Below are 53,668 nucleotides of genomic sequence, written 5' to 3'. Positions count from 1 at the left end.
GCGTGGCATCGTCCAGGTCGGGCCATTGGAGCGCCACCAGCCGCTCCGGCTGGAGCATGGACGCCGGGAGCGAGGTGTAGATCCTGCGCGATGGGAGTTGCCTGGCATCCAGCAAGGCACCCGCTTCCCACAGGCCCGACAGTGGCTGGCGATCGTCGGTGCCGACGAGCGACGCTTGCCAGCCGACTGCGCGCAACCGGCCAGTCCAGGATTTTGCGCCGGGTTCGATCTGGTAAGCGAGCGGGAGCTGGCCGGCAGTGCTGTCATTGCCGGCCGCAACCGCCAGGACAGGCAGCAGCGCGAGCACGCAGGCAAGCATAAGGGCGGCGCGTAGGTTCATGGCTGCACGATGCTCTGCACGACGGCCCGTACCGCGGGCGAGCGGCCGAAGCCGACGGCGGTGATGCGCAGCCGCGGCAAGGCCGGCCGGCCTTCGTCAGGCATGGGGCCGTAGTCGAGCAGCTCGGCAACGTAACGCGGCGCCGTAAAAGAACCTGCAAAGGCTTCCGGCACGATGGCAACGCCGCTTGCCGGCACGCCAATCGCCAGGTCCGTAGCCAGGCCATGCAGCCACGGCTGCCATACCGGCGTGCGCGCGTGCGCAGTGTTGCACAGCGCCGCCTGCGCGCCGCGACCGCATTCGCCCGCGGCGGGCCACTGGCCGAAGCGGTCGTCACTGCCACCGGCGGCGGCGAGCAGTTCCGCCTCCGCCTCGAGCAGGGCGGCTTCTGCTGCCCGGAACGCGATCTCGCGATCGCGGCCGGCGGCCGCCAGTTGCCGGCCTGCCAAAAGCATTTGCAGCATGGCCGCCGCGGTGGCGGCGACCAGCAGCAGCATCGTCGCCGCGAACAGCAGCGTGATGCCGCCGGCCTGCGTCATCGCGTGCGGCCTCAGCATAGTGTCTCCTCGCAGCGCAGGGCGTTGCGCAGGCGGACCGTCGTGGCGAACACGCGCCGGTTGGCGCGGTGCGTGTCGACCGGTGCTGCCTGCAGGTCGGCCAGGGCATCGTCAGCGCGCGCGCTCACGGCAGCGTCACGGGCAGCGCCGCGCTGCTCGCCCTGCAGCGCAAGCGCGACCTGCACCGCCAGTACGCGCTGCCATGCGTGCGCCCCCATGGCCTGGACCCGTGCCGCTGGCAGGAACGCATCTGGCTGACGGTCGCCATCCATGTCCACCCCGAAGCGCAGTTGCAGCGAGGCGACGCCACGGACCAGTGCCCCCGAAGTCCAGCCCTGTCCGTCGACCTGGCCATTGCGGCGGGACGGATAGCGGCACAGCAGTTGCGGCTCGCCGTCCGTGGCGGCGGCTATATAGAGCATGTTCGCCGCGACAAAACCCGTGGCGCCTTCGGCCCCCGCCATCCGTGCCGCCAGCGGATACCCGCTGCAATCGATCATCGTCTCGTCAGGCTGGCTCGGATCGCGGGGCTGCCCCTGGCCGCTGAACCGCAACAGCAGCACATCGCTGTTCGCGACGCCGTGGCGGGTGCACGTCGGCACTTCGGCGATGCCCGGCTGCCCGCAGTCGTCGGCGCCGCTGACGGCGGGCGGCGCCGACGCGTCGAGTGTGCCGGCATGCCAGCCGGCCTGGCGCAGCAGCGCGCTCAGGATGGCGAGCGCGCGCTGGCCGCGTTCTTCCAGCAGTACGCGCTCCGCCGCGCTGCGGTAGGCGGATAGTGCCACCTGCCACGCCGCCGTGGCGACGGCGGCGACAATGAGCCCGAGCGCCAGGCCGACCATGGCTTCGGTCAGCGAAAAGCCCTGGCCATGGCGGCGCATCGGAAGCGCTCGTATCGGAAGCGCACTCATGGCAGCCCCGCGCCGGCACGGTTCAGAGGCAGTCCGGCCGGCCATGGCGCCAGTTCGGCCGACTCTGCCATCCTGCGCGTGTCATGGCTAGCCTGATCCAGCGCTCGCTGCCAGCCGAGTCCCGTCGGCCCCAGGATTGCGAGCGATGCCAGGCCGGCGGTGAAGATCGCCAGCCCGCAGAGCGATTCGAACAGGATGTATCCGCGGATGGCGCCACGTGGCGGCAGGCAACGAGGAAGACAACGAAGCAGGCAACGAAGCAGGCGGCAGGGCAGGGCGAAGAGATGGTGCATGGCGCGCGGCGTCAGGGCATTTCGGGACCTCCACCGTATCCCGCCGCTGCCGTGCGCTTTGTAGACGCCTGATATGAATGCGCAAAATTTGGTAAGACCGCGATGAACCGGTCGCCAGCGCGACCACGGGCGATGTCATCAGCGTGATGGAAAAGGGCAATATCTGGGTTCCGTAGCCGCCGCGTGCGGACCATGGGCGGCATGACGCTGATCGGGCTGATGGTCGCGGTATCGATCCTCGGCATCCTCGCCGCGATCGCCAGCCCCAACTGCACCGAGCATGTGCGGCGTGGCTACCGCACCGATGCGCGCGGCATGATGACCGAGGCGGCGCAGCAGCTGGAGCGCTTCCGCTCGGTCAACGGGCGCGATGACCAGGATACGGCCGGGGCGGCGTTTGCCTTGCCGGCAGCGTTGCGCACCTCGCCGCGCGACGGCAACCGGGTGCGCTACAACATCTCGCTGGTGGCCAGTTCGCTGACGGCGAACGGCTATGTGCTGCAAGACTGCTGGGAACGTTGACGGTGGAGCAGGGCGCTCAGCGCTTGCTGTTGCCCGCGGTCACTTCGGCGAGCACATCGGAGAATTCGGAAACATCCTCGAAACTCCGGTACACCGACGCAAACCGGATATACGCGATCTTGTCGAGCTTGCGCAGCTCGCGCATCACCAGCTCGCCGACCTGGCTGCTGGGGATTTCCTTCTCGCCCAGCGACAGCAGTCTTTCCTCGATGCGGGTGATGGCTTCATCGATGGCCTCGGCCGAGACCGGGCGCTTGCGCAGCGCCAGGCGCATCGAATCCTTCAGCTTGGCGCGCGCGTAGTCGACGCGCGAACCGTTTTTCTTGACGATGGCGGGAAAGAACAGCTCGATCCGCTCATAGGTGGTGAAGCGGCGGTCGCAGGACTCGCAGCGCCGGCGCCGGCGCACGGCATCGCCGTCTTCCGACATGCGCGTGTCGAGCACCTGGGTATTGGAATGACCGCAAAAGGGGCATTTCATGCCGGACCACCTTCAGTTGAATTCCGTCGCCTGTTCCGCATGGATGTCCTGCGCAGGCGGGCGGGTTGGCGAGGCCCGCAAGCCGGACCGCCTGCGTGTGGCAGGGCGCGGCTTGCGGGGCTGCCGGCCACCCTCGCGGGTGGCCTGGAAGCATCAGCCGTAGACCGGGAAACGCTTGGTCAGGGCAGCCACCTGCTCGCGCACGCTGGCGATGTTGGCGGCGTCGTGCGGGTTCTCCAGCACGTCGGCGATCAGGTTGCCGACGATGCGGGCTTCTTCTTCCTTGAAGCCGCGCGTGGTCATGGCCGGCGAGCCCAGGCGCACGCCCGAGGTCACGAACGGCTTTTCCGGATCGTTCGGGATGGCGTTCTTGTTGACGGTGATGTGCGCCTCGCCCAGGATGCGTTCGGCGTCCTTGCCGGTGATGTGCTTGGCGCGCAGGTCGACCAGCATCACGTGGCTTTCGGTACGGCCAGAGACGATGCGCAGGCCGCGCGCGATCAGGGTCTCGGCCAGCACGGCGGCGTTCTTCACCACTTGCTGCTGGTATTCCTTGAACTCGGGGGTCAGTGCTTCCTTGAACGCCACCGCCTTGCCGGCGATCACGTGCATCAGCGGGCCGCCCTGGATGCCGGGGAAGATCGCCGAGTTGATGGCCTTCTCATGCTCGGCCTTCATCAGGATCACGCCGCCGCGCGGGCCGCGCAGGCTCTTGTGCGTGGTGGTGGTGACGAAGTCGGCGTGCGGCACCGGGTTCGGGTAGACGCCCGCGGCGATCAGGCCAGCGTAGTGGGCCATGTCGACCATGAAGTAGGCACCGATCGACTTGGCGACCTTGCTGATGCGCTCGAAGTCGATGCGCAGCGCGAAGGCCGAGGCGCCGGCGATGATCAGCTTGGGCTTCTTCTCTTGCGCGAGCTTTTCCAGCGCGTCGTAGTCGATGTCTTCCTGGGCGTTCAGGCCGTAGCTGACCACGTTGAACCACTTGCCGCTCATGTTGAGCGCCATGCCGTGGGTGAGGTGGCCGCCTTCGGCCAGGCTCATGCCCATGATGGTGTCGCCCGGCTTGAGCATGGCGAAGTACACGCCCTGGTTGGCCTGCGAGCCCGAGTTGGGCTGCACGTTGGCGGCCTCGGCGCCGAACAGCTGCTTGACGCGGTCGATGGCCAGCTGCTCGACCATGTCGACAAACTCGCAGCCACCGTAGTAGCGCTTGCCGGGATAGCCCTCGGCATACTTGTTGGTCAGTTGCGAACCCTGCGCGGCCATCACGGCCGGCGAGGTGTAGTTTTCGGAGGCGATCAGCTCGATGTGGTCTTCCTGGCGCTGGTTTTCCTTCTGGATGGCGGCAAAGACCTCAGGGTCGATCTGGTCGATCGTGAAACGGCTGCGTTCGAACATGGCGAGACTCGTCTGAAAAAAGGGAATCCGATTCAAGCATCGGGGGCATCGGTTAGGGCGCGCGGGGAAGGCTAGCGGCGACCGGCGCCGGCGGCACTTTGCAGCCGTCGGCGCAGGGCGCACCCTGCTTCCCATTCGCTGCCCAGGCGAGCGGCAGGCGTGTGAAACAACACGCCAGAGAACTTGCGCTTCCTCGTGGTAGTGCCCACTGACTTCGCCAGTCGCGCAAGATGGAATGGTTGCGCGCAGTGTAGCGCGTAGAGTGCGCCCGCCGCAAGCCGTCAACCCGCCAGCCAAGGCTGGTCAAGGGCTGGCCAGCAACTTGCTGTTGCAAACTCGTACTGCGGGTTTACACGAAACCGCGTTCGCTCTCCGTTACAATCGCGGCCATGACAAACTTTGTCTGGACCCTGCGGGTGTACTGGGAAGACACCGACGCGGGCGGCGTAGTGTTCTACGCCAACTACCTCAAGTTCTTCGAACGGGCCCGCACCGAGTGGCTGCGTTCGCTCGGTATCGAGCAGCAGGCGCTGGCCGACGAGGCCGGCGTGGTCTTCATCGTCCGTAGCACGGCGGTGGACTACAATGCGCCCGCCCGCCTCGATGACCAGCTCGAGATCCGCACGCGCATCGACCGGGTCGGCCCGGCCTCGGTCCAGTTCACGCAGGAAGCCTGGCGTGACGAGCTGATGCTTGCATCCGGCGCCATCCGCGTCGGATGTGTTGATCGAAGCACTTTTCGTCCCGCCCCGATTCCGGCCCCCGTCCTAGCTACCATCAAGTCCGCCCGATGAATCCCGTGACCGTCACGCAAGACATGTCGATCGTAACGCTGGTGCTCCACGCCAGCCTGCTGGCACAGGCCGTCATGGCGCTGTTGCTCGTCATGTCGCTGTTTTCGTGGACCTATATCTTCCGCAAGCACCTGGCATTGCGCTCGGCGCGCACCCAGACCGAAGGGTTCGAGCGCGACTTCTGGGCCGGCGGCGACCTGCAGGCGCTCTATAACAGTGCCGTCAACAACCGCCACAACACCGGCGCGCTCGAGCGGATCTTTGAATCCGGCATGGGCGAGTTCCTGAAGGCGCGCGAGCGCGGCAACGATTCCGGCGCGCTGCTCGACGCGGCCCGCCGCGCCATGCGTGCCGCCTACCAGCGCGAGATGGACGTGCTCGAGTCGCACCTGCCGTTCCTGGCCTCGGTGGGCTCGGTCAGCCCGTATATCGGCCTGTTCGGCACCGTGTGGGGGATCATGAACGCATTCCGCGGCCTGTCGAATGTGCAGCAGGCCACGCTGGCATCGGTGGCCCCCGGCATTGCCGAAGCGCTGGTGGCCACCGCGATCGGCCTGTTCGCGGCGATCCCGGCGGTGATCGCGTATAACCGCTATGCCACCGAAATCGACCGCCTGGCGATCCGTTTCGAAAGCTTCATGGAAGAGTTCCTGAACATCCTGCAACGGCAGGCGCGCTAACCGAATCCAAGACGGGGAGTCCGGGTGAGCGGCCCGGGCTCCCGTCGTTTCCAGGAGTCCTGCAATGGCAGCCATTCAGCGCCGCGGCGGTTCGCGCCGCCGGGCAAGCGCCGACATCAACGTCGTGCCCTATATCGACGTCATGCTCGTGCTGCTGGTCATCTTCATGGTGGCAGCGCCGATCGTGAGCCCCGCCACCGTGGACCTGCCCACCGTGGCCAACGCCACGCCGCAGCAGAAGGCGCCGCCGATCGTCGTCACCGTGCACGAGAATGGCGACCTGACCGCGCGCGGCAAGGACAACGCCGGCAATGCCTTCGAGCGCAAGCTCGACAAGCAGGGCCTGCTCGATTTCGTGCACCAGCGCCAGAACGAGAACCCGGACCAGCCGGTGGTGATCGCCGCCGACCGTTCGGTGAAGTACGAAGCCGTGCTCGATGTCATGTCGGTCCTGAAGGCCGACGGCATCAAGCGCGTGGGCCTGATGGTCAAGTCCAAGACTTCCTGACGCGTTGAACCCGTATTGAAGCCGCATTGATGCGCCCGACTGACAGCCATTGCGATTGCCGTTGCGCCCGATGAATACCGTCGCCGCCTATCCCTACCAGCCGGTGAAAGAGCGGGGAACCATGCGTTCCTTCGTGCTCGCGCTCGTCATGCACCTGCTGCTGGGCATCGTGCTGTATTACGGCGTGCACTGGCAGAGCAGCACGCCGGTCGGCGCCGAGGCCGAGCTGTGGGAAGAGGTTCCCGCCGCCACCGCGCCGCCACCGCCGCCGCGCGAACCTGAGCCCGAGCCGGTGGTGCAGCCGCGCCCGGTGCCGGCACCGCCGGCGCCGCAGGTGAAGAGCAAGGTCGAGGAAGACGCCGACATCGCGCTCGAGAAGAAGAAGCGGCAGGCCGAGGCCGCAGCGCGCGAGGAAGCCGAGCGCAAGGAAACGGCCCGCAAGGAGGCCGAACGCAAGGAAGCGGCGCGCAAGGAAGAAGCCCGGAAGGAAGAAGCCCGGAAGGAAGAAGCGCGGAAGGAAGAAGCGCGGAAGGACGCGGCGCGCAAGGAAGCCGAGCGCAAGGAGGCTGAGCGCAAGGAGGCTGAGCGCAAGGAAGCGCAGCGCAAGGAAGACGCGAAGAAAAAGGCCGCGCAGCAGGAGCAGGATCGCAAGGAACAGGCCGAGCGCGAGCGCAAGGAAGCCGCCGACGCCAAGGCCAGGGCCCAGGCGGACGCCAAGGCGAAAGCCCAGGCCGAGGCGAAGGCCAAGGCACAGGCCGATGCCAAGGCCAAGGCACAGTCCGAGGCGGCCGCCAATGCACAGCGCAAGAGCGAACTGGCGCGCCTGCAGGCGCTGGCCGGCGGCGGCGCCGGCGGTGGTGGCGTTGGCAGCACGACCGGCGCGGGCGCCGGCGGCGGCGGCAAGGCCTCGCCGGGCTATGCCGACCGCGTGCGCCGCCGGGTGAAGCCCAACATCGTGTTCACCGAAGACGTACCGGGCAACCCCAGCGCGGTGGTATCGGTGCGGCTGGCGCCGGATGGCTCGCTGATGTCGGCGCGGCTGTCCAAGTCCAGCGGCAATTCGTCGTGGGACAATGCCGTGCTGCGCGCGGTCGAACGTTCCGATCCGCTGCCGCGCGACGAGGACGGCAAGGCGCCGTCCAGCTTCACCATCACCTTCCGGCCGAAGGACTGAGTGACCGGCGCGCCATGATTTGCAACATAATGCAACCTTCATCGCCGGCTTTCAGTCCCATCGCTACGATGGCAGGTTGCCTGACGCAGCCGGCAGTGTGCAGACCGCACGCACAACGGGGATGCGCCATGCGCGGTCCTGCCCGTGTTGCCGTCTGCCTGATTCCTGCCGTGCCCGACGAATCTTGAAATCGACTGAGGAGCAGCATGCGAAAGCTTTGGGCCCCCAACTGGCTGTCCGAGAGGCGGCACCATGCAAACCAACGAGCCGCCCGCCGGGCGGGACGCCGCGCGCTGATGGCGTGGCTGGCCGCGGCACTGACCGTGGCCGCCGGCGCCGCGCACGCGCAGCTTAACGTTGAGATCTCCGGGGTTGGCTCGAGCCAGATCCCGGTTGCCACCGCCAATTTCCAGGGCGAGGCCCAGGCCCCGCAGAACCTGACCGCGATCATCCGCGCCGACCTGGCGCGCAGCGGCCGCCTGCGCAATGTCGACCCCGGCGGCGCCACGGTCGCGGAATCCGCCAATGTCGACCTGGGCAGCTGGAAGTCGCGCGGCGCCGACGCCTTCGTGGCCGGCAGCGTGACCCCCGCCGCGGGTGGCCAGTACGAGGTGCGTTTCCGCCTGTACGACACGGTCAAGGGCCAGAGCCTGGGCGGGCTGGCCTTCACGGTCAACCAGGGCCAGCTGCGCGTGACCGCTCACAAGATCGCCGACTACATCTACGAGAAGCTGCTGGGCGAGCGCGGCGTGTTTGCCACGCGCCTGTCGTACGTGTCCAAGGTGGGCGGCAAGTACCAGCTGCTGATCTCGGACTCGGACGGCCAGAACTCGCAGGTGGCGCTGACCAGCAACGAGCCGATCATCTCGCCGTCGTGGTCGCCGGACGGCCGCCGCGTGGCCTATGTCTCGTTCGAAGCCAAGAAGCCGGTGGTGTACGTGCACGACCTGGCCAGCGGCAAGCGCACGCTGGTATCGAACCAGAAGGGCAACAACAGCGCGCCGTCGTGGTCGCCTGACGGCCAGCGCCTGGCACTGGCGCTGTCGCGCGACGGCAATACCCAGATCTACCAGGTGAACGCCGACGGTTCAGGCATCCGCCGCCTGTCGCGCAGCAGCGCCATCGACACCGAGCCGCAGTACTCGCCCGACGGCCGCAGCATCTACTTCACCAGCGACCGCGGCGGTGCGCCGCAGGTCTATCGCATGCCCGCCGGCGGCGAAGAGGCCGGCGCGGCGCAGCGTGTCACCTTCAAGGGCAGCTACAACGTAAGCCCGCGCATCTCGCCGGACGGCAAGTACCTGGCGTACATCTCGCGCGCGGGCGGCTTCAAGCTGCAACTGCAGGACCTGAGCAACGGCGACGTGACGTCGCTGACGGATACGGCCAACGATGAGGCCCCGAGCTTCGCCGCCAACGGCAAGTACATTCTCTATGCCACCCGTGTGGGCGGTCGCGCGGTGCTGGCGGCCGTGTCCACTGACGGGCGTACCCGGCAGGTTCTGTCCCTCCAGTCCGGCGATGTTCGCGAGCCGTCCTGGGGTCCTTTCATGCAATAACAGGAGTCATTCACCATGCCTCAACTGATGACCAAAACCCTTGCCGTCGCTGCACTGCTGGCCCTGGGCGCCTGCAGCTCCGGCGTCAAGCTGGACGACACCGCCAACGGCGCCGGCAAGGCCGGCACGGGGGCGGACCCGCGCGCCGTCACGCCGGTGACCGCCGCCGATCCGCTGAACGACCCGAACAGCCCGCTGGCCAAGCGCAGCGTGTACTTCGACTTCGACAGCTACACGGTCAAGTCCGACTACCAGGGCATGCTGACCGAGCACGCCAAGTACCTGGGCAGCAACAAGGGCCGCAAGATCCTGATCCAGGGCAACACCGACGAGCGTGGCACCAGCGAGTACAACCTGGCGCTGGGCCAGAAGCGCGCGGAAGCCGTGCGCCGTTCGCTGGCCTCGATGGGCGTACCCGACGGCCAGATGGAAGCCGTGAGCCTGGGCAAGGAAAAGCCCAAGGCCACCGGCCACGATGAAGCCTCGTGGGCGGAAAACCGCCGCGCGGACATCAACTACTGATCTGCGGACTGACCCTCCATGAAAGCACGCGTTTCCACCCTGTTGTGGCTTGCCGCCGTCGCCGGCGGCGGCATGCTCCCGCTCGCGCAGGCGCATGCCGGTGTGTTCGACGATGACGAGGCACGCAAGGCGGTCATCGGCCTGCGCGACCAGTTCAACGGTTTCCAGGCGACCGCCACGCAGCGCATCGAGCAGAACAGCCGCACCACGCTCGAGATGCAGAACCAGCTCGAGGGCATGCGCCAGGAAGTGGCGCGGCTGCGCGGCCAGAATGAAGTGCTGCAGAACACGGTGGACACGCTGCAGAAGCAGCAGAAGGACTACTACGCCGACCTCGATGCGCGCCTGAAGAAATTCGAGCCGCAACAGGTCACGGTCGAGGGCCGCGAAGGCGTGTCGCAGCCGGGCGAAAAGCCCGAATACGATGCCGCGCTCAAGCAGTTCCAGGCGGGCGACTTCAAGAGCGCCGGGAATTCGTTCTCGGCGTTCGTGAAGAAGTACCCGCAGAGCCCGTACCTGCCGCTGGCGCAGTACTGGCTCGGTAACTCGCTGTATGCGCAGCGCGACTACAAGGGGTCCACCTTCGTGCTGCAGAACATGGTCAACGCCAACCCGACGCACCCCAAGGTGCCGGACGCGATGATCGCCATTGCCAACAACCAGCTCGAGTCCGGCCAGAAGGCGGCCGCGCGCAAGACGCTGGAGCAGGTGGTGGCAAAGTACCCGGGCACCGAAGGCGCGCAGGCGGCGAGCAACCGGCTGAAGACGCTCAAGTAAGCGTCGTCGGCGGCGCGCCGACCGCTGCTGCAAGGCTCGCCAAGGTTCGCTCTGGCGGGCCTTTTTCGTTTGTCGCGCTAGAATATGCGATTCGCCTGAATGTTCTTGCGCGCCGCCCCCGGTGCGCCCCCGCACCATGACCAAACGCGCCATCGTCCTGCTTTCCGGCGGACTCGACTCCGCCACCGTACTTGCCATGGCCCGCGCCCAGGGTTTCGAGACCTATGCGCTGTCGATGCGCTATGGCCAGCGCCATTCTTCCGAGCTGGAGGCCGCGAAGCGCGTGGCCGCGGCGCTGGGCGCTACCCGCCACGAAATCGTCGACCTCGACCTGCGCCGCTTCGGCGGTTCGGCGCTGACCGACGACGCGCTGGAAGTGCCGACCGACGGCGCCACCGGCGGCATCCCCGTCACCTATGTGCCGGCGCGCAATACCATCATGCTGTCGCTGGCGCTCGGCTGGGCCGAGGCCGTGGGCGGGCGCGACCTGTTCTTCGGCGCCAATGCGGTGGACTACTCCGGCTATCCCGATTGCCGGCCCGAGTACGTCGCCGCCTACGAAACCCTGGCCAACCTTGCCACCAAGGCGGGCGTCGAGGGCGACCGCTTCCGCGTGCACGCACCCATCATCGACATGACCAAGGCCGAGATCATCCGCGCCGGCATCGGCCTGGGCGTCGACTACAGCCTGACGGTGTCGTGCTACCAGGCCGACGACGACGGCCGGGCCTGCGGCGTGTGCGACTCGTGCCGCATTCGCCGCGCCGGCTTCGAGGCCGCCGGCGTGCCCGACCCGACCCGCTACCAGGGCGCCACCTGAACATTCCGACCCGAACGCCGCCAGAAGCCGTCCCCTCCCAACGACATGCCTGAAATCGACCTTGCCGCGCTCTCGCGCACCGTGCTGCTGAGCACGTTCGTCCTGACCTTCCTGTTCGGCGCGGTGCTGCAGCGCACGCACTTCTGCACCATGGGCGCGGTTTCCGACGTGGTCAACATGGGCGACTGGACCCGCGCGCGCATGTGGGGCCTGGCGATCGGCGTGGCCATGATCGGCACGGGCGTGCTGGCCTGGACCGGCGCGGTCGATCCGACCAAGACCATCTATGCCGCCAGCAAGCTGGGCTGGCTGTCGGCGCTGGCGGGCGGGCTGATGTTCGGCTTCGGCATGGTGCTGGCATCGGGCTGCGGCAGCAAGACGCTGGTGCGCATCGGCGCGGGCAACCTCAAGTCGCTGGTGGTGTTCGTGTTCCTTGGGCTGTCGGCGTACATGACGCTGCGCGGCCTGTTCGGCGTGGTGCGCGTCAATACCGTCGACGCGGTGGCGCTCACGCTGCCGACCACGCAGGACCTGCCGTCGGTGCTGGCGCAGGGCACAGGCGTGGCGCGCGGCGCGCTGCAGCTTGGGCTCGGGCTGCTGCTGGGCGGCGTGCTGGTGGTGTGGGCGCTGGCGGGCCGCGGCTTCCGCTCGTTTGACAACCTGCTCGGCGGCATCGGCGTCGGCCTGATCATCGTGGCAATGTGGTACGTGTCCGGCCAACTGGGCTACGTCGCCGAGGATCCGAATACGCTCGAAGAACTGTTTGTGTCGACCAACTCTGGCCGCATGGAAAGCCTGAGCTTCGTCGCGCCTTACGCCTATACGCTCGACTGGCTGATGATGTTCAGCGACAAGAGCAAGGTGCTGACCATCGGCATCGTCAGCGTGTTCGGCGTGATCGCCGGCGCGGCGGTCTATGCACTGGCCACGCGCACGTTCCGCTGGGAAGGCTTCGGCGATGCCGAAGACGTGGCCAACCATATGGTCGGCGGCATTCTGATGGGCGCGGGCGGCGTGACTGCGCTGGGCTGCACGGTGGGGCAGGGGCTGTCGGGGGTGTCGACGCTGGCAATCGGGTCTTTTATCGCGCTGGCCGGGATCCTTCTGGGTGCGGTGCTGGCGTTCCGCTACCAGATGTGGCGGCTGGAACGCATGGTTTGAATCGCGAACGCTTGACAGTTTGTAATCTGCCTCACTATAATCGCGGTTCTGTTTTTTCGGGTCGTTAGCTCAGTCGGTAGAGCAGCGGACTTTTAATCCGTTGGTCGCGTGTTCGAGTCACGCACGACCCACCAGCATTCGATGACCACAAAGGCCTGCGCATTGCGTAGGCCTTTGTCGTTTTCGGGGCGCAAAACGCATCCTCCAGCTCGCCATGCCGCCGCAGCCGTCGGTGCGCAGAGCCCAGCGCAAAAACCCGGCGACACCACTGGTTTAACCAGATCGAGTTAGAGACTTGTTGTCTTATCCACACGACAATGAGCGGCGGGGACACAGGATGAACCAAGCCGGGCCAGCACCCGGCAGGATTCGATATGCGGCAAGCGGGTGAGTCGTTACCGGCCAGCGCACACGTGCTGCGCATCATCTGGCCGTTCGCATCTGCTGCGCTATGGCGAGGACCGCAACCCCGAAGATTTCGCTTTCTATCTCGCTGCCATTGCCATCCCGCTGGGGGACCAGCGCGCCCGGCTGGAACTCGACCGCGGCAAGCCGGACCTCGAGCGCGTGCGCGAAGGACTGCTCGCCGGCGGCAACCACCCGGACGATATCCCGCGGAGGGTCCGGCTGTACCGCAATTTCCGCCATATCCACGAGGTTGATGCCGCGATTCGCGTGTGGGCCGCCGGCGACGAGGAGATCGCCGCGTTGCACGAGCAGGCGCTGGCACTGCGCCGGCTGGTCGAACGGCCGGGCTGCGACGACGATTGCGTGGCGCCCGTGCTGCGCCGGATCGCCCAGATCGATTCGCGGCTGACCCCGCTGGAACGGGCCTTTTCGGAACACCTTGGGCAGGCGTCGCGCCGGGTGACGCGGCTGCTGACCACCGGCAGCGCGGTGGTGGCGACCTTGCTGCTGATGTCGGCGATCCTGCTGTCGCACGGGCCGCTGCGGCGCGAGCGGCGGCTGCGCGAGGCGCTGTCCCAGCGCGAGGAGCAGCTGCAACTGGCGGTGGAGGGCAGCAACGACGGCCTGTGGGACTGGCATCTCGGCAGCGGCGAGCTGCATTTTTCCGCGCGATGCGCGCAGATGCTGGGCTACGGCGCCAGCGAGCTGCCGCATGCGCGCGAGACCGTGCTCGGCCTGCTGCATCCGTCGGACCTGGAAGCCTTCGAAGCCAAGCTTGCGCGGCACCTGCGCAGCGGCGAGCCGTATGACCGCCGAGTTCCGGCTGCGCAAGCGCGACGGCGACTACCTGTGGGTGCTCGCACGCGGCCGGCTGGTGCGCCCCGCCGCGCGGCGGCGCGCGCGCATGGCGGGCTCGCTGACGGATATCTCGGACAACAAGCGCTACGAGGCGCAGTTGTTTGCGGAAAAGGAGCGGGCCCAGGTCGCGCTGCAGGCAATCGGCGACGCGGTGGTGACCACCGACGTATGGGGCCGCGTGCAGTCGCGCATGCGCAAGGCGTCTCCCATACGCTGATGTACCTGGACCTCGACCAGTTCAAGGTGGTCAACGACACCTGCGGCCACGCGGCCGGCGACGAGCTGATCCGCCAGATGGCCGAGGTCATGGGCAGCCAGCTGCGCCGCAGCGATACGCTGGCCATCTGCTTCGAGATCACGGAAACGGCGGCGATCGCCAACCTCGCGCAGGCGGGATCATTCATCCAGCAGTTGCAGCAGCTCGGCTGCAGTTTCGCATTGGACGATTTCGGCGCAGGCATGTCGTCGTTCGCGTACCTCAAACACTTGCCGGCGGCGTACCTGAAGATCGACGGCAGCTTCGTGCGCGAGATGCTGGCCGACCCGGTCAACCTGGTGATGGTGGAGGTGATCCAGCGCATCGGCCATGCCATGGGCAAGAAGACCATCGCCGAATTCGTCGAGAGCGAGGCCATGCTGGGACGGTTGCGCGAGCTCGGCGTCGACCTGGTGCAGGGATTCCATATCGGCCCGCCGCAGCCGTTCGCCCCATCCGGCCTGGCCGCGATGGAGCCGTCCGCGGCGGCGCGGATGGCCTGAGCGCAAACGCGAGGTTCAGGGAACGAGCGGGTCGCGGAAGCCGGTGTCGGTGGGAGGCGCGCCCGGCGTGGCGGCCGCGCCGGTGTCCGGCACGGAGGCAGGTGCGGGGGTAGGTGCGGTGGCAGGAGGGATGGCCTGCTGCTTGGCCTCACGCCAGGTGTTGTAGGCCCAGTACGCCGCGCCGGCCGCCAGGCCGACCTTGGACAGCTTCCAGGTCCAGCGCAGCACCGGCGTGCGCCGCAGCAGCGGCAGCGCCAGCGTGACGGCGGTGCTCAGCAGCGGATATTCCTTGGTGATGCCCGCCACCTTCATCCACGAGCCGGGCCGCGCGATACGCGGCAGCCAGCTGGCAATGCTGCCCAGCCGGCGCGCGCCGCCGCGTACCTGGTGCAGTGCCTGCAAGCAGTCGTGGCGTTCCAGCGCCGCGCGCGTGAGCAGCAACTCCTTGCGCACGTCGAGCGGCAAACGGACTTCCTGCGTGAAGCGGACGGGCCGCGCGTGCTCGCGGCGGTTGCGCTCGGTCGCGCCTTCGTCGGGTTCCAGGGTGGTCATCGGCGCAGGATCTCCCGGTCTTTGTCGATTTCGGCGAGCGTGGCCTCGAACATCGGCGGGGCGTTGCGCACCAGGTTGCGCGCGTACGCCAGGCAGCCGGCGCACAGCAGCAGGTAGACGACCACCAGCACGCCCAGCGCCTGCCAGCCGTAGCTGTTCCAGAACAGGATGGCGACGAGCGCGGTAAAGGTGACCAGCGCGATGCCGAAGAACACCAGCCCGAAGCAGGCCAGCAGTGCGACCTTCATCAGGCGCGTGCGTTCCTCGGCGAATTCGACGCTGGCAAGCTCCAGGCGGGTCTGGACCATCGCAACCACCGAGTTGAGGAGATTGCGCACGGATTCCAGCAGTTTGGGAGAGGGGGTGGGTTCGCTCATGGATTCGCTCGGCGGCTCCGGCGTGAAAGCGGCACGCCGGCCTGGCCGGGCGTGCCTTTCTGCGGACGGGGCCGGGCGCCGCTGTGCGGGCCCCCGGGCCACTGGCAACCCGTGCCTCGCGCGGGTTGCCGCTCTGGTGCGGCGCCTGGGGCCGCACCGGGACTTCAGCCGCTTACTTGCGGTTCAGCAGCAGACCGATCAGCAGGCCCACGCCGGCCGCCACGCCCACGGCGCGCCACGGGTGGTCGTGCACGTAGTCGTCGGTGGCGCGAGCGGCTGCCTTGCTCTTGGTCACGACGGCATCCTGCAGGTCCTGGGCCTTTTCTTTGGCTTGCTTGAGCAGACCCATGCCGCGCTCGCGCAGTTCGGCGGCTTTTTCGCCGGTGGTCGAAGCGGCTTGCTTCAGCAGCTCCTCGGCGTCGGACAGTACGGTCTTGACATCGCTCATCAGTTTCTCCTGTTTGCGGGCGGTTGGTTCGGTTTGTGCGGATTCTGACATTTTCTACGCTCCGAGGCTAACGGCATTGTCTGTCTGATACTTAGCATATGTGGCGAGCGGCGGTGGTTTCAAGGCCACGTGCCTCGACGCCGGTATCGGCGGGGCCATTGCCAGCATGCCCGAAAGCGCGCGAAAAGACTGTCAGAAAATGTCTATATGACTACGAGTGATTTTGTAGTGACTTTATATTCGTTTGGGTTGGATATCAATCGGGATACTCTGGTTCCACTTCGAAATCAGGAGATCTGAACATGGCATTGCGTCTCGGCGATATCGCCCCGGACTTCGAGCAGGATTCGAGCGAAGGCCGCATCCGCTTCCATGAGTGGCTCGGCGACGGCTGGGGCGTGCTGTTCTCGCACCCGGCCGACTACACGCCGGTGTGCACCACCGAACTGGGCCTGACGGCAAAGCTGAAGGACGAATTTGCGCGCCGCGGCGTCAAGGCGATCGCGCTGTCGGTCGATGGCGTGGAATCGCACCGCGGCTGGATCCGCGACATCAACGAGACCCAGTCGACCACGGTCAATTTCCCGATCCTGGCCGACGGCGACCGCAAGGTTTCGCAGCTGTACGACATGATCCATCCGAACGCCAACGAGACCCTGACGGTGCGTTCGCTGTTCATCATCGATCCGAAGAAGAAGGTGCGCCTGATCATCACCTACCCGGCCAGCACGGGGCGCAACTTCAACGAGATCCTGCGCGTCATCGATTCGCTGCAGCTGACCGACAACCATAGCGTGGCCACGCCCGGCAACTGGCAGGACGGCGACGATGTGGTGATCGTGCCCTCGCTGAAGGACGAGGCCGTGATCCGCGAGAAATTCCCGAAGGGCTATACGGCCGTGCGGCCATACCTGCGGCTGACGCCGCAACCCGGCAAGGCATGACGATCCAATGAACGCGGCCCCGCATGTTGCGGGGCCGGCGTCCAGGACAGGTGTTTTATCGACGGGGGCAGCCTCGTCGTCTCCTTGGTAGTGTGCTTGGCCCGGCTTTGCAGCCGGGCCTTTTTCGTGCGCCCAGCATGGGCGCACTCTTGTGGGTGCAAGTCCCACCGTAAGCTGATCACAGCGAACGAAGCGAAGCGCAACTGCGTGAGGGCGACCGAGCGTGGGGAGGAAGCGTGGAGCGTAAATCGTGAGCCGATGAACAAGAACCACATAGAAGGCGCGGCTGAGCAGGGCGAGCGGGCGAGAAACCGCGAAGCTCTTGTGATCAAGGCGAGGCAGCGTAAATGTGGCGGCTGTGCGATGAAGGAGTGCGTTCTTACCTGGGGAGACCTCACCTCGATCCCGAAAGGGTAACGGCGTCGAGCCGGAGTGAGGAGTCAGCAGAGGCCGTAGTAGCCAGAGGACAGACCGGCAAGGTTGGAGCTATTGGCGAAGGGCCGAACGAGAGGAAGTGTCAGAAGCCATGACGATGTTGGAGGCCAGGCGCCAGAAGCCCGCGCGAGCGGGGCGGGACACCGAAGCAAGGGGTGAAGCCCCGGATGGAGTGTGTCGCGGCGAAGCCGAAATCCCGCGGCATGAAACGGACGGCACAGGGTCGGCGCTGCTGGAAGCGGCGCTGACGCGCGAGAACTTGCGGCAGGCGTTCAAACGGGTGCGGGCGAACAAGGGGTCGGCGGGTGTGGACGGGCTGGACATTGACCAGACGTCGCGCAAACTGGCGTCCGAGTGGCCTCGTATCCGTGAGGAACTGCTGCGGGGGACGTACCGGCCCAGTCCGGTACGACGGGTGACGATCCCGAAGGCGGAAGGTGGCGAGCGCGAGCTTGGCATCCCGACGGTGACGGATCGGCTGATCCAGCAGGCGCTGTTGCAAGTCCTGCAACCGCTGCTTGACCCGACCTTCAGCAAGCATAGCTACGGGTTTCGGCCTGGACGGCGGGCACATGATGCGGTGTTAGCCGCTCAGTCGTTCGTGCAGTCGGGCCGTCATGTGGTGGTGGACGTGGACTTGGAGAAGTTCTTCGACCGGGTCAACCACGACATTCTGATCGACCGCCTAAGGCAACGCATCGCCGACGCCGGGATCATCCGGCTGATACGAGCCTACCTGAACGCGGGAATCATGGATGGCGGGGTGGTCATGGAACGGCATCAGGGAACGCCGCAAGGTGGTCCCCTGTCGCCGCTGCTGGCCAACGTCTTGCTAGATGAGGTGGACAAGGAGTTAGAGTGGCGGGGTCACTGCTTCGCGCGGTATGCCGATGACTGCAACGTCTACGTTGGCAGTCGTCGCGCTGGCGAGCGGGTGATGGCTCTGCTACGAAGGCTCTATGACCGCCTCAAGCTGAAAGTTAACGAAGCCAAAAGCGCCGTGGCGCCGGTATTTGGTCGCAAGTTCCTTGGGTATGGCCTATGGCAAGCCCGGGACGGTGTGATCAAACGTGTGGTGGCTGCTAAGCCAATGGCGGCGTTCAAACAGCGTGTCAGGGTACTGACGCGGCGCAATGGTGGGCGCAGCCTCCAAGCCGTAGTCGATCAGTTGCGCCCTTACCTGCTGGGCTGGAAAGCCTACTTCGGGCTGGCGCAGACCTCCAGAATCTGGCGTGAGTTGGACAGCTGGATAAGGCGGCGGCTTCGGGCCTTGCAGCTCAAACAGTGGCGCAGGGGCAAGACTATCCACCGCGAACTGCTTCGCCTGGGGGCCTCACTACCGGTGGCGCAGTCGGTGGCGGCGTTAAGCCGTCGCTGGTGGCACAACAGCCTATCGGCGATTCATCGGGTGCTGACCACTGCCTACTTCGATAGTCTGGGACTGCCCCGTCTCGTCTGACCTCAACCTCTCGAACCGCCCGGTGCGGACCCGCATGCCGGGTGGTGTGGCAGGGGATGCAGCCCGATGGGCTGCCCCCTATGCCGATATTCCGGGAGATCCTGTCCGTAAGGGCCTGGTTCCGGCTTCAGAAGAACGCCTGGAGGCCGGTCTGGGCGCGGCCCAGGATCAGCGCGTGGATGTCGTGCGTGCCTTCGTAGGTGTTGACCACTTCCAGGTTCACCACGTGGCGGATCACGCCGAACTCGTCCGAGATGCCGTTGCCGCCCAGCATGTCGCGCGCCACGCGGGCGATGTCCAGCGACTTGCCGCACGAGTTGCGCTTCATGATCGAGGTGATTTCCACCGCGGCGGTGCCTTCGTCCTTCATGCGGCCCAGGCGCAGGCAGCCTTGCAGGCCCAGCGTGATCTCGGTCTGCATGTCGGCCAGCTTTTTCTGGACCAGTTGTGTCTGGGCCAGCGGACGGCCGAACTGCTTGCGGTCCAGCGTGTACTGGCGGGCGGTATGCCAGCAGAATTCGGCGGCGCCCAGCGCGCCCCAGGCGATGCCGTAGCGGGCCGAGTTCAGGCACGTGAACGGACCCTTCAGGCCCTTTACGCCCGGCATGATGTTCTCTTCCGGCACGAACACCTGGTCCAGCACGATTTCGCCGGTGATCGAGGTGCGCAGGCCGACCTTGCCGTGGATGGCCGGTGCCGACAGGCCCTTCCAGCCCTTCTCCAGGATAAAGCCGCGGATGTCTTCCTTGCCGTCTTCGCCTTGCAGCTTGGCCCAGACCACAAATACGTCGGCGATCGGCGAGTTGGTGATCCACATCTTGGCGCCGGTCAGCTCATAGCCGCCGTCGACCTTCTTGGCGCGGGTGACCATCGAGCCCGGGTCGGAGCCGTGGTTCGGCTCGGTCAGGCCAAAGCAGCCGATCCACTCGCCGGTGGCCAGCTTGGGCAGGTACTTCTGCTTCTGCGCTTCGGTGCCGAATTCATAGATCGGCACCATCACCAGCGACGACTGCACGCTCATCATCGAGCGGTAGCCCGAATCGACGCGCTCGACTTCGCGGGCGATCAGGCCGTAGCTGACGTAGTTCAGGCCGGGGCCACCGTATTGCTCGGGGATGGTCGGGCCGAGCAGGCCCAGTTCGCCCATCTCGCGGAAGATCTCGACGTCGGTCTTCTCGTTGCGGAACGACTGCAGCACGCGCGGCATCAGCTTGTCCTGGCAGTACGCCGCGGAGGCGTCACGCACGGCGCGTTCGTCGGCGGTCAGTTGCTGGTCGAGCAGCAGGGGATCGGCCCAGTGGAATTCGGCGTTGGCAGCCATGCAGGTCTCCTTCGGTGGCGCGGTGGAAGCGGGGCGACTGGCGCGGTGCTTCCGGAGTATCGGGTTCGGTGGTTCGTGCGGAGGATTTTTGGTTCCGCATTGCGGAACTGTGTTCCGTTGAATTAGTATATCGCAATGGGTTTGCCGTGCAACCGGCAAAACCCCAAGCCACCGATCCCTTGTGCGATGAGCGGACAACCGCCGAACAGAGAGGACCACATCTTGAACAGTCCGTCACTTCCGAGCGACGCACCGACGCCGGACACGCCGGTGCGTGAGAGCGATCCCAATTTCGTCACCGCGTTGGCGCGCGGGCTGGAGCTGCTGCGCTGCTTCCGTACTGGCGAAGCGATGCTTGGCAACCAGGATTTCGTACGCCGCACCGGGTTTCCCAAGGCCACGGTCAGCCGCCTGGCCGGCACCCTGGTGCAGTTGGGTTACCTGCGCTATGACGACAGCCTGGGCAAGTACGCGCTCGATGCCGGGGTGCTGGCGCTGGGGTACGCGTACTTGTCGGCATCAGACGTGGTGGCGCTGGCGCGGCCGCATATGCTGGCGTTCGCGCAGTCGTACGGCGTGTCGGTGTCGCTCGGAAAGCGTGAGCGGATGGAGGTGATCTACCTCGAGTCGATCCGTAACGACGCCGGCGTGATGCTGGGGCTTGGGGTGGGGTCACGGCTGTCGCTGGTGTCCAGTTCGATGGGACGTGCATATCTGGCGGCGCTGCCTGCGGCGCGGCGGGATCGGGTGCTGGCTGAGTTCAGCCAGGCGTTTCCAGAGCAGTGGAAGCAGCAGGAGGCGGCGACGCGGGTGGCGTTGGCTGACGCGCAGCAGCGCGGGTATGCGTCGTCATTCCGGGATTGGCATCCGGCGATTCATGCCTGCGCGGTGGCGTTTCGGCCCGTTGGGGAGAAGGATCTGCACATGCTGAGTTGCAGCGCTTCTTATGGGGCCGTGGAGGAAGAGGTTTTCCACCGGACGCTGGCGCCGGCGCTGGTGGCGCTGGCTGGGAGGTTGTCAGATGGGGTTTGAGGGCGGTCGAACGACTGGCTCTACTTCATGGTGGCGCCGGCCCTCACCCTCGGCCCCCCTCCCGAAAGCGGGAGAGGGGAGCAAACAGGCGAGCAGGGAGGGGCTTCAAAGATCCGTCCTCAACCTCCACAGTTCCGGAAACAACACCACATCCAGCATCTTCCGCAAATAGCTGACGCCCTCGGTGCCGCCCGTGCCACGCTTGAACCCGATCACGCGTTCAACCGTCGTCACATGCCGGAACCGCCATTGCCGGAACGAATCCTCCAGGTCGACGAACTTCTCGCCAAGTTCGTATAGCTCCCAATGCGCGGAGGGATTGCGATAAACCTCAAGCCAGGCCGCCTCGACCGAAGCGTTGTAGCCAGCGGGCTGCGTCCAGTCGCGCTCGACGCATTCCGCATCGATCGCAAACCCGCGCCGCGCCATCAGGCGGATGGCTTCGTCATAAAGAGAGGGCGTCTTCAACGCGGCCTCAACCAGCGCCAGATGCTCGGCCCGATGCGCATGCGGCTTCAGCATGGCCGCATTCTTGTTGCCGAGGATGAATTCGATTTCCCGATACTGGTACGACTGGAATCCGGAGGACATCCCCAGGTAAGGCCGCATCGCCGAATACTCCGGCGGCGTCATCGTCGCCAGCACGTTCCAAGCCTGCACCAGCTGGTCCATGATGCGCGACACGCGCGTCAGCATCTTGAATGCCGGCGGCAGGCTGTCGGCCTTGACCGATTCCCGCGCCGCGCGCAGCTCATGCAGCATCAGCTTCATCCACAGCTCGGTGGTCTGGTGCTGCACGATAAACAGCATTTCGTTGTGGTCCGGCGACAGCGGGTGCTGCGCGCTCAGGATCTGGTCCAGGCCCAGATAATCGCCATAGCTCATGTCCTTGGCGAAATCCATCTGCGCGCCATGCCAGCCGTCGCGCTGCGATGCCGTTTGCGATGCGCTCGCCGCGCCCGAGAACGGGCATCCCTTGATTTCACTCATGATGTAACTCCCGATCAGGTCACCTGGCCGCGCACCTGAAAGCGCGCATCGCGATACGTGCCGCTATCCAGCACATCGCGCAGGATTTCCACTGCATCCCAGACTTCGGTGAAGCTGGTGTACAGCGGCGTAAAGCCGAAGCGGGCGATGCGCGGCTCTCGGTAGTCGCCGATGACGCCGCGCTCGATGAGCGCCTGGACCACGGCATAGCCTTCCGGATGTTCCCAGCTCACCTGGCTGCCCCGGCGCGCATGCTCGCGCGGCGTGACCAGCGTCAGCGGATGCTGGCCGCAGCGTGCTTCCACGAGCTCGATAAAGAGATCGGTCAGGAGCAGCGACTTGGCGCGCAGCACTTGCATGCTGGTCTGGGCATAGATGTCCAGCCCGCACTCGACCATCGCCAGGGACGCGACCGGCTGCGTGCCGCACAGGAAGCGGCGCACGCCGTCCACCGGGCGATATTGCGGTTCCATCGCGAACGGCGCGGCATGGCCCCACCAGCCCGACAGCGGTTGCCAGAACGCATCGCGCAGCGCCGGCGCGACCCACACGAACGCGGGCGAGCCCGGGCCGCCGTTCAGGTACTTGTAGGTGCAGCCGATGGCGTAGTCGGCGCCGGACGCCTTCAGGTTGACCGGCACGGCGCCGGCGGAGTGGCACAGGTCCCAGACGGTCAGCGCGCCGCGGGCATGGGCCAGTTCGGTCAGCGCGGCCATGTCGAGCATCTCGCCGCTCTTGTAGTTGACGTGCGTCAGCATCAGTACCGCGGTGTCGGCGCCGACGGCGGCGTCGATCTCGGCCGGCGAGTCGACCAGGCGCAGCGAGTAACCCTGCTGGAGCAGGTCGGCCAGGCCCTGGGCGATATAGAGGTCGGTCGGGAAGTTGCTGGATTCCGAGACGATCACCTTGCGCGCCGGATCGCGCGTCTGCTGCACGCGCAGCGCGGCGGCCAGCACCTTGAACAGGTTGATCGAGGTAGTGTCGGTCACCACCACTTCGTCCTCGCCGGCGCCGACCAGCGGGGCGAGCTTGTTGCCCAGCCGCTGCGGCAGTTCGAACCAGCCGGCGGTGTTCCAGCTGCGGATCAGGCCATCGCCCCATTCCTCGGCCACCACCTGGGCGGCGCGCGCGGCGGCGGCGCGCGGGCGGGCACCGAGCGAGTTGCCGTCGAGGTAGATCACGCCCTCGGGCAGGGCGAACTGGTCGCGCAAGGGGCGCAGCGGGTCTTGCTGGTCGAGCCGTAGACAGTGCTCGCGGTCAATGGTCGTCATGTCTTGATGGTGGGTATGCGTGAAGTTTTGATGTGTTCAATCCAGGCTGCGCAGCACGGCGCGCACCGGGCTGGCATCGAGCCCGGCAAAGCGCAGCGGCAGCGCGATCAGTTCGTAGTCGCCTTCGTCGATGTCATCCAGCACGATGCCTTCCAGGATTGCCAGTCCATGCCGGCGCACGGCGTTGTGCGCGTCCATGGTCTTGGATTCCTGCGGGTCGAGCGAAGGCGTGTCGATGCCGACCAGCTGCACGCCATGCGATGCGAGCAGCGCGATGGTCTCGCCGGCGACAGCGCAGAAAGCGGGGTCCCATTGCGCCAGTGGCGCCTGCCGGTAGGTGCGCAGCAGCACGCGCGGCGGCAGGTCCCGCAGCGCGTGCTCGACATGGCGCGGTTCCACCACCGGCGATGCGCCGATGCAGTGGATCACCCGGCAGGTGCCGAGGTACGGCGTCAGCGGCACGTCGCCGATCGGCGCGCCGTCGGCCGCATAGTGCAGCGGCGCGTCGGCGTGGGCCCCGGTGTGTGGCGACAGCGTGATGCGGCCGACATTCACCGGGCAGTGTTCGTCCATCTGCCACGCGGGCGCTTGCTGGAACGGTGTGTCGCCGGGCCACACCGGGGTGGCCGGGGACAGCGGCGGGCTGATGTCCCACAGCCGGCGTGGGTCTTGTCTGGGGGCGGTCATGGAATGGGGCGGCGATGCCGTCTTTGTCTGCCTCGATGTCGGCATATTAGACAAATTCCCCGGGAAGAGGCTTGCGAAATGAGCGGTCCGGCACGTCATCTTTCGCATAAAATTCGAATATCTACATATTCATCGCAGGAAATTCGAATGACCCTCGATCCCATCGATCTGCGCATTCTCGCGTGCCTGCAGGAGAACGGCCGCATCAGCAACCAGGACCTGGCCGACCGGGTGGCGCTGTCGCCTTCGGCATGCCTGCGCCGCGTACGGTTGCTGGAAGAGTCAGGAGTGATCGGCGGCTACCGCGCCTGGTTCGATGCCGAGCAGCTCGGGCTGGAGCTGGAGGCCATCGTGCAGGTGTCGATGCGCCATGACGTGGAGGGCTGGCACGACACCTTTATCGCCGCGGTCCAGTCCTGGCCCGAAGTGCTGTCGGCGTACATCATCACCGGCGACAGCAACTACATCCTGCGCGTGCAGGCGCGCAACCTGAAGCACTACTCGGATTTCATCGTGAACCGGCTGTACCGCACCAAGGGCGTGATGGATATCCGCTCGAACATCGTGCTGCAGCGGATCAAGACCGACAGCTCGCCGCTGGCGATCCTGAAGGCGGCAGGGGAAGACGCCTAGCGCTGCGTGTGCAGCGCGATCAGCTGGCGCAGCGTTTCCTTGAGCTGCGCCCCTTGCTCGGGGCCGAAATCGTTCAGCACCGCGTGCTCATGCTGGGCGGCGCGTTCCAGCAGCGGCCTGGCCAGCGCCAGCCCGCGCGGCGTGATCGAGATCAGCGCATGGCGGCGGTCGGTGGTGCCGGCGGTGCGCTTGACCAGCCCCTCGGCGGCCATGCGGTCGACCAGCTTGGTCAGCGTGGGCTGCTTGGTCAGCGTGATTTCGGCCAGCGCGCCGATGGTGCAGTCGGCGCGGTCGGCCAGCGTCGCCAGCACGCGCCATTCCGGCACAGACAGGCCGCGGGCTTCGACCTCGCGGTGGAATTCGCCGGAAATCAGATGGCTGGCGCGGGCCAGCAGGTAGGCCAGGTAGCCGTCGACGAAGGGCTGGTCCGCCATGATGGAGCCGCAGGCGCTCAGGGTTCGAGCGGACTGGTGGTGGAGAACTGGCCGCCCTGGAACACCAGCGGGCCATCGGGGCCTTCGAGCACGCCGCAGCGCTCGACCTCGCCGACGAAGATCACATGGTCGCCCTCGTCGTAGCGGCTGCGGTTATGGCATTCGAACCACGCCAGCGCATTGGCGAGGATCGGCAGGCCGGTGGCCGACAGCCGGTAGTCGACGCCCGCGAAACGGTCGCCCTTCAGCGTGGCGAAGCGCTGGCACAAGTCCAGTTGCGACGCTGACAGCACATTGATGATGTAGTGGGTGCCGTCGCGGAACATCGGCAGGCTGTTGGCGCGCGTGGCCATGCTCCACAGCACCAGCGGCGGATCCAGCGACACCGAGTTGAACGAACTGGCGGTGATGCCGATGAACGGCGGCGCGCCGGCCGCGACCGATTCGGCGCTGGCGCGGGTGGTGATCACCGTCACGCCGGTCGCGAACTGCGACAGCGTGCGGCGGAAATGCTGCGCATCGAAGTCCGGTGCGGCGGCGACGTTGGCGATCCGTGGCTGGGCCTCAGGCATGCCCATTGGGGCTCCACTGGAGTTCATGAAATTTCATATATATTATTCGCGCCAGGGACTTCAACCAAGTCCGCCGACACGCCGCCCTGCAGCGGGTGCCGGCCAGGATACAAAAAACAGCGCGGCGCATGCCGCCAAGAAAACACGCAGGAGACAAGACATGCTCATCGAGCAGATCGAACACCGCTGGCTGGCGGCATTCCGGCGCACCCTGGAACTCTGTGCCCTGCAGGGCGCGGAAGTTGTTGGAATTGTAACGGAGTCGCAATCCCGCCCTGTCAACGTGGCCTTGGCCGAGCTGGCGGTGCAGTCGCTGGGCGCCACGCCCGTCCGGATCCAGGTGCCGACACCGGCGCTCAGTGCGCCGGCGCCGGTACGCTCGACCGGCGCCAGCGATGCCCTGCAACACCTCGCCCCGGTCGTGGCCGCACTGTCCCGCTGCCACCTGGTGCTCGACTGCACCGTCGAAGGCCTGTTGCATGCCCCCGAGTTGCCGCTGATCCTGCGCGGCGCCGACGGCGTGTTGCCGCGCATGCTGATGGTCAGCAACGAACATCCCGAGATCCTGGAGCGCTGCCAGCCTGACCCGGCGCTGGAAGGCACGGTGCGCGCCGCGATGAAGCGCCTGCGCGGCGCGAAAGAAATGCGCGTGCATTCGGCCGCCGGCACCGAGCTGCGCATCGGCCTGGCCGACGCTCGCGTGGGCGGCGTCTGGGGCTTTTGCAACAAGCCGGGGCAGGTCTCGCACTGGCCGGGCGGCCTGTGCCTGGCGTTTCCGGCCAGCCGCCAGGTCAACGGCACGCTGGTGCTGGCGCCGGGCGATGTCAACCTGACCTTCAAGACCTACCTGCGCGACGCCGTGGTCTGCCATATCGAGGACGACTACATCGTCGCCGTCGAAGGGCAGGGCGTCGACGCCGACATGATGCGCGGCTATTACCAGGCATGGGCCGACCGCGAAGGCACGCGCGACGCGTACGCGGTCTCGCACGTCGGCTGGGGCCTGAACCGGACGGCGCGCTGGGATGCGCTGGCCTTCTACGACAAGCGCGACTGTAACGGCACCGAACTGCGCGCGTTCGGCGGCAACTTCCTGTTCTCCACGGGCGCCAACGAGGTGGCGGGCCGCCATACGCTGGGCCATTTCGACCTGCCGCTGCGCAACTGCACGGTCTCGCTCGACGGCCGCAATGAGGTGGAGGCAGGCCAGCTAGTGGAGGTGCAGGCATGAGCGCTCCCAACCTCCGCAGGCACGCCAACGGCATCGCCACGCTGGAATGGGGTGACGGCGAGGGCCCGGTCGCTGTCGTGATGCTGCACGGGATCGGCGGCGGCAAGGCCGCGTGGCCGGCGCAGGGCGAGGCGCTGGCGCAGGCGGGCTACCGCGCGCTGGCGTGGGACATGCCCGGCTATGGCGACAGCGCCATGATCGACCCCTACGATTTCGACGGCCTGGCCCGCGCGCTGGCGCCGCTGCTGCAGGCCGAGCGCGATGCCGGCCGGCGCGTGGTGCTGCTCGGCCACAGCATGGGCGGCATGGTGGCGCAGCAGGCGTATGCCGCCACGCCGGCGCTGGTCGACGGCATGGTGCTGTCCGGCACCTCGCCCGCATTCGGCAAGGGCGACGGGCCGTGGCAGCGCGAGTTCATCGCCGCGCGCACCGCGCCGCTGGACGCCGGCAAGAGCATGGCCGAGATGGCGGCGGGGCTGGTGCGCACGATGGTGGCGCCGGACGCCGACGCGCCCGCGGTGGCCTTCGCCACGAGCGTGATGGCCGCCGTGCCCGCACCCGCCTACCGCGCCGCGCTGGGCGCGCTGGTGCGCTTCAACCAGCGCGACGCGCTGCCGCACATCGCCGTGCCGGTGCTGGCGCTGGCCGGCCAGCACGACACCAATGCCTCGCCCGAGGTGATGCAGCGCATGGCGCAGCGCATCCCCGGTGCCGAGTACCTCTGCCTGCCCGATGTCGGCCACCTGGCCTGCATGGAGCGGCCGGCGGCCTTCAACGCGCCCGTACTCGCTTTCCTCCAGCGGCATTTCCCGGTGCGCTGAAACGCGCGCCGGTCCCGAAGTCCCTGAAAACCAGATCAACGGCGCAGGTCCATATCGGCCCGCGCCAAGGAGACCGCGACATGCCTTCCGGCCAGCTCGACTTCATTCCTGCCGTTGGTACGGCGGATTTCACCCCGCGCCAGGCGCGCCTGCTGGCGCTGGCCAACCGCCTGGGCCGCGAACGCTTTGCCGCGCGCGCTGCCACCTGGGACCGCGAGGCCAGCTTTCCGTTCGCCAACTACGACGACCTGCGCGAGGCCGGCCTGCTGGCGCTGTGCGTGCCGGAAGCCTTCGGCGGCGAGGGCGCGGACTTTGCCACCTATTGCATGGTGGGCGCCGAGATCGGCCGCTTCTGCGGCGCCACGGCGCTGACGTACAACATGCATATCTGCTCGACCATGTGGACCGGCACGCTGTCCGATGGCATCGAGATGACGCCCGGACAGCGCGCCGAGCACGAGGCCCGCCGCGCGCTGCATTTCGCACGCGTGGTGCGCGACGGCGCGGTCTACGCGCAGCCGTTCTCCGAAGGCTCGGCTGCGGCCGCCGGCAAGGCGCCGTTCGGCACCACCGCGCGCAAGGTCGAAGGCGGCTGGGTGCTGAATGGCCGCAAGATCTTCGCCTCGCTGTCGGGCGCGGCCGACTACTACGGCATTCTCTGCACCGAGGACCGCGGCGACCAGCATCCCGACATGCGCGATACCCTCTATATCGCCGTGCCGGGCAAGGCCGACGGCCTCACCGTCACCGGCGAATGGGATCCGATGGGCATGCGCGGCACGGTCTCGCGCACGCTGCTGCTCAAGGACGTGTTCGTGCCAGACCAGGAGCAGCTGATGCCGCGCGGGGTCTACTACCGCGCCGCGCAGACCTGGCCGGCCATGTTCTTCACGCTGTCGCCGACCTACCTCGGCGTGGCGCAGGCCGCCTACGACTTCACCGTGCAGTACCTGCGTGGCGAGGTGCCGGGCCAGCCGCCGGTCAAGCGCCGCATGTACCCGACCAAGCAGATCGCGGTGGCGCAGATGCGCATCCAGCTGGAGAGCATGCGCTCGATCTTCTGGCGCGTGATCCATGAAGCGAAGCCGAACCCTTCCAAGGACGAGCGCCTGCGCCTCTACGCCGCGCACTACACCGTGATGGAAGGCGCCAACGATATCGCGCGGCTGGCGATCCGAACCTGTGGCGGGCAGTCGATGCTCAAGGACCTGCCGCTGGAGCGCCTGTACCGCGATTCGCGCTGCGGCGCGCTGATGCTGCCCTGGACCGCCGAACTGATCCTGGACCGCATGGGCCGCGAAACGCTGTATGAATCCGGCGAGCGCGACGAATGAGCGGCGCCCGCCCTGGCCCTGGCCCCTCCCGTCCCGGTGCCGCCGGACTCGGCGCGCTGTCGGCCATGCTGTGGGCGCATGCCGAGGCGGCGCCGCAGCGGCCCGCACTGCATTACCTCGGCCGCACCTTCAGCTACGGCAAGCTGTGGCGCCGCGTGGAGCGCGCCAGCGCCCACCTGGCGGCGACATGGGCCATCCGCCCCGGCGACCGGGTCGGCACGCTGTGCCTGAACCATGAATTGCAGCTGGTGCTGCTGTTCGCCTGCGCGCGGGTCGGGGCGATGTTCGTGCCGCTGAACTACCGGCTCGCCGCGGCCGAGCTGCATGCCATCGCCGGCCATGCGCAGCTGGCGCTGCTGTTCCACGATGACGCGCATGCCGCGCTGGCGCTGGAGGCCGGCGCCAGCCAGTGCCGGCTGGCGCATCTGGAACGCATCATCGATCACCCGGCGCCGGCCGTCGCCAGCTTCCCGCACGTTGCCGGCGACGCGCCGCTGCTGCTGGCCTACACCTCGGGCACTACCGGCAAGCCCAAGGGCGCGGTGCATACGCAGGCCGGGCTGCTGGCCAATGCGCGCGCCAGCTGGTGGGCGCACGGCATGACGCCGGACGATCACGTGCTGTCGGTGCTGCCGGCCTTCCATGTCGGCGGCCTGTGCATCCAGACGCTGCCGGCGCTGCTGGCCGGTGCGCAGGTGACGCTGCATGACCGTTTCGCGCCCGGCGCGTGGCTGGCGTCGGTCGCGCAAGCGCGCCCGAGCCTGGCGCTGATGGTGCCGGCCACGCTGCGCGCGGTGCTGGAGCATCCCGGCTGGGACGGCGCCGACCTGTCGCCGCTGCGCGGCGTGATGGCCGGCTCCTCGACCATCCCACGGTCGTATATCGACGCGTTCCACGCGCGCGGCGTGCCGCTCGGCCAAGTCTATGGCGCGACCGAGACCGGACCGGTGTCGGTGGTGCTGAAGCTGGAAGACGCGATGGCGCGGCCCGGCTATGCCGGCTGGTCGGTGCCGGAGGTGACGGTGCGGCTGGCTGGCGCGGATGGTCCCTGCGGCGCCGAGGTAGCGCAGGGCGAAGTCGGCGAATTGTGGGTGCGCGGCGCCAACGTCATGGCCGGATACTGGAACCAGCCCGCCGATGGCCTGCCCGGCGGCTGGTTCCGCTCCGGCGACCTGGCCCACCGCGATGCCGACGGCTGCATCGAGGTGGTCGGCCGCAGCAAGGACATGATCATTTCCGGCGGCGAGAACATCTATCCGGCCGAGATCGAGAATGTGCTGCTCGGCCTGCCCGGCGTGCAGGAGTGCGCAGTGGTGGGGGTGGCCGACGCGCGCTGGGGCGAGGTGCCGGTGGCGGTGATCGTGCCGGCGCCGGGCGCCGACCGCGCGCCGCTGGCCCCGGCGCCGGTGCGCGAGGCGCTGGCCGCCCGTATCGCCCGCTTCAAGCTGCCGCGCGAGGTGGTGCTGCTAGACGACCTGCCGCGCAGCGCGCTGGGCAAGGTGATGAAGCCCCAGTTGCGGGCGCTGCTGGAATCGCAACGCCAAGGCGACCACGCCGGCTGACACGGCAGTCCAGCCGCATGGCCGATGCGCGCACGCCCGTCTGCGCTTATGCTTGAGGTCCGTGACACCGGACAACCATAGACATAGACCAGCCAAGGGAGCGGCGCACATGGAACAACGATTTGATACGGCCACGCTGGGGGGCGGGTGCTTCTGGTGCCTGGAGGCGGTCTACCAGCAGGTCAAGGGGGTAGTCGCGGTGGAGTCGGGCTATACCGGCGGCCATGTGGATCATCCGACCTACCAGCAGGTGTGCGAGGGCGATACCGGCCACGCCGAAGTGGTGCGCGTCACTTTCGACCCGTCCGTGATCACTTTCCGCGAGATCGTCGAGATCTTCTTTGCCATCCACGACCCGACCACGCCGGACCGGCAGGGCAACGACGTCGGGCCGCAATACCGCTCGGTCATTTTCACGCACTCGGAAGCGCAGCGCGCCGTCGCCGAGTACGTAATGCGTGAACTGGCCACGGCCAAGGTCTTCGATGCCCCGATCGTCACCCAGGTCGAGCCCGAGCAGCCGTACTGGCGCGCGGAAGAGGGCCACCAGAACTACTTCCAGGACCACCCGAGCCAGGGCTACTGCGCCTTCGTGATCTCGCCCAAGCTGGCCAAGTTCCGCAAGCAGTTCGCCGCCAAGCTGCGGGTGTAGCGGACGCTTACAGCCGTGCGGCGATGGCCTCGGCCAGCCGCACGATGCTCAGCGGCGCGCAGCCTTCGGCATTGTTGCTGACGATGACGATGGCGAGCTGGCCGGCGCGCAGGGTGCCCGCCACGACGTCGGCGATGGCATCGCGCGTGCCGGGATCGTCGTCGACGATGCGGTCGAAGGGCGCGTACAGCTTCTCGGCATACGCGTAGGGCCTGCCCGCATGCAGCATCCAGCGCAGCAGCAGCGGCCCGGGGCCGGCTTCATCCATCAAGGCCTGCGCTGCGGCCTGGCGCGGCACCGCCGGCAGGCGGTCGCGCGCCGACAGGCAGAAGCGCGCGCCGTGGCGGCGCAGCAGCTTGATATAGCGCGGCGTCAGCAGCGCCGGGTCGCGCAGCTCGACGGCATAGCAGGCATGCGGCGTGATGGACGGGTCCAGCGGCGGCAGCGCGCCCAGGAACGCGTCGAGCCGCTCCAGGAATACGCCGCTGTCCGCCAGGCTGCCCATCGGCGACAGCTGGAACAGCAGCGGCCCGCATTTGCCGCCGAGGCCGGCGCTCGCCGGGGCGATGAAGTCGCGCACCGCGATCTCCGCGTCCAGGAACGCCGCGTTGGCGAGCCGGCCGGCGCCGTCCGAGCCGCGCAGCCAGGCGTCGCAGACGCTGGCTGGCGCCTTGACCACGAAGCGGAAGCCGTCCGGCACTTGCGCCGCGTAGGAAAGGTAGTCGGCCAGCGGGATCGGCCCGTAGAAGCCGCGATCGATCCCCGCCGCGCGCAGCAGCGGATGGCGCGAGTATGCGGCCAGTCCCTTGCGCGACAGCATGCTGTCGCCGTACTCGCCGTCGTAGACCAGCTGGTTCCAGCCGGGGTATGCCCACGACGAGGTGCCGAAGTAAAGGCTGGCGGGCAGGCGCGCCGACAGCGCGCGCAGTGCCTCGTCCATCGGCGCGGGTTGCACGCCCTGGGCACGGACGGACTTTGCGGGAGGGGCGGGAGCTTGTTGCGGGGCGGGCACGGGCAGCCCGCCAAAGAGGTCTTCAGTCAATCGCTTCGGTTTCGGGTTCGGTATCGTTCAGTCGTTGCGCCCGATGGGCTGCTCATAAATATAGCGGCGCGACCAAGGCACCGTGCCCGACGACATCCCGGCCTTGTGGCAGACCACCTGGTAGATCGACATCTTGTCGGTCTCGAAGGCATGCGAGCAGCCGGCCAGGTACACGCGCCAGATGCGGTACTTCTTCTCGCCGACCATATCGCGGATGGTTTCGCCCTTTGCCTCGAAATTATCGGCCCAGTGGCGCAAAGTCTGCGCGTAGTGGCGGCGCAGCAGTTCCACGTCGATCGCCTCCAGGCCGCCTTGCTCCAGCGTCTTCAGCACCAGCCCGATGTGCGGCAGTTCTCCTTGCGGGAACACGTAGCGGTCCATGAACTCGGCGCCGTCCATCGGCGTCTGGCCGTTGTCGGGATCGGGCGAGGTGATGCCGTGGTTCATCGCGTAGCCGTCATCGGCCAGCAGTTCGCGCATGCGGCGGAAATATCCAGGCAGGTTGTCCTTGCCCACGTGCTCGAACATGCCGACGCTGGTGATACGGTCGAAGGTGCCGGTGGTGTCGCGGTAATCCTGCAGCCGGATCTCGATGCGGTCGGACAGTCCTGCCGCCCTGACGCGCTCGGCGGCCAGGTCAAACTGGTTCTGCGACAGCGTGATGCCCACGCAGCGCGCCCCGTACTTCTGCGCGGCGCGCAGCACCAGCGCACCCCAGCCGCAGCCGATGTCCAGCAGCGTCTGCCCGGGCTGCAGCCGGATCTTGGTCAGGATATGGTCGATCTTCTTCAGCTGCGCGGTGGCAAGGTCCTCGTCGCCGTTCTCGAAATAGGCGCACGAATACACCATGTTGGGATCGAGCCAGAGCTTGTAGAAGTCGTTGGAAACGTCGTAGTGGTACTGGATCGATTCCCGGTCTTCCTGCCTGGTGTGCGAGAAATGCTGCGCCACCCGGGCCAGCGCGCCGCCGGCGCGCCGCGTGGCAGCCGCCGACATGCCATAGCCGACCTTGATGATGTCGGCCAGCCGGCCGTCAAAGTCGATCTTGCCCTGCACGTAGGCCTCGCCCAGGTTGTCCAGGCTTGGCGTCAGCAGCAGCGGCAGTGCCGCGGCCTCGCGCACGGTCAGCGTGACCTGCGGCTTGTCGAAATGGCCCAGGGCATATTCGGTGCCATTCCACAGGCGCAAGCAGACCGGCAGGTTGGCATTGTCACGCAGGTCGGCGATCCAGTTGTCGAGTTGCTTTTCCAGGGCTTGCTTGAAAAACATGCGCTTTACCTCCCGATGGTTGCGGCACGCGCTCGACCGGTCCTCCGGACAAGGCAGGTACTGCCCCGAGCCTTGACCCGAGTCCGTCGCGAGCGCTTGCGTAAAAATCACCAAGCGACGCCAGTCCCACTTTAGTCGAATTCCGCGGGCAGTGCAGCGCACCCTCGGGAAGCCCCCGGGACAGACCCGTCCGGACCTCCGTGGCCAGCGCGTCAGGGCGAAAGGCGCACGATCTGCCAGGCACCGCCCGGCTGGACGCGATAGGCGATGCGGTCATGCAGGCGCGAAGGGCGCCCCTGCCAGAATTCCATCGCGGTCGGCACCAGCCTGTAGCCGCCCCAGTGCGGCGGGCGCGGCGGGTTGTCGCCGAACTTGCTGCGGTATTCCAGCTCGCGCTGCTCAAGCACGTCGCGGCCGGGCACTTCGCGGCTTTGTTCGGAAGCCCACGCGCCCACGCGCGAGCCGAGGGGGCGCGAGGCGAAATAGGCGTCGCTCTCGTCGTCGGCAACTTTTTCGACGATGCCTTCCACGCGCACCTGGCGCTCCAGCTGTACCCAGTGGAACAGCAGCGCGGCGCGCGGGTTTGCCGCCAGGTCCAGCCCCTTGCGGCTCTCGTAGTTGGTGAAGAAGGTGAAGCCACGGTCGTCGATGCCCTTGAGCAGCACGATGCGCGCGGAAGGCTGGCCATCGGCGCCGACAGTGGCCAGCGTCATGGCATTGGGTTCGGGCAGCTTGGCCGTGACCGCCTCGTCGAACCAGCGCTTGAACTGGCTCATCGGGTCGGGGGCCACGTCGGTTTCGGACAGCGAGCCCAGGACATAGGTACGGCGGAGGTCGGCGAGTTGAGTCATGTCGCAATCATCGGAGAATCGGTCGGGATGCGCGGCGGGCCCCGGGGGCGAGGGCGCAGGTCCGGCTGATTCGAGTATAGCGAATGCTTCGCGGGCCGCATTTGCGCGCCGGCAAGGCGTGCGGGCGGCGTCACAGTGGACAGGGCGCGCGCCGGGGCTCAAGCCGGCGGCAGCGCCCGGCGTCCCTGGCGCCGCGAGTAGTAACCGGCCACGCCCATGGCTCCGGCCATCGACAGGAAGATTGGCAGCATGCCAAGCGCCGTGCCGACCACGCCGAAGGTCAGCGGCCACACTACCTGGCTGGTATTGAGCACCGCGGAGCGCAGGCCCAGCGCCTCGCCCGCGCGCCCGTGCGGCGACACCGTGTGCAGGATGTTCATGACATTGGGCTGCGCGCTGCCCAGCGCCAGCCCGAGCACGAAGGCCAGCCCGCACATCAGCCAGAAATGCGTGACGAACGGGTAGGCCAGGTAGGCCAGAGCGCCCACCAGCAGCGCGGTGCGGATGATCTTCCACTCCGACAGGCGGCGCGACACCACCGGCATCGCCACGCGGATAATCAGCGTGGCAATGGCGAAGGCGCCCAGCACCCAGCCGATCGACGACGGCGACAGCCCGATGCGCGAGCCCTGGATCGGGATCAGGAAGGCATGCAGGTCCCAGGCCGCCGACAGCACCGCGCTGGCGACAAAGACGGCGCGCAGCTCGGGATACTGCAGCAGGTCCAGCGTGGAGCGGCGGCTGCCGTCCTCGATGGCGATGCGGCCGGCATTGCCGCCCTGCGCCGGCAGCCGCGGGCGCACCCACTGCAGGCCGGCCTGGCCGACCAGCGCCACCCCGACCAGCACGGCAAAAGCGGGGCGGAATCCGGCATGCTCGATGACGTAGCCCATCGCCACCGGCCCCAGCGTGCCCGACACCGACAGCCCGAGCGCGTGCCAGGTGTAATTGCGCAGCCGCGTCTCGTTGGTCGAGACCTGGCCGATCAGCAACTGCATTGCCACCTGGACCAGCATGAAGCCCACGCCGATCAGCGCGCACGACAGGTACAGCGCATCCAGTTCATGCCACAGCGCCGGCAGCAGCGTGCCGGCCACTAGCATCAGCGAGCCGGCGGTCATCGGCTTGCGTGGACCGATCTCGTCGATGCGCTTGCCGGCGCGGATCGCGAGCAGCATCGGCAGCAGCGCATACAGCGACATCAGCACGCCGAGCGTGACTGTGGAAGCCTTGAGGGAAATCGCGAAGAGCGACACCACCACGCGGCTGGCGTTGAATGCCACGTGGTTGCACACCGTCAGCGCGATCAGCCAGGTGATCGGCGGGACGGCGGTGTGCGGCAGCGACATGGGGGCGGGCGAGTGGCGTCGTGGGGCCGCGCTCGTGGGCGGCCGGCGGCCGTGCCGAGGCGGACAACAAAAAACGAAAACAAGCGGAAACAAAGGGCGGCCGCAGCCGCGCCTTCCGAAGAATGCGAACGGGCGAACCCGCCTCGCATCCGATGCTTGCCATGCTTAAACTTCTTGTAAATGGCCGTTTAATTATGCGCCGCATGTGGGCGAGTTACAACGGCAATCTGCGACGGGATGTCGCAGCCGGCGGAAGTGTTGCTGTTTCGCTTCAGACAACTGCAGACATGTCGCCACGCGGCGACATTCCCGGCAAGGCGCCGGGGTGTCCATTGGCTCAGCCGCCCTTGTATAGCGCCGCGTCGTTGTCCGGGCGCAATGGCTTGCGCGCTTCGCGCTCTGGCGGGGGCGACCGGTGTGCAGGGCGGCCGGCCTGCGCCTCGGCCTGTGCGGCGGTGCCGGGCGTTTCCGGCGGGATCGGCTTGCCTGCGGTCATGCCCGCGGTACCGCCGGCCTTTGGATCCTTATAGGTCTTGCCGGGAGGCGGCGCGAGCGGGCGCTTGCGCAGGTCGGCCAGCAGTGTGGCGCACTTGCTGCTGTCGCCGCCGGGCGACAGGTCCACCAGCGGCAGTACCGCGGTGGCGACCGGCGCCACCAGGGCGAGCGACAGCGCCCCGCCGGCGCGCAGCGCCAGCACGCCGATGTCGGGGCTGACGGTCGGCTTCTTCATGGTTCCGCCCACGTACAGCGGCGAGCGCAGGGAAAAGATGCGCAGGCCCTTGGAGTCCGGATGGATCGTCAGCGCCAGCCGCTCGCTGCGCAGGTCGATGCCGCCGGTGGTCACGATGACGGCATCGTCGGTATCGAGCACGAAGGTGCGCGCGCGTGCGATGCCATTGGTAAAGGCAAAGTCACTGACGCCGCAGTTGATCTGCACCGGCCGGTCGCCGAACAGCTTGTTGATCACCAGGCTGCCCACGTTCAGGCCGATCGCTTCCAGGATGAACTTGCTGACGGTGCCGTTCTCTACCAGCAGCTTGGCCTCGCCGTTGGATGTTCCCAGCAGTGTCCCGACCGAATTGCCGGTGGCGGACAGCCTGGCGCTGCCATTGAGTTCGCCGATGCTGGCGCGCATCAGGTCGATGGTGGGAAACAGCTGCTTGAGCTTCATGTGGCGCGCGGTCATGTCGACCATCGCGCCCATTGGCTCGCGCTTGCCGTCCAGGCGCACGTTCGACACGAGGTTGCCGCCGGCCACGCCGAAGTTGAGCGGATCGAGCAGCAGCACGCCATCCTGCAGCTTCAGGTGAGTGACCAGGTTGGTGATGGGCAGGTCCGCGTCGCGGATGATGCGCTTGCCAGTGAAGTGCACGTCGGCATCGATCTTGTCCCAGCGCTCGGTACGGAACGGCGCCACCGGCAGGGCCTTGTCGGGCGGCTGCCGCACCGGGCTGTCCTTGGCCGGTTGCCCGGGCTTGGCGTCGGCGCCGATCAGCGGCGCCAGGTCGACGAAGCGCAGCTGGTTCGACTGCAGGGTGCCGGCCAGCAGCGGGCGCGGCTCGCGCTTGGTGAAGGTCAGCGTGCCGGACAGGTCGCTGCCGCCGACACGGCCGGTGAACTTCTGGTACTCGTAGATCGAGCCTTCCTTGCGCAGCGTGGCCATCAGCCGGCCGCGGGTTTCATAGGGTGGGGTCGACGGCAGCACCACGCCGGTGAGCGCATATAGCTTGGCCATGCTGTCGCCGGCCAGCGTCAGGTGGACGTCGACCGCGGCCAGGTGGGCGGGATTGGTCACGGTGCCTTCGATGAGCGCGCGCGTGGTGCCCACGCGCACATCGGCCAGGAACGGGAACGGCACATCGGTATTGCGCAGGCTCAGCACGGTGCCTGCCTTGCCGCTGGCATTGATGGTGGCATCGTTGTAGCGGCCGGTGGCTTTCCAGCGCAAGCCGTAGCGGTCGTTGCCGGCGGTGGCCGAGGCGGGCGGACCCGATGCAGACGGCGCCGAGGCGGACGGCGGGGACGTTGCCGACGGCGCGGATGCCGCCGCACCGCTGGCGGGCGGCCCGGGCGGCACGGCGGAAGCCTGCGGCCCGACCAGCGCGCCGTCGCGCGCCTTGTCATAGAGCGGGTTGTCGCCGATGGTGTCGAGCTGGGCCTGCAACTCGATCTTCTTGAACTGGTCGGCCAGCGCCAGGTTGCCGCGCGCCAGCACTACTTCGCCAATATCCAGCTCCCATTTTGACGGGCCTTTCTTGGGGCCGAACTCGAGCGTCCAGTTGTTGCGCGAATCGGCCAGCCGCTCCAGCCAGACCGCGGGGCTGTCGACGACGATGGTGGGCACGGCGATCTGGTGCGCCAGCAGCGGGATCGGGCGCAGTACGAAGATCAGTTCGCGCACGGTGGCGAGGTGGGGCTGGCTGGCCCAGTCGGTATTGGCGATGGTGATGTCTCGAGCCGACAACCGCGGCCACGGCACCAGCGTATGCCAGCCGGTCTCGCCCTCGCCGCGGCGCCAGGTCACGGTAAGGTCGCCGTTGATGGCAAAGGGACGGCCGATGGCCTCGGAAACCTTGTCGTTGAGCCAGGGTTTGACGCGGTTCCAGTCGAAGGTCAGGAACAGGATGACCAGCAGCGCGATCAGCGCGATCGGTGTCAGCACACTCCACAGGACGACCTTGCGGCGCATGGGCATGAGGGGGGCTCCTCTATGGCGGGGCAGGTCCGCTGGTACCGGCCGGCCCGAAAGGCCTGGTGGGGGCTTGCCGGGCCTTGCGTAGGGCGGCGAACGGACCACTGCAGGTCTATTGTATAGTTGCGCGCTTTCCGTCTTTGTCGGGGATTGGCTGACATCGCCGCCGGATAATGCCGGTTTTTTCTGCCGGCGCGGCCCCGGCCGCGGCCGCCTCGTCCCCACTCCGAGCCCTCAGCATGAACGATGCCGCACACCCCTTGCCTGGCGAGCTTTCCGGAGACCTCCCCGGTCATCTGCCTGGCCTGCCCGAGCCGCTGACCCACGAAAGCCCGGCCGACGACGACTACCACCGCCGCTTCGGCGGCGTCGCGCGGCTGTATGGCGCTGCCGGGCTGGCACGGCTTGAGGCGGCCCATGTGTGCGTGGTCGGCATCGGCGGCGTGGGCAGCTGGGCCGCCGAGGCGCTGGCGCGCAACGCGGTCGGCCGCATCACGCTGATCGACCTCGACCATATCGCGCTGTCCAACACCAACCGGCAGGTCCACGCGCTGGGCGATGCCTACGGGCGCGCCAAGGTCGAGGCCATGGCCGAGCGCATCGTCGCCATCAACCCGCGCTGCCGGGTGACGCAGGTCGACGACTTCGTCACCACCGACAACGTGCCCGTGCTGCTCGGCGCCGGCTATGACTACGTGATCGACGCCATCGACGCCGTGCGCGTCAAGACTGAAATGCTCGGCTGGGCGCGGCGCCAGGGCGTGCCGGTGATCACCTGCGGCGGCGCCGGCGGCCAGCTCGATCCCACGCGCGTGCGCATCGACGACCTGGCGCGCACGATCCAGGACCCGCTGCTGTCCAAGGTGCGCGCGGGGCTGCGCAAGCAGTGGGGTTTCACGCGCGACCCCAAGAAGAAGTTCGGCATTGCCGCGGTCTATTCCGACGAGCCGCTGCAGTATCCGGAGCCTGAGCAGCAGGCCTGCGAGATCGACGAGGCGCCGCCGCACGATGGGCACGCCGGCCATCCGGTTGCGAGCGGGCCGCAGGGGCTGGCCTGCGCGGGCTTCGGCTCGTCGGTGGCGGTGACGGCCGTGTTCGGCTTCGTGGCGGCGTCGGCGGCGATCGGCGCGATCGTGCGCGGCTAAGGCCGCACAGCGTCAGCCGCCGCACAACGTTCAGGCGCTCAACGCGCGCAGCAGGCCGTCGACCTCGGCCTCGCCCGGCGCCAGGTTGTCGAAGAAGATCAGTTCGGGATATTCGTCCGCGGCCGGCATGAAGCGCCGCGTGCGGTACGCGTCCCAGTGCTGCAGCTTGTAGGCGTCGTTAGGGTTGCCGCGCCGGATGATGCGCGCGTGCGCTTCGTCTTCCGGCAGGTGCACCCAGACGATGCGGACGGTGGTTCCTTGCGGCACCTGCAGCCATTCCGGATCGTTCAGCAGGTGGGCGCGAATCTCGCGCGACAGCGGGCCGATCACCAGTACGCTGATGCCCAGCGCCAGGTTTTCCCGCGCGGTATCGAGCAGGCCCTGGTATTCGGGGTCGCGCAGGTTGTCGAGGTAGGCCGGGCTGTCGCGGTCGTTGGGGTCGCCGGTGATCGCGGCCATGGCAGCGGCGCTGTAGCGGCCGTACAGCGTGTCCTTGTCGAGCAGGCAGAAGGGCTCGCCGGTGGCCTGCATCAGCGGGCCGATCAGGCGGTGGGCAAGGCTGGTCTTGCCGGTGCCGGCATGGCCGCAGAAGAAGATCAGTCGTGGCATGTGCGATAAAGGTGGCGGGCGGGGCGCATACCCCACAGCATACCCGCCCGGCTTGCGCAAGATCAGATGCGGGCCGCGGCGATTCGGTATCCTTGCCGTTCCCCACACGATTTCCCCACGATTGCCGCCGCTCCCCATGGACGCCAAAGACCAGCTTTCCTCCGCCGGCCTGCCCGAAGACCTCCATCTCGGCGAACCGGTCACCGATGCCACCCACGCCGAGTTCGTGCAATTGCTGGCCGCGGTGGCCAGTGCCGACGATGCCGGCTTCCTGGCCGCGATGGACGAGTGGATCGACCATACGCGCCACCATTTCGCGCAGGAAGAACAGTGGATGGAGGCGATGGGTTTCGGCCCGCGCCATTGCCACGCGGGCGAGCACAAGCAGGTGCTGGCCGTGGCCGTCGCCGTGCGCGACAAAGTCCGGACCGACGGCGAATTCGGACTGGGCCGCCGGCTGGTGTCCGAGCTGTCAGGCTGGTTCGACCATCACGTCAAGTCGATGGACACGATGATGGTCGAGCATATGCGCGAGAACGGCTTCACGCTGGTGGAAGGGCCGGCTGAGGCGGCCTGAATCCCCCGAAGCCGGCCGAAGCCAGGTCAGGCAGGCCGCGCCGCGTCGCGGTCGATCACCACGAAATACTTGCGCACCGGCTCCAGCACCTGGAACAGGCCGGTGAAGCCCGCCGGGATCACACAGGCGTCGCCCGGGCCGAACTCGCTGGCCTGGCCGGACTCGTCGCTGATGCGGATGCGGCCGCTGATCACATGGAAGAACTCTTCCTTGCCCGCCGGGAAGGCGATGCGCCACGCGCCGGGCTCGCAGGCCCAGATACCGCAATCGAAATCGCCGTGTTCGGCGCTGTAGTGCGTCCAGGTGGTGCGGTCGGGGTTGCCCGACACCAGGCGGTCGGGCCGCGGGCGGTCGTGGGTCGGGGCGGGTTCGGTCCTGAAATCGATCAGGCGGGGCGTGGACATGGCGCTTGGCTCCCGCTCAGTTCAGCGACGTGCTCAGCTGGCGGCGCCAGCGCGACACCACTTCGGGCCGGTCGGCCAGCATCTCGAATACCGACAGCATGGTCTTGCGGCCGATATCGTCCTCGAAGCCGCGGTCGGTGCGCACGATCGCCAGCAGCTGCTCCAGCGCCGGTTCGTATTGCTGGCGCGCGATCATCAGCCGCGCCAGGTCCAGCCGGGCCGCCAGGTCGCGCGGATCGGCGGCGATGCGGCCGGTGAGGGTGGCCTCATCGGGCAGGCCGGCGGCGTTTTCCATGGCTTCGATGCGCGTGCGCAGGGCGCCGTAGCCATCTTCATGCTCGGCGCGCGGCGAGAGCGCCGCGAATTCCGCCCTGGCCCGGTCGACGGCGTTGCCGTCCAGCAGGAAGCCGATATAGGCCAGCCGCGGGGCGTCGGATTCCGGGTCCGCGGCAATCGCGTCGGCGAACAGGGTCTCGGCGCCGTCGCGGTTGCCGGCGGCGGCCAGTTCCTGCGCCTCGGCCAGCGGCGACCTGGCCTGGCCCGGCGCCAGCCGGCCCAGGAACTCGCGCAGCCCCGATTCCGGCAGCACGCCGGTGAACTGGTCCACGGCCTGGCCGTCGGCGATCGCCACCACATGGGGGATGCTGCGCACGCCGAAATGCGCGGCCAGCTCCTGGTTCTCGTCGACATTGACCTTGACCAGTTTCCAGCTGCCTTCGGCTTCTGCCTCCAGCCGTTCCAGCATCGGGCCCAGCGTGCGGCAGGGGCCGCACCAGGGCGCCCAGAAATCGACCAGCACCGGCGCCTGGTGCGAGGCGTCGATCACTTCGGTCTCGAAATTCTGCAGGTTGACGTCGCTCATGAACAATCCTGGAAAGAGGCGGAGATCCCTCTATTGTGAGGGCGAAGGCGCCAAATACAACGGCTGCCCGTTGTGTTCGGCCGTAGCCGCTCGCCGGCGTCCGGGAAAGTCACCGGTTGAAAATAGAACGATCGTTCAGTTATAGTCCTTGACCATACCGACAGACCCGGTCCGAAGACCGACGCACAGGAGACGTTTCATGCAGAACCCAGCTCGCCCGCATTTCCAGTTCTGGCCAAGGCGCCTGCCGACCGCCATCGTGCTGCCCGAGACGTCGCTCTGGTACAACCTGGAAGTGTCCGCGCTGCGCTATGCCGACAAGGCGGCGATCCGCTATTTCGGCAACGCCATCACCTTCCGCGAACTGGAAGCGCAGGCCACCGCGCTGGCCGGATGGCTGCAGCAGAAGGCGGGTGTGAAGAAGGGCGAGCGGGTGCTGCTGTACATGCAGAACTGCCCGCAGTTCATCATCAGCTACTACGCGATCCTGCGCGCTGACGCCGTGGTGGTGCCGGTCAACCCGATGAACCGCGCCGAGGAGTTCAAGCACTACGTCACCGATGCGCAGGCGCGCGTGGCTATCTGCACCGCCGACCTGGCCGCCGGCGTGGACCAGGCCGTGGCGGAACTGGCGCCGGCCGAGCGCCTGCAGCACCTGCTGGTGACGCAGTACGCCGACGCGCTGCCGCCCACGCACGAGCACCCCGAAGACGCGCCGCCCGCGTGGCTGACCACGCCGCACGCGCTGCCCGCCGGCGCGACCGCATGGGCCGAGGCGCTGGCCGCAGGCCTGCAGCCGGGGCCGCATACTGCCGGGCCCGACGACATGGCGGTGATGCCGTACACCTCCGGCACCACCGGCTTTCCCAAGGGCTGCATCCATACGCACCGCTCGGTCATGCACAACATTGTCGGCGGCGCGACCTGGTCGGGTTCGGGCGCCGAGTCGGTGATCCTGTCGGTGCTGCCGCTGTTCCACGTCACCGGCATGCAGTACGGCATGAACGGCCCGATCTACAGCGGCGCCACCGTGGTGATGCTGCCGCGCTGGGACCGCGAGGTGGCCGGCCGCCTGATCTCGCGCTACCAGGTCACGCACTGGACCAATATCCCGACCATGGTGATCGACTTCCTGGCCAGCCCCAACCTGGCGCAGTTCGACCTGTCGAGCCTGCGCTATATCGGCGGCGGCGGCGCGGCCATGCCGCAGGCCGTGGCCGAGCGCCTGCGCGAGCAGTTCGGGCTGCACTACCTGGAAGGCTACGGCCTGTCCGAGACCATGGCGCCGACGCACAGCAACCCGTCGGACCGGCCCAAGCTGCAGTGCCTGGGCGTGCCGACCTTCAACACCGACGCCCGCGTGATCGACCCGGTCACGCTCAGGGAACTGCCGCCCAACGAGATCGGCGAGATCATCGTCAGCGGCCCGCAGGTGTTCAAGGGCTACTGGGGCAAGGAAGACGCCACGCGCGAGTCCTTCATCGAGTTCGAGGGCAAGACCTTCTTCCGCACCGGCGACCTCGGGCGCATGGACGAGGAGGGCTACTACTTCATCACCGACCGCCTCAAGCGCATGATCAACGCGTCGGGCTTCAAGGTATGGCCGGCCGAGGTGGAGAACCTGCTGTACAAGCATCCCGACGTGCAGGAGGCCTGCATCATCGGCACCCGCGACCCGTACCGCGGCGAGACCGTCAAGGCGGTGGTGGTGCTGCGCGCCCATGCCAAGGGCAAGACCACGCCGGACGAGATCATCGATTGGGCCAAGGAGAACATGGCCGCGTACAAGTATCCGCGGGTGGTGGAGTTCGTGGACGCGCTGCCCAAGTCGGGGACCGGCAAGGTGATGTGGCGGCAACTGCAGGAGAGCGAGAACGCGCGAGCCGTGGCAGAGCAGAAGCCCGCGGCGGCCTGATCTGCGCCGCCAGCCTATGCCCGGGGCGGGTTCCCATTGCTGGCGAACCGCCACGGGGCGAGGCTCAATGCCCCCGCACTCGCATCAGCATCTTCACCATCGTCTTGTATCCCCGCTCGCGGGCATGGCGGGTCGGCGTCACGCCTTCGCGGTCGGCCAGGTTGGCGTCGGCGCCGGCATCCAGCAGCAACTGCACCGTTTCCTCGTAGCGCGTGCTGCCATCGCCCAGCACCACCGCTTCAAGCAGAGCCGTCCAGCCCAGGTTGTTGACGTGGTCGACGGCAATGCCCGCTTTCAGCAGCAGCTTCACCACTTCCACATGGCCCTGCTGGCTCGCGCCGATCAGTGCGGTGCCGTCGTAGCGGTCGGTGCTGGCCAGGTCCGCGCCATGCGCCAGCGCCAGCCGGACGATCTCGGCCTGGCCACTGGTGGCGGCCAGCAGGAACGGGCTGTTGGCGTCGGCGTCCTTGTGGTTCACGTCCGCGCCGGCCAGCATCAGCATCCGCGCGACTTCGACGTGGCGGCTCTGCACGGCGGCCAGCAGCGCGCTGCGCCCGCGTTCGTCGGCAGCGCGCGCGGTGGCGCCCGCGGCCAGCAGGCGCGCCACCATGTCCTGGTCGCCGATGCTGGCGGCGGTGATCAAATTGCGGTCGAGTGCGCTCAGGCCGTCGCTGCGCAGCGGTGCGCGCGCCGTGCCGCGCGGCTGCGCGGCGCCGGGCTGGCTGGCGCCGCCGGCCCCGGGCCGTGCCGCCAGGGTCTGGCCGCCCTGCGCCGCCAGCAGGCTGCCCCCCACCAGCAAGCCCATCAGGCCCAGCATCTCGTTGAGTACCTGTCTGCGGCTGCGGGCGGCGGGGCGCGTCATGGCGGGAACTCCTCGGCTCAGACGGTTTCGCGAGGCCGGTCCGGCAAGGGCGGGACGTCGTCCGTGCGGGTGCCGGCCGCGCCAGCCTGGGCGGCGGCGCTTTCGGCATCGGCCGCATCGTCCGCCTGGAGCTGGCGCCACAGCCGCCCCAGATAGGGGTCATCGACGCCGTTGGTGGCCAGCCCCAGCAGGGTTTGCTGCAGGTATTCGCGCGCCGGGCCGTACAGTCCGGCGGCGTGGCGTAGCCGCTCGACCACGCTGGTGTCCGGCAGCCGGCCGGCGTAGGACTCGTGCGTGCGGTTCATGACGAAGGCCAGGGCGCGTTGCCCGGGGCCCTGATCGCCATCGGCGCCGGTGCGGATGCGCAGCCAGCGCGGGTGGTACGCGCCGGTCAGCATCTCGCGGCGCCACAGCACGCGGAATTCCTGCTCGACCACGTGGCTGGGGATGCGGAACACCATGCCGTGGCAGCAGCCACCGCGATCCAGGCCCAGTACCAGCCCCGGATTGTCCCAGGTGCCGCGGTTGATGCGGGAGTAGAGGTAGAAGCCGCGGTGGTAGCCATGCACGGTCGCGCGCCGGCGCTCGGTGTGCACCACCATCGGGTTCCAGATCAGGGAGCCATAGCCGAACACCCAGACATCGCCGCCGAGCGCGGGATCTTCGGGCTTGCATGCCAGCGCGTCGCAGAGGGACTGCTCCAGCACGTGCTCGGGCAACAGCGAGGACGCGACCGGGGTACTGCACAGCGAGGTGCGCAGCCGGTCGGATTCGAGGTCCTGTCGCGTAATGGCCATGCTGCAAGCATAAATCAAAGCTGCGTCCCGGGCAGGTGGGGAAAATGACATAACTGCCAGTTTTTCCCGGAAATGCCTGAGCCGGCGGCAGCGGTGTGGGCGCTGGACAACGGTCGCGGCCGCGTGGCGGCCTTGCTACCCGGCGTGATGCCGGATCGATGCATGCACGCGCACGCTTGTCCGCCGTCAGCCCGGAGCGTTTTGCTGGCCCGCGGTGGCGGGCAGTCTTTACAATGGGAGCCTCAATCCGACCAGGAGGAACCTGCGATGGCGCGTACGCTTACGGTGGTGTTCGGCAGCGGCAAGGAGTATGACTTCACGATCGGCGCGGACGAGCTGGCCGCGGTCGGCGAGGATGCGGCGTGGCGCTGGTTCGACCGGGAGTACACCGAACTCGATTGCCAGGCGTCGAGCCCGGTCGGCAAGGTGCTGGTGATCGACAAGATCCTGAACGTCGCCAAGTTTTCCGGAGAAGCGCGCTTCTCCGGCGATCCTGCCTGGGCGCAGGACTATGCGCGCCATGCGGCGCGTCTGCTGGACCGCGACAAGGTCCGCGTCGATGTCGGCAACGCCGCCATCGGTTTCTGAGTCCGCTGAGTCCGCTAACGAGGCGCGCGGCGCGCGCCCGTTTTGCCGCTCCCGCCCGCGCGGGAGCGACGTGGCGGCGATCAGACCGCCAGCAGTTCCACTTCAAACAGCAGCGTCGCGTTCGGCGGAATCACGCCGCCAGCGCCGCGCGCACCGTAGCCGAGGTCGGCCGGGATCACCAGGCGGCGCACGCCGCCGACCTTCATGCCCTGCACGCCTTCGTCCCAGCCGCGGATCACGTGGCCGGCGCCCAGCGGGAACACGAACGGGTCATTGCGGTCCTTGCTCGAATCGAACTTGCGGCCGGCCTGGCCGTTCTCGTACAGCCAGCCGGTGTAGTGCACGGTGACGTGCTTGCCGGCGGTGGCTTCGGCGCCAGAGCCGACGGTGGTGTCTTCGTATTGCAGGCCAGAGGGCGTGGTTTGCATGGTGATTTCCTTCCGATGAAAACTGGCAGGGACCAGTCGAGGTGAATCGGGAGCGCGGCGGTGGCCGCCTCGTTCAATCCTGGGCGCGCTGCAGCACGTCCAGTCGCAGTTGCACGTTGCGGTCGTCGTCGGCGACCCAGATATCGCCGTCCTGGATCGTCACCGACAGGCGCATCGCGCGCTGCGCCAGCGCGGCGAGCGCGTCGACCGCTTCTGTCGGGACATTGTAGACGGTGACGTTGCGCAGCTTGCCGGCCTTGCCCGCCATGCCCTTCCACCACTCGCGCGCGCTGGCGCCGCTGTAGGTGTACACGGTCACGCGCTCGGCGCGGGCGGCGGCGCGCTTCAGGCGCGCTTCGTCGGGCTGGCCCAGCTCGACCCAATGGGCGATATCGCCGGTCAGGCGCTTGTCCCACAGGTCGGGCTCGTCGGGCTCATCCAGGCCGCGGGTGAAGGCCAGCGTCTCGGTGGCTTCGCAGGCGAAGGCGAGCACGCGCACCATCATGCGCGCGTCATTCTCGGACGGATGCTGGGCGATGGTGAGGCTGTGGCTGCCGTAGTAGGGCCGGTCCATGTCGGAGACGGCCAGCTCGGCTTTGAAGATGGTGGACTTGAGCGCCATGAAGTGAGGTGTGCGGCTGCGTCCGGGCGCGGTGGCGCGGTACGCGAAAGGCCGCATCATACGCGATTCGGCGGCGCCGCCGTATGCGCGTGGGCAGGGCAAGGTGGGCCAGCCGGCACAAATGGCCGGCCAGGGACGCGGCTGGGGAACGACCTCAGCGCTTGCGGTATTCCTTCAGGTAGAAGCGCAGCAGCGCCGACAGCAGCAGCGTGGCCAGGAAGCCGGCTGCCACCACCAGCGCCTGGCCGGCATCGGTATCGAGCTGGCCGGCCACACCGAGGCGGAACAGCCAGGTGCCGACCATCATCGCCAGGAACGGCATCAGCAGGGCGCCGCGGCCGTAGGTGCGCACCGCCCACAGCGGGAAGCGGCGCAGGAATTCGCCCGGAATGCTGCACAGCAGGCAGGCGCCAGCGGCGGCCAGGGCGGCTGCGACGATGTCGCCGGAATGGATCTCGAACATGGTCTCTGTCTCGCGTTGCCGCACACGCGGCGGCGTGGCAGGGATTGAGCAAAGCGCTGATTCTACAAGAGAAAACTGCGCCGGAGGTGACGCGTTGGGCTAGCGCGCGGGGCTGGCCGCCGGCGATGCCTCTATCGCCACCTGAAGCGTCACGATGTCGCCCGCATCGGGCAGGAAGCGGGTCATGCCGAAGGCACTGCGCGGCACTTCGGCGCGGAAGTCGCCGCCGCACACCTGCCGCGCCACGCCGAACATCGTGACCTCGCCGCAGCGGAAGCGCTCGGCCTGCAGCCGCACCGGGTGGGTGACGCCGTGCAGGCTCAACTCGCCCTCTACCGCCACAAGCCGGCCGCCGTCGCTGATAAAGCGATCGGCACGCAGCCGCGCCACGGGAAACTGCGCGATATCGAAGAACTGTGCCGAGCGCAGCACGCCGTCGAGCGTGCGGTTGCCGGTGTCGACCGAGGCCAGGTCGACGGTCACGTCGACCGCGCCTGCACCGCTGTCGGCATCGTAGACGATGCGGCCGTCAATCTTGCCGAAGCGCCCGCGCACCGAGCTGCGCTCGAAATGGCTGGCGCCGAAATAGACGGTGGTGTGGACCGGGTCGAGCGTGTATTCCACCGGTGCAGCGCCGGCGCCGGCGCTGCCCAGCATGGCGATCGCAACGGCTGCCAGCAGGCGAACGGCTGCCGACATGGCTAGTGCACGAACACCGGCAGCAGGAAAATCCCCACCACCGACAGGTACCCGATGGTCCAGCACAGCGTGCGCAGCGTGGCCCGGTCGGTCAGGTAGCACACGGTGTAGAGGATGCGGGTGAGGATGAAGACCATCGACAGTTCGTCGATGCGCGCCTGCGGCGCTTGCAGGAAGCTGGCGGTGAGCACCGCCGCGGCAAAGAAGGGGAAGGCCTCGAAATGGTTGCGGTGCGCCAGGTCGGCGCGCCGCGCGCGCCCGGTCTGCTTGTCGAGCCAGCCGCGCGGGTCATGGTTGTCGAAGCCGGGCGCGCTGGCCTTGGCGATGGCTACCGTGGCGAGCGGCAGCACGCCGGCCAGCAAAACGCACCAGAACGCGATCGGCATGGTTTCGGTCCTTTCCGTTGCAGGGCCGCAGCCGCAGCAGCCGGGGCGGCCGCTGCGGCCGGTAGCGCGGTCAGGCGGCGACCACGCGGATCTCGATGCCCGCCAGGCCCACCACCTGCCCGGCGCGAATCTTCGCAGTCTTGCGCGATTCGGGCGCGCCGTCCACCGAGACTTCGCCGGAGGCGACCAGCGCCTTGCCGGCGCCGCCGCTGTCGCACACGCCAGCCAGCTTGAGCAGGTCGTTAAGGGCGATGAACTCGCCCTCGAGCGGGAAGGTGATGGTCTGCACCGGAGTTGCCTTGCCCATCACTTGCCCCAGCTGTCCTTCAACCCGACGATGCGGTTGAAGACCGGCTTGCCCGGCTGAGAATCATTGCGGTCGGCAACGAAGTAGCCGTGGCGCTCGAACTGGAACCGGTCTTCCGGCTGCGCCTCGCGCAGGCCCGGCTCCAGGTAGGCTGTGACCACCTTCTTGGAATCGGGATTGAGCGCGTCCAGGAAGTTCTTGCCGCCGGCGTCCGGGTTGGGGTCGTTGAACAGGCGGTCATACAGGCGCACCTCGGCCTCGTAGCCGTGCGCGGCGCTGACCCAGTGGATCACGCCCTTGACCTTGACGCTGTCGGCGCCCGGCGTGCCGCTCTTGGTATCGGGCAGGTAGTTGGCATGCACGGCGACGACGTTGCCGTCGGCGTCCTTGTCCACGCCGGTGCACTCGACCACGTAACCGTATTTCAGGCGCACCTTGTTGCCCGGGAACAGGCGGAAATAGCCCTTGGGCGGGGTCTCGTTGAAGTCCTCGCGCTCGATCCACAGTTCGCGCGACAGCGGGAACACGCGCTTGCCCAGTTCCGGCTTCTTCGGATGGACCGGGGCCGAGCATTCCTCGCTCTGGCCTTCGGGGTAGTTGTCGATGACCAGCTTGAGCGGGTCCAGCACGGCCACGCCGCGCGCGGCCCGGCCGTCCAGGTCGTCGCGCACCGCGCCTTCGAGCGTGCTCATGTCGATCCAGCTGTCGGCCTTGGCCACGCCGACGCGGTCGCAGAACAGCTGGATCGATTCCGGCGTATAGCCGCGGCGGCGCACGCCGACCAGCGTGGGCATGCGCGGGTCGTCCCAGCCGTCGACACGGTTCTCGTCGACCAGCTGCTTGAGCCTGCGCTTGCTGGTGATGGCGTAGGTCAGGTTCAGGCGCGCGAACTCATACTGGTGCGGCAGCGGGTCGCGGAACACGCCGGCGTCACGCAGGTGCTCCAGCACCCAGTCATACAGCGGGCGGTTGTTCTCGAACTCCAGCGTGCACAGCGAGTGCGAGATATTCTCCAGCGCGTCCGAGATGCAGTGGGTGAAGTCGTACATCGGATAGATGCACCACTTGTCGCCCGTGCGGTGGTGATGCGCGTGGCGGATGCGGTAGAGCACCGGGTCGCGCATCACGATGTTGGGCGCGGTCATGTCGATCTTGGCGCGCAGCACGTGCTCGCCGTCGCCGTACTTGTCGGCGCGCATGTCGCGGAACAGCTGCAGGTTTTCCTCGACGGTGCGGTCGCGGTAGGGCGAGGGCTTGCCCGGCTCGGAGAAGTTGCCGCGGCTGGCGGCGATCTGTTCGGCCGACTGGCTGTCCACGTAGGCGGCGCCGCGCTCGATCAGCGTCTCGGCAAAGGCGTAGAGCTGGTCGAAGTAGTCGCTGGCGTAGTACAGGTGCGGCTGCTTCTGGCCGTCCTTGCCTTCGCTGTCCCAGGAGAAGCCGAGCCAGTGCACGGCGTCGATGATCGAATCGACGTATTCGGTGTCTTCCTTGACCGGGTTGGTGTCGTCGAAGCGCAGGTGGCAGCGGCCGCCATAGTCGCGCGCCAGCCCGAAGTTCAGGCAGATGCTCTTGGCATGGCCGATATGCAGATAGCCGTTGGGCTCCGGCGGAAAGCGGGTGATGACGGTCGGCAGCGGCTCGCCTTGCTTGTCCTGGCGGCCGGCATAGGTGCCGGCGGCGAGGTCCTGGTCGATGATGCTCCGCAGGAAGTTGGAGGCGGCTGGGGTGCTGTCGGTAGGCTTGTTGTCGTGGCTCATGGTGGCGCCGGTTGGCCGGCCGGATGGATCGACGGGTTGGATCGATACGGTGGCCGGTCGGGTCGTCAGATTGCGTGGCGGAATGCCAATACCGGGATTTTACCGTGCCGGCGGCGCCGCACGCGGTGAGCATCGGCTCATTTATGGTTTGTCGGTTGCCGGCGCCGGTTGGCCGCACCGAAAGTGACGCGTCGGAGTAGCATGGAGACCCGTGCCGGCCGGCCACGGCCGCCAGTCCTTCACCGCAGCAGGAACGCCCATGAACGCCCACACCGATGCGGCACAAGTGCCGCCCATGCCCCACGATGTCGTTGCCGCGCTGTGGCGCGATGCCGGCCTGCCCGCGGAGGCGCTGGCCCATCTGCGCCTGGACGGCGCCGAGCCGGTGCTGCCTTCAAGCTTTGCCGTGGGGACCGCGGCGCAGGCCAGCCTGGCCGCGTCGGCGCTGGCCGCCGCCACGCTGTGGCAGGGCCGCAGCGGCCGCTGGCAGGACGTCAGCGTCGACATGCGCCACGCGATCACCGAGTTCCGCAGCGAGCGCTACCTGCGCGTCGACGGCGGTCCCGCGCCGGAGCTGTGGGACAAGATTGCCGGCACCTACCGCTGCGGCGACGGCCGCTGGGTCCGGCTGCACACCAATTTCCCGCATCACCGCGATGGCGTGCTGCGCCTGCTGGGCTGCGCCTATGACAAGGCGGCGGTGCAGGCGGCGCTGGAAAAGTGGGAAGCCGAAACGTTCGAAACCGCCGCGTCCGACGCCGGCCTGGTGGTCGCTGCGCTGCGCAGCTTCGACGAATGGGACCGCCATCCGCAGGCCGCGGCGCTGCGCGGCCTGCCGCCGGTGACGCTCGAGCGCATCGGCGATGCGCCGCCACAGCCATGGCCGGCGCCAACGTCTGCCGATGCGCGGCCGCTGTCGGGGGTGCGCGTGCTCGACTTCACCCGCATCATCGCCGGCCCGGTCGCCGGGCGCACGCTGGCCGCGCATGGCGCGGACGTGCTGCTGGTAACCTCCGCGCACCTGCCGTCGATCGCGCCACTGGTGATCGACACCGGCCGCGGCAAGCGCAGCTGCCAGCTCGACCTGCGCGACCCTGATGACAAGCGCACGCTGCACAAGCTGCTCCACGGTGCCGACGTGATGGTGCAGGGCTACCGGCCCGGCGGCCTGGCCGAGCTGGGCGTGGGCGCGGAAGCCGCGGCGCGGGCGCGGCCGGGCATCGTCTACGTGTCGCTGAGCGCGTATGGCCACGTGGGGCCGTGGGCGCACAAGCGCGGCTTCGATTCGCTGGTGCAGACCGCCACCGGCTTCAACCACGCCGAGGCCGAAGCGGCCGGCAGCGACACGCCGCGGCCATTGCCGGCGCAGGTGCTGGATCATGCCGCGGGCTACCTGCTGGCATTCGGCGCGATGGCCGCGCTGCACCGGCGCGCGCTGGAAGGCGGCAGCTGGCACGTGCGCGTGTCGCTGGCCCAGGTGGGGCAGTGGCTGCGCGGGCTGGGGCGGGTGCCGCAAGGGCTGAAGGCGCCCGAGCAGAAGATCGACGATGTCGCCGACCTGCTCGAAGCGGTGCCGTCCGGCTTCGGCATGCTGACCGTGGTGCGCCACGCGGCGCTGCTGTCCGGGACGCCGGCGCGCTGGACGCTGCCGTCCGAGCCGCTCGGCACGCACGCGCCGGAGTGGCTGCCGCGCTAGTACAGAGTATTATGCTGCCGTTCGGGCAGCTCGCGGTCATAGGCGGCGCCGTCGATGGCGTTCTCGCTCAGCGTGGCCAGGATCTTGCCGTTGCTCGGCAGCGTCTGCCGTGCGACCTGCGCGTCCGCGGACCACAGGCGCGAGCGGATCAGCGCGCGGGCGCACTGGAAGAACACCGACTGCACCGTGATCACGAGCACCGTGGTCGGCGCCTTGCCGTCGACCACGCAGCGCGCGATCAACGCCGGGTCGACGCTGATCTGCGCGGTGCCGTTGACACGGATGGTCTCGTTGACGCCGGGGATTACGAACAGCAGGCCGACGCGCGGATCGGCCACGATATTGCGCAGGCTGTCGATGCGGTTGTTGCCGCGCCGGTCGGGCAGCAGCAGCGTGCGCTCGTCCAGCACCTGCACGAAACCGGGCATGTCGCCGCGCGGCGAGCATTCGGCCCAGTCGTCGGCGACGGTCGACAGCAGGCAGAACGGTGCGGCCTCGATAAAGGCGCGGTAATGCGGGTGCAGGTAGTCGACTTCCTTGGACAGCGAAGGTGCCGCGGGCTGGGCGTAGAGCGCTTCCAGTTCGGCCAGGGAGGTGATGGCGTGCGAGGTCATGGCGGGGCGGGGCGGTTGGCGGGGCAAGCGACAATGTAGCGCAGCCGGCGGCGCTGCGCAGGGCGGTCAGAGTGTCACGGTGCCGCGGCCAATCTCCAGCACGCGGCCGCCCACGCGGATCGCGCCGTCCGGGCCGACCGACAAGCGCAGCCGGCACGGGCGGCCGACGGCCTCGCCCTGGTCGATGATGTATTCCGCCGGCAGCGCGCGGCTGGTGGCGAGCAGCCAGCCACCGAGGTTAGCGCAGGCCGAGCCCGTGCCCGGATCCTCGGCCACGCCGCCGCCCTGCTTGGCGAAGAAATAGCGCGACAGCACGCGGCCAGGCTGTTCGGGATCGAAGGCGAACACGTACGCGGTCTTGCGGCCCAGGCTGCTCTGCGGCCAGATGTCGAGCCGCGCGCTGTCGGGATTGGCGCGTCCCACGGCATCGGTGCTGTTCACGGCCACCAGCAAC

The 53,668-nt window shown here is 67.8% G+C and carries 58 protein-coding genes, 1 tRNA gene, 1 pseudogene and 1 riboswitch (2 of these 61 cut by a window edge); of the genes and pseudogenes, 26 read left to right on the top strand and 34 right to left on the bottom strand.

Annotated elements, in window-relative coordinates; genetic code table 11:
* The 4 genes in view from E0W60_RS23425 to E0W60_RS23410 are tightly spaced (at most 26 nt apart) and all read right to left on the bottom strand, a layout consistent with a single transcriptional unit that may run on beyond the window.
* Positions 1-340 carry the 5' portion of a PilC/PilY family type IV pilus protein gene (locus E0W60_RS23425; RefSeq protein ID WP_135705698.1) on the bottom strand. Its footprint begins 1,466 nt before the window's first position, so the window shows 340 of its 1,806 coding nt (coding positions 1-340); it begins with the start codon at positions 338-340; the stop codon falls past the left edge of the window.
* Positions 337-879, bottom strand: a complete 543-nt coding sequence (locus tag E0W60_RS23420) for a pilus assembly protein (protein ID WP_240745894.1) — start codon at positions 877-879, stop codon at positions 337-339. The genes E0W60_RS23425 and E0W60_RS23420 overlap by 4 nt, the downstream gene beginning before the upstream one ends.
* 11 nt (positions 880-890) lie before the next feature.
* Positions 891-1,778, bottom strand: coding sequence for a PilW family protein (locus E0W60_RS23415; RefSeq protein ID WP_135705696.1), 888 nt, complete (start codon positions 1,776-1,778; stop codon positions 891-893).
* Between the two features lie 26 nt (positions 1,779-1,804).
* The gene (locus tag E0W60_RS23410; RefSeq protein ID WP_135705695.1) at positions 1,805-2,101 is read right to left on the bottom strand and encodes a hypothetical protein; all 297 of its coding nucleotides are present in this window, start codon (positions 2,099-2,101) and stop codon (positions 1,805-1,807) included.
* Positions 2,102-2,302: 201 nt separating this feature from the next.
* Here E0W60_RS23410 and E0W60_RS23405 point away from each other — a divergent pair, with 201 nt between their 5' ends.
* Positions 2,303-2,623 carry a type IV pilin protein gene (locus E0W60_RS23405; protein ID WP_167884596.1) on the top strand — a complete coding sequence of 107 codons (321 nt, stop codon included), beginning with the start codon at positions 2,303-2,305 and terminating at the stop codon, positions 2,621-2,623.
* A 16-nt stretch (positions 2,624-2,639) separates the two neighbouring features.
* On the opposite strand, the gene nrdR is transcribed toward E0W60_RS23405, so the two are convergent.
* On the bottom strand, positions 2,640-3,104 hold the full coding sequence (gene nrdR / locus E0W60_RS23400; RefSeq protein WP_133092423.1) for a transcriptional regulator NrdR: 465 nt from the start codon (positions 3,102-3,104) through the stop codon (positions 2,640-2,642).
* A 153-nt stretch (positions 3,105-3,257) separates the two neighbouring features.
* Complete coding sequence (gene glyA / locus E0W60_RS23395; protein WP_133092422.1) at positions 3,258-4,505, bottom strand: serine hydroxymethyltransferase; 1,248 nt, start codon at positions 4,503-4,505, stop codon at positions 3,258-3,260.
* A gap of 133 nt (positions 4,506-4,638) precedes the next feature.
* A riboswitch (ZMP/ZTP riboswitch) is annotated at positions 4,639-4,740 on the bottom strand.
* 154 nt (positions 4,741-4,894) lie between these two features.
* Between glyA and ybgC the strand changes: the two genes are divergently transcribed.
* The 11 genes and pseudogenes from ybgC to E0W60_RS23340 all read left to right on the top strand — a co-directional run bounded on the left by ybgC (position 4,895) and on the right by E0W60_RS23340 (position 14,525).
* Positions 4,895-5,299, top strand: coding sequence for a tol-pal system-associated acyl-CoA thioesterase (gene ybgC, locus E0W60_RS23390; protein ID WP_029045460.1), 405 nt, complete (start codon positions 4,895-4,897; stop codon positions 5,297-5,299).
* Positions 5,296-5,979: a protein TolQ gene (tolQ, locus tag E0W60_RS23385; protein ID WP_195427295.1), complete on the top strand. Its 684-nt coding sequence runs from the start codon at positions 5,296-5,298 to the stop codon at positions 5,977-5,979. Before ybgC ends, tolQ begins: the two co-directional genes overlap by 4 nt.
* A 64-nt stretch (positions 5,980-6,043) precedes the next feature.
* Entirely contained in the window at positions 6,044-6,487 is a 444-nt protein-coding gene (gene tolR, locus E0W60_RS23380) for a protein TolR (RefSeq protein ID WP_029045462.1), read from the top strand.
* Between the two features lie 70 nt (positions 6,488-6,557).
* On the top strand, positions 6,558-7,661 hold the full coding sequence (gene tolA / locus E0W60_RS23375; protein ID WP_135705692.1) for a cell envelope integrity protein TolA: 1,104 nt from the start codon (positions 6,558-6,560) through the stop codon (positions 7,659-7,661).
* Between the two features lie 206 nt (positions 7,662-7,867).
* Positions 7,868-9,220: a Tol-Pal system beta propeller repeat protein TolB gene (tolB, locus tag E0W60_RS23370; RefSeq protein WP_133092420.1), complete on the top strand. Its 1,353-nt coding sequence runs from the start codon at positions 7,868-7,870 to the stop codon at positions 9,218-9,220.
* Positions 9,221-9,235: 15 nt separating this feature from the next.
* Positions 9,236-9,742, top strand: coding sequence for a peptidoglycan-associated lipoprotein Pal (gene pal, locus E0W60_RS23365; protein WP_135705691.1), 507 nt, complete (start codon positions 9,236-9,238; stop codon positions 9,740-9,742).
* A gap of 18 nt (positions 9,743-9,760) precedes the next feature.
* Positions 9,761-10,519 (top strand): tol-pal system protein YbgF, encoded by a 759-nt coding sequence (gene ybgF / locus E0W60_RS23360; RefSeq protein ID WP_135705690.1) that lies wholly within the window; start codon positions 9,761-9,763, stop codon positions 10,517-10,519.
* Positions 10,520-10,655: 136 nt separating this feature from the next.
* A complete protein-coding gene (gene queC / locus E0W60_RS23355; RefSeq protein ID WP_133092417.1) occupies positions 10,656-11,339 on the top strand; it encodes a 7-cyano-7-deazaguanine synthase QueC in 684 nt (227 codons plus the stop codon).
* Positions 11,340-11,384: 45 nt separating this feature from the next.
* A complete protein-coding gene (locus E0W60_RS23350; RefSeq protein ID WP_135705689.1) occupies positions 11,385-12,500 on the top strand; it encodes a YeeE/YedE family protein in 1,116 nt (371 codons plus the stop codon).
* A gap of 58 nt (positions 12,501-12,558) precedes the next feature.
* Positions 12,559-12,634: transfer RNA gene (locus tag E0W60_RS23345), tRNA-Lys, on the top strand.
* A gap of 240 nt (positions 12,635-12,874) precedes the next feature.
* Positions 12,875-14,525: pseudogene (locus E0W60_RS23340) on the top strand (EAL domain-containing protein).
* A 15-nt stretch (positions 14,526-14,540) separates the two neighbouring features.
* Here E0W60_RS23340 and E0W60_RS23335 read toward each other — a convergent pair.
* The 3 genes from E0W60_RS23335 to E0W60_RS23325 form a co-directional block, all read right to left on the bottom strand.
* Entirely contained in the window at positions 14,541-15,077 is a 537-nt protein-coding gene (locus E0W60_RS23335; protein ID WP_133092415.1) for a DUF3318 domain-containing protein, read from the bottom strand.
* Positions 15,074-15,454, bottom strand: a complete 381-nt coding sequence (locus E0W60_RS23330; protein WP_133092414.1) for a phage holin family protein — start codon at positions 15,452-15,454, stop codon at positions 15,074-15,076. Before E0W60_RS23330 ends, E0W60_RS23335 begins: the two co-directional genes overlap by 4 nt.
* Before the next feature lie 172 nt (positions 15,455-15,626).
* Entirely contained in the window at positions 15,627-15,953 is a 327-nt protein-coding gene (locus E0W60_RS23325) for a DUF883 family protein (protein WP_010813729.1), read from the bottom strand.
* Positions 15,954-16,204: 251 nt separating this feature from the next.
* Between E0W60_RS23325 and E0W60_RS23320 the strand changes: the two genes are divergently transcribed.
* Positions 16,205-16,846 (top strand): peroxiredoxin, encoded by a 642-nt coding sequence (locus tag E0W60_RS23320; protein WP_135705688.1) that lies wholly within the window; start codon positions 16,205-16,207, stop codon positions 16,844-16,846.
* A gap of 526 nt (positions 16,847-17,372) precedes the next feature.
* Positions 17,373-18,740 (top strand): group II intron reverse transcriptase/maturase, encoded by a 1,368-nt coding sequence (ltrA, locus tag E0W60_RS23310; protein ID WP_135702721.1) that lies wholly within the window; start codon positions 17,373-17,375, stop codon positions 18,738-18,740.
* Positions 18,741-18,867: 127 nt separating this feature from the next.
* Here ltrA and E0W60_RS23305 read toward each other — a convergent pair whose 3' ends face one another.
* Entirely contained in the window at positions 18,868-20,061 is a 1,194-nt protein-coding gene (locus E0W60_RS23305; RefSeq protein ID WP_063240480.1) for an acyl-CoA dehydrogenase, read from the bottom strand.
* A gap of 222 nt (positions 20,062-20,283) precedes the next feature.
* Between E0W60_RS23305 and E0W60_RS23300 the strand changes: the two genes are divergently transcribed.
* Entirely contained in the window at positions 20,284-21,093 is an 810-nt protein-coding gene (locus E0W60_RS23300) for an IclR family transcriptional regulator (RefSeq protein WP_135706300.1), read from the top strand.
* 105 nt (positions 21,094-21,198) lie between these two features.
* Here the strand turns inward: E0W60_RS23300 and kynA are convergent, their stop codons facing one another.
* The 3 genes from kynA to kynB are packed head-to-tail and all read right to left on the bottom strand — an operon-like array spanning position 21,199 to position 24,041.
* Positions 21,199-22,083, bottom strand: coding sequence for a tryptophan 2,3-dioxygenase (gene kynA, locus E0W60_RS23295; RefSeq protein ID WP_135705687.1), 885 nt, complete (start codon positions 22,081-22,083; stop codon positions 21,199-21,201).
* Between the two features lie 14 nt (positions 22,084-22,097).
* Entirely contained in the window at positions 22,098-23,354 is a 1,257-nt protein-coding gene (kynU, locus tag E0W60_RS23290) for a kynureninase (protein ID WP_135705685.1), read from the bottom strand.
* A gap of 36 nt (positions 23,355-23,390) precedes the next feature.
* Entirely contained in the window at positions 23,391-24,041 is a 651-nt protein-coding gene (gene kynB, locus E0W60_RS23285; RefSeq protein ID WP_135705684.1) for an arylformamidase, read from the bottom strand.
* A gap of 147 nt (positions 24,042-24,188) precedes the next feature.
* Here kynB and E0W60_RS23280 point away from each other — a divergent pair, with 147 nt between their 5' ends.
* Complete coding sequence (locus E0W60_RS23280) at positions 24,189-24,674, top strand: Lrp/AsnC family transcriptional regulator (protein ID WP_133092408.1); 486 nt, start codon at positions 24,189-24,191, stop codon at positions 24,672-24,674.
* On the opposite strand, the gene E0W60_RS23275 is transcribed toward E0W60_RS23280, so the two are convergent.
* Together E0W60_RS23275 and E0W60_RS23270 are read right to left on the bottom strand one after the other, a co-directional pair.
* Entirely contained in the window at positions 24,671-25,108 is a 438-nt protein-coding gene (locus tag E0W60_RS23275) for a MarR family winged helix-turn-helix transcriptional regulator (RefSeq protein WP_133092407.1), read from the bottom strand. The genes E0W60_RS23280 and E0W60_RS23275 overlap by 4 nt on opposite strands.
* A gap of 17 nt (positions 25,109-25,125) precedes the next feature.
* On the bottom strand, positions 25,126-25,686 hold the full coding sequence (locus E0W60_RS23270) for a flavin reductase family protein (RefSeq protein WP_133092406.1): 561 nt from the start codon (positions 25,684-25,686) through the stop codon (positions 25,126-25,128).
* Between the two features lie 154 nt (positions 25,687-25,840).
* On the opposite strand from E0W60_RS23270, the gene E0W60_RS23265 reads away from it, so the two are divergent.
* From E0W60_RS23265 to msrA, 5 genes are all read left to right on the top strand, one after another.
* Positions 25,841-26,911, top strand: coding sequence for a peptidase M29 (locus tag E0W60_RS23265; protein ID WP_135705683.1), 1,071 nt, complete (start codon positions 25,841-25,843; stop codon positions 26,909-26,911).
* Positions 26,908-27,732: an alpha/beta fold hydrolase gene (locus E0W60_RS23260; protein ID WP_135705682.1), complete on the top strand. Its 825-nt coding sequence runs from the start codon at positions 26,908-26,910 to the stop codon at positions 27,730-27,732. The genes E0W60_RS23265 and E0W60_RS23260 overlap by 4 nt, the downstream gene beginning before the upstream one ends.
* Before the next feature lie 80 nt (positions 27,733-27,812).
* Positions 27,813-29,066, top strand: a complete 1,254-nt coding sequence (locus E0W60_RS23255) for an acyl-CoA dehydrogenase family protein (protein ID WP_133092403.1) — start codon at positions 27,813-27,815, stop codon at positions 29,064-29,066.
* On the top strand, positions 29,063-30,628 hold the full coding sequence (locus E0W60_RS23250; protein ID WP_135705681.1) for a class I adenylate-forming enzyme family protein: 1,566 nt from the start codon (positions 29,063-29,065) through the stop codon (positions 30,626-30,628). The genes E0W60_RS23255 and E0W60_RS23250 overlap by 4 nt, the downstream gene beginning before the upstream one ends.
* 109 nt (positions 30,629-30,737) lie before the next feature.
* A complete protein-coding gene (gene msrA / locus E0W60_RS23245) occupies positions 30,738-31,280 on the top strand; it encodes a peptide-methionine (S)-S-oxide reductase MsrA (protein ID WP_133092401.1) in 543 nt (180 codons plus the stop codon).
* Between the two features lie 7 nt (positions 31,281-31,287).
* On the opposite strand, the gene E0W60_RS23240 is transcribed toward msrA, so the two are convergent.
* The 5 genes from E0W60_RS23240 to E0W60_RS23220 all read right to left on the bottom strand — a co-directional run bounded on the left by E0W60_RS23240 (position 31,288) and on the right by E0W60_RS23220 (position 38,486).
* Entirely contained in the window at positions 31,288-32,322 is a 1,035-nt protein-coding gene (locus tag E0W60_RS23240; protein WP_135705680.1) for a DUF72 domain-containing protein, read from the bottom strand.
* 27 nt (positions 32,323-32,349) lie between these two features.
* A complete protein-coding gene (locus E0W60_RS23235; RefSeq protein ID WP_135705679.1) occupies positions 32,350-33,591 on the bottom strand; it encodes an SAM-dependent methyltransferase in 1,242 nt (413 codons plus the stop codon).
* A gap of 212 nt (positions 33,592-33,803) precedes the next feature.
* Positions 33,804-34,442 carry a pyridoxamine 5'-phosphate oxidase gene (gene pdxH / locus E0W60_RS23230; RefSeq protein WP_133092398.1) on the bottom strand — a complete coding sequence of 213 codons (639 nt, stop codon included), beginning with the start codon at positions 34,440-34,442 and terminating at the stop codon, positions 33,804-33,806.
* A 158-nt stretch (positions 34,443-34,600) separates the two neighbouring features.
* Positions 34,601-35,791: an MFS transporter gene (locus tag E0W60_RS23225; RefSeq protein ID WP_135705677.1), complete on the bottom strand. Its 1,191-nt coding sequence runs from the start codon at positions 35,789-35,791 to the stop codon at positions 34,601-34,603.
* 337 nt (positions 35,792-36,128) lie between these two features.
* Positions 36,129-38,486 carry an AsmA family protein gene (locus E0W60_RS23220; RefSeq protein ID WP_135705676.1) on the bottom strand — a complete coding sequence of 786 codons (2,358 nt, stop codon included), beginning with the start codon at positions 38,484-38,486 and terminating at the stop codon, positions 36,129-36,131.
* A 236-nt stretch (positions 38,487-38,722) separates the two neighbouring features.
* On the opposite strand from E0W60_RS23220, the gene tcdA reads away from it, so the two are divergent.
* The gene (tcdA, locus tag E0W60_RS23215) at positions 38,723-39,628 is read left to right on the top strand and encodes a tRNA cyclic N6-threonylcarbamoyladenosine(37) synthase TcdA (RefSeq protein WP_240745892.1); all 906 of its coding nucleotides are present in this window, start codon (positions 38,723-38,725) and stop codon (positions 39,626-39,628) included.
* Positions 39,629-39,658: 30 nt separating this feature from the next.
* On the opposite strand, the gene E0W60_RS23210 is transcribed toward tcdA, so the two are convergent.
* Entirely contained in the window at positions 39,659-40,237 is a 579-nt protein-coding gene (locus tag E0W60_RS23210; RefSeq protein ID WP_135705675.1) for an AAA family ATPase, read from the bottom strand.
* Between the two features lie 136 nt (positions 40,238-40,373).
* On the opposite strand from E0W60_RS23210, the gene E0W60_RS23205 reads away from it, so the two are divergent.
* Positions 40,374-40,814 carry a bacteriohemerythrin gene (locus tag E0W60_RS23205; RefSeq protein WP_133092394.1) on the top strand — a complete coding sequence of 147 codons (441 nt, stop codon included), beginning with the start codon at positions 40,374-40,376 and terminating at the stop codon, positions 40,812-40,814.
* Positions 40,815-40,840: 26 nt separating this feature from the next.
* Here E0W60_RS23205 and E0W60_RS23200 read toward each other — a convergent pair whose 3' ends face one another.
* Both E0W60_RS23200 and trxA read right to left on the bottom strand, forming a co-directional pair.
* A complete protein-coding gene (locus tag E0W60_RS23200; protein ID WP_133092393.1) occupies positions 40,841-41,218 on the bottom strand; it encodes a cupin domain-containing protein in 378 nt (125 codons plus the stop codon).
* Positions 41,219-41,234: 16 nt separating this feature from the next.
* Positions 41,235-42,080: a thioredoxin gene (trxA, locus tag E0W60_RS23195; protein WP_133092392.1), complete on the bottom strand. Its 846-nt coding sequence runs from the start codon at positions 42,078-42,080 to the stop codon at positions 41,235-41,237.
* A 199-nt stretch (positions 42,081-42,279) separates the two neighbouring features.
* Between trxA and E0W60_RS23190 the strand changes: the two genes are divergently transcribed.
* On the top strand, positions 42,280-43,995 hold the full coding sequence (locus E0W60_RS23190; RefSeq protein ID WP_135705674.1) for a long-chain fatty acid--CoA ligase: 1,716 nt from the start codon (positions 42,280-42,282) through the stop codon (positions 43,993-43,995).
* Between the two features lie 64 nt (positions 43,996-44,059).
* Here the strand turns inward: E0W60_RS23190 and E0W60_RS23185 are convergent, their stop codons facing one another.
* Together E0W60_RS23185 and E0W60_RS23180 are read right to left on the bottom strand one after the other, a co-directional pair.
* Positions 44,060-44,857 carry an ankyrin repeat domain-containing protein gene (locus tag E0W60_RS23185; RefSeq protein ID WP_135705673.1) on the bottom strand — a complete coding sequence of 266 codons (798 nt, stop codon included), beginning with the start codon at positions 44,855-44,857 and terminating at the stop codon, positions 44,060-44,062.
* Positions 44,858-44,874: 17 nt separating this feature from the next.
* The gene (locus E0W60_RS23180) at positions 44,875-45,654 is read right to left on the bottom strand and encodes a gamma-glutamylcyclotransferase (RefSeq protein ID WP_135705672.1); all 780 of its coding nucleotides are present in this window, start codon (positions 45,652-45,654) and stop codon (positions 44,875-44,877) included.
* 267 nt (positions 45,655-45,921) lie between these two features.
* Here E0W60_RS23180 and E0W60_RS23175 point away from each other — a divergent pair, with 267 nt between their 5' ends.
* On the top strand, positions 45,922-46,242 hold the full coding sequence (locus E0W60_RS23175; protein WP_133097387.1) for a hypothetical protein: 321 nt from the start codon (positions 45,922-45,924) through the stop codon (positions 46,240-46,242).
* 80 nt (positions 46,243-46,322) lie between these two features.
* On the opposite strand, the gene E0W60_RS23170 is transcribed toward E0W60_RS23175, so the two are convergent.
* The 7 genes from E0W60_RS23170 to E0W60_RS23140 all read right to left on the bottom strand — a co-directional run bounded on the left by E0W60_RS23170 (position 46,323) and on the right by E0W60_RS23140 (position 50,904).
* Positions 46,323-46,670, bottom strand: coding sequence for an FKBP-type peptidyl-prolyl cis-trans isomerase (locus tag E0W60_RS23170; RefSeq protein WP_018008195.1), 348 nt, complete (start codon positions 46,668-46,670; stop codon positions 46,323-46,325).
* A gap of 73 nt (positions 46,671-46,743) precedes the next feature.
* A complete protein-coding gene (locus E0W60_RS23165; protein ID WP_135706298.1) occupies positions 46,744-47,292 on the bottom strand; it encodes a YaeQ family protein in 549 nt (182 codons plus the stop codon).
* Between the two features lie 154 nt (positions 47,293-47,446).
* Positions 47,447-47,755 (bottom strand): hypothetical protein, encoded by a 309-nt coding sequence (locus E0W60_RS23160; protein ID WP_133097388.1) that lies wholly within the window; start codon positions 47,753-47,755, stop codon positions 47,447-47,449.
* A gap of 99 nt (positions 47,756-47,854) precedes the next feature.
* The gene (locus E0W60_RS23155) at positions 47,855-48,454 is read right to left on the bottom strand and encodes a YceI family protein (RefSeq protein WP_135705671.1); all 600 of its coding nucleotides are present in this window, start codon (positions 48,452-48,454) and stop codon (positions 47,855-47,857) included.
* Between the two features lie 2 nt (positions 48,455-48,456).
* Positions 48,457-48,840 (bottom strand): MAPEG family protein, encoded by a 384-nt coding sequence (locus tag E0W60_RS23150; protein ID WP_133097389.1) that lies wholly within the window; start codon positions 48,838-48,840, stop codon positions 48,457-48,459.
* Positions 48,841-48,910: 70 nt separating this feature from the next.
* The gene (locus E0W60_RS23145) at positions 48,911-49,147 is read right to left on the bottom strand and encodes an RNA-binding S4 domain-containing protein (RefSeq protein WP_195427331.1); all 237 of its coding nucleotides are present in this window, start codon (positions 49,145-49,147) and stop codon (positions 48,911-48,913) included.
* Complete coding sequence (locus E0W60_RS23140; protein WP_135705670.1) at positions 49,147-50,904, bottom strand: glutamine--tRNA ligase/YqeY domain fusion protein; 1,758 nt, start codon at positions 50,902-50,904, stop codon at positions 49,147-49,149. The genes E0W60_RS23145 and E0W60_RS23140 overlap by 1 nt, the downstream gene beginning before the upstream one ends.
* A 259-nt stretch (positions 50,905-51,163) precedes the next feature.
* On the opposite strand from E0W60_RS23140, the gene E0W60_RS23135 reads away from it, so the two are divergent.
* Positions 51,164-52,600, top strand: coding sequence for a CoA transferase (locus E0W60_RS23135; protein WP_135705668.1), 1,437 nt, complete (start codon positions 51,164-51,166; stop codon positions 52,598-52,600).
* Here the strand turns inward: E0W60_RS23135 and E0W60_RS23130 are convergent.
* On the bottom strand, positions 52,597-53,214 hold the full coding sequence (locus E0W60_RS23130; RefSeq protein WP_135705667.1) for a pyridoxamine 5'-phosphate oxidase family protein: 618 nt from the start codon (positions 53,212-53,214) through the stop codon (positions 52,597-52,599). The two genes, E0W60_RS23135 and E0W60_RS23130, sit on opposite strands and share 4 nt — an antisense overlap.
* 66 nt (positions 53,215-53,280) lie before the next feature.
* Positions 53,281-53,668 carry the end of a PhzF family phenazine biosynthesis protein gene (locus E0W60_RS23125; RefSeq protein WP_135705666.1) on the bottom strand. Its footprint extends 473 nt past the window's final position, so 388 of the gene's 861 nt are visible here — the last part of the coding sequence; the start codon falls outside the window, past its right edge — the gene reads right to left on this strand; it ends in the stop codon at positions 53,281-53,283.

This window comes from Cupriavidus oxalaticus (genome assembly GCF_004768545.1).
Classification (GTDB): domain Bacteria; phylum Pseudomonadota; class Gammaproteobacteria; order Burkholderiales; family Burkholderiaceae; genus Cupriavidus; species Cupriavidus oxalaticus_A.
Note: the sequence above shows the minus strand (reverse complement) of the source record. Positions and strands in the feature narration are given on the sequence as shown.

What these genes read in the sequence shown, in the direction of transcription:
- msrA (WP_133092401.1), top strand. Translation starts at nt 30,738, where the DNA reads ATGGAACAACGATTTGATACGGCCACGCTGGGGGGCGGGTGCTTCTGG.
- trxA (WP_133092392.1), bottom strand. Translation starts at nt 42,080, where the DNA reads ATGAGCGACGTCAACCTGCAGAATTTCGAGACCGAAGTGATCGACGCC.
- pal (WP_135705691.1), top strand. Translation starts at nt 9,236, where the DNA reads ATGCCTCAACTGATGACCAAAACCCTTGCCGTCGCTGCACTGCTGGCC.
- E0W60_RS23150 (WP_133097389.1), bottom strand. Translation starts at nt 48,840, where the DNA reads ATGCCGATCGCGTTCTGGTGCGTTTTGCTGGCCGGCGTGCTGCCGCTC.
- E0W60_RS23275 (WP_133092407.1), bottom strand. Translation starts at nt 25,108, where the DNA reads ATGGCGGACCAGCCCTTCGTCGACGGCTACCTGGCCTACCTGCTGGCC.
- E0W60_RS23135 (WP_135705668.1), top strand. Translation starts at nt 51,164, where the DNA reads ATGAACGCCCACACCGATGCGGCACAAGTGCCGCCCATGCCCCACGAT.
- E0W60_RS23280 (WP_133092408.1), top strand. Translation starts at nt 24,189, where the DNA reads ATGACCCTCGATCCCATCGATCTGCGCATTCTCGCGTGCCTGCAGGAG.
- kynB (WP_135705684.1), bottom strand. Translation starts at nt 24,041, where the DNA reads ATGACCGCCCCCAGACAAGACCCACGCCGGCTGTGGGACATCAGCCCG.
- E0W60_RS23235 (WP_135705679.1), bottom strand. Translation starts at nt 33,591, where the DNA reads ATGTTTTTCAAGCAAGCCCTGGAAAAGCAACTCGACAACTGGATCGCC.
- E0W60_RS23405 (WP_167884596.1), top strand. Translation starts at nt 2,303, where the DNA reads ATGACGCTGATCGGGCTGATGGTCGCGGTATCGATCCTCGGCATCCTC.
- tolB (WP_133092420.1), top strand. Translation starts at nt 7,868, where the DNA reads ATGCGAAAGCTTTGGGCCCCCAACTGGCTGTCCGAGAGGCGGCACCAT.
- tcdA (WP_240745892.1), top strand. Translation starts at nt 38,723, where the DNA reads ATGAACGATGCCGCACACCCCTTGCCTGGCGAGCTTTCCGGAGACCTC.
- E0W60_RS23410 (WP_135705695.1), bottom strand. Translation starts at nt 2,101, where the DNA reads ATGCACCATCTCTTCGCCCTGCCCTGCCGCCTGCTTCGTTGCCTGCTT.
- kynU (WP_135705685.1), bottom strand. Translation starts at nt 23,354, where the DNA reads ATGACGACCATTGACCGCGAGCACTGTCTACGGCTCGACCAGCAAGAC.
- nrdR (WP_133092423.1), bottom strand. Translation starts at nt 3,104, where the DNA reads ATGAAATGCCCCTTTTGCGGTCATTCCAATACCCAGGTGCTCGACACG.
- E0W60_RS23220 (WP_135705676.1), bottom strand. Translation starts at nt 38,486, where the DNA reads ATGCCCATGCGCCGCAAGGTCGTCCTGTGGAGTGTGCTGACACCGATC.
- E0W60_RS23190 (WP_135705674.1), top strand. Translation starts at nt 42,280, where the DNA reads ATGCAGAACCCAGCTCGCCCGCATTTCCAGTTCTGGCCAAGGCGCCTG.
- E0W60_RS23210 (WP_135705675.1), bottom strand. Translation starts at nt 40,237, where the DNA reads ATGCCACGACTGATCTTCTTCTGCGGCCATGCCGGCACCGGCAAGACC.
- E0W60_RS23200 (WP_133092393.1), bottom strand. Translation starts at nt 41,218, where the DNA reads ATGTCCACGCCCCGCCTGATCGATTTCAGGACCGAACCCGCCCCGACC.
- E0W60_RS23250 (WP_135705681.1), top strand. Translation starts at nt 29,063, where the DNA reads ATGAGCGGCGCCCGCCCTGGCCCTGGCCCCTCCCGTCCCGGTGCCGCC.
- E0W60_RS23175 (WP_133097387.1), top strand. Translation starts at nt 45,922, where the DNA reads ATGGCGCGTACGCTTACGGTGGTGTTCGGCAGCGGCAAGGAGTATGAC.
- E0W60_RS23255 (WP_133092403.1), top strand. Translation starts at nt 27,813, where the DNA reads ATGCCTTCCGGCCAGCTCGACTTCATTCCTGCCGTTGGTACGGCGGAT.
- E0W60_RS23335 (WP_133092415.1), bottom strand. Translation starts at nt 15,077, where the DNA reads ATGACCACCCTGGAACCCGACGAAGGCGCGACCGAGCGCAACCGCCGC.
- E0W60_RS23145 (WP_195427331.1), bottom strand. Translation starts at nt 49,147, where the DNA reads ATGGGCAAGGCAACTCCGGTGCAGACCATCACCTTCCCGCTCGAGGGC.
- E0W60_RS23260 (WP_135705682.1), top strand. Translation starts at nt 26,908, where the DNA reads ATGAGCGCTCCCAACCTCCGCAGGCACGCCAACGGCATCGCCACGCTG.
- queC (WP_133092417.1), top strand. Translation starts at nt 10,656, where the DNA reads ATGACCAAACGCGCCATCGTCCTGCTTTCCGGCGGACTCGACTCCGCC.
- E0W60_RS23130 (WP_135705667.1), bottom strand. Translation starts at nt 53,214, where the DNA reads ATGACCTCGCACGCCATCACCTCCCTGGCCGAACTGGAAGCGCTCTAC.
- E0W60_RS23205 (WP_133092394.1), top strand. Translation starts at nt 40,374, where the DNA reads ATGGACGCCAAAGACCAGCTTTCCTCCGCCGGCCTGCCCGAAGACCTC.
- tolQ (WP_195427295.1), top strand. Translation starts at nt 5,296, where the DNA reads ATGAATCCCGTGACCGTCACGCAAGACATGTCGATCGTAACGCTGGTG.
- E0W60_RS23185 (WP_135705673.1), bottom strand. Translation starts at nt 44,857, where the DNA reads ATGACGCGCCCCGCCGCCCGCAGCCGCAGACAGGTACTCAACGAGATG.
- tolR (WP_029045462.1), top strand. Translation starts at nt 6,044, where the DNA reads ATGGCAGCCATTCAGCGCCGCGGCGGTTCGCGCCGCCGGGCAAGCGCC.
- E0W60_RS23320 (WP_135705688.1), top strand. Translation starts at nt 16,205, where the DNA reads ATGGCATTGCGTCTCGGCGATATCGCCCCGGACTTCGAGCAGGATTCG.
- ybgF (WP_135705690.1), top strand. Translation starts at nt 9,761, where the DNA reads ATGAAAGCACGCGTTTCCACCCTGTTGTGGCTTGCCGCCGTCGCCGGC.
- E0W60_RS23225 (WP_135705677.1), bottom strand. Translation starts at nt 35,791, where the DNA reads ATGTCGCTGCCGCACACCGCCGTCCCGCCGATCACCTGGCTGATCGCG.
- glyA (WP_133092422.1), bottom strand. Translation starts at nt 4,505, where the DNA reads ATGTTCGAACGCAGCCGTTTCACGATCGACCAGATCGACCCTGAGGTC.
- E0W60_RS23330 (WP_133092414.1), bottom strand. Translation starts at nt 15,454, where the DNA reads ATGAGCGAACCCACCCCCTCTCCCAAACTGCTGGAATCCGTGCGCAAT.
- E0W60_RS23415 (WP_135705696.1), bottom strand. Translation starts at nt 1,778, where the DNA reads ATGCGCCGCCATGGCCAGGGCTTTTCGCTGACCGAAGCCATGGTCGGC.
- E0W60_RS23155 (WP_135705671.1), bottom strand. Translation starts at nt 48,454, where the DNA reads ATGTCGGCAGCCGTTCGCCTGCTGGCAGCCGTTGCGATCGCCATGCTG.
- E0W60_RS23420 (WP_240745894.1), bottom strand. Translation starts at nt 879, where the DNA reads ATGACGCAGGCCGGCGGCATCACGCTGCTGTTCGCGGCGACGATGCTG.
- tolA (WP_135705692.1), top strand. Translation starts at nt 6,558, where the DNA reads ATGAATACCGTCGCCGCCTATCCCTACCAGCCGGTGAAAGAGCGGGGA.
- ybgC (WP_029045460.1), top strand. Translation starts at nt 4,895, where the DNA reads ATGACAAACTTTGTCTGGACCCTGCGGGTGTACTGGGAAGACACCGAC.
- E0W60_RS23350 (WP_135705689.1), top strand. Translation starts at nt 11,385, where the DNA reads ATGCCTGAAATCGACCTTGCCGCGCTCTCGCGCACCGTGCTGCTGAGC.
- E0W60_RS23140 (WP_135705670.1), bottom strand. Translation starts at nt 50,904, where the DNA reads ATGAGCCACGACAACAAGCCTACCGACAGCACCCCAGCCGCCTCCAAC.
- kynA (WP_135705687.1), bottom strand. Translation starts at nt 22,083, where the DNA reads ATGAGTGAAATCAAGGGATGCCCGTTCTCGGGCGCGGCGAGCGCATCG.
- E0W60_RS23325 (WP_010813729.1), bottom strand. Translation starts at nt 15,953, where the DNA reads ATGTCAGAATCCGCACAAACCGAACCAACCGCCCGCAAACAGGAGAAA.
- E0W60_RS23270 (WP_133092406.1), bottom strand. Translation starts at nt 25,686, where the DNA reads ATGGGCATGCCTGAGGCCCAGCCACGGATCGCCAACGTCGCCGCCGCA.
- E0W60_RS23180 (WP_135705672.1), bottom strand. Translation starts at nt 45,654, where the DNA reads ATGGCCATTACGCGACAGGACCTCGAATCCGACCGGCTGCGCACCTCG.
- E0W60_RS23160 (WP_133097388.1), bottom strand. Translation starts at nt 47,755, where the DNA reads ATGTTCGAGATCCATTCCGGCGACATCGTCGCAGCCGCCCTGGCCGCC.
- E0W60_RS23265 (WP_135705683.1), top strand. Translation starts at nt 25,841, where the DNA reads ATGCTCATCGAGCAGATCGAACACCGCTGGCTGGCGGCATTCCGGCGC.
- E0W60_RS23305 (WP_063240480.1), bottom strand. Translation starts at nt 20,061, where the DNA reads ATGGCTGCCAACGCCGAATTCCACTGGGCCGATCCCCTGCTGCTCGAC.
- pdxH (WP_133092398.1), bottom strand. Translation starts at nt 34,442, where the DNA reads ATGACTCAACTCGCCGACCTCCGCCGTACCTATGTCCTGGGCTCGCTG.
- E0W60_RS23170 (WP_018008195.1), bottom strand. Translation starts at nt 46,670, where the DNA reads ATGCAAACCACGCCCTCTGGCCTGCAATACGAAGACACCACCGTCGGC.
- ltrA (WP_135702721.1), top strand. Translation starts at nt 17,373, where the DNA reads ATGACGATGTTGGAGGCCAGGCGCCAGAAGCCCGCGCGAGCGGGGCGG.
- E0W60_RS23165 (WP_135706298.1), bottom strand. Translation starts at nt 47,292, where the DNA reads ATGGCGCTCAAGTCCACCATCTTCAAAGCCGAGCTGGCCGTCTCCGAC.